Origin of the sequence: Priestia aryabhattai B8W22, assembly GCF_000956595.1 — a bacterium.
GTDB classification, from domain to species: domain Bacteria; phylum Bacillota; class Bacilli; order Bacillales; family Bacillaceae_H; genus Priestia; species Priestia aryabhattai.
In genome coordinates this window covers 115,343-173,013 of sequence record NZ_JYOO01000006.1, presented here as the reverse complement: position 1 = coordinate 173,013, position 57,671 = coordinate 115,343, and the positions used below count along the sequence as shown (strand labels likewise).

Here is a 57,671-nt window from a genome sequence, read left to right as displayed (position 1 = left end):
AAATAGTTCGTGTTTTTTTATAATCATGGTGAACGCAGGAGCGCAAGCGACGAGGAGGCTCATCGGCCGCCCGCGGAAAGCGAAACCTGGCACGGTAAGCAACAGCGGTCGAGCAAGCAGCCCAGATCATGTATCCAGATTGTTCTTATTTGGGTTGAATTCATTTCGGGATGTCCCAGCCTCTTTTTTATGAGGCTGTTTCTTGAATTTGTTCGCTGCGATTTCTATTTGAAATTTTGCGGTAGCGGTAATTAACAAAAGCTGCCGCTGCCATACCTACTACTGAAAGCATCGCATCAAAAATAAAAATAATTGAAATATGTCCCGTTTTAGACATGAGCCCTGTTGCTAAAGGCAATAAAATAGCAGCTAATCCAGCAGCCGTCGCGACAATTCCAGTAACCGTTCCTTTTTTATTCCAAAAAAGCTCGGTCATAACAGTAATCGCTAATTGAAAGACTCCAGCCGTAGAAAACCCCATGAAAAAAGCAGCTGCAATTGCAATAGCAGGTACTTTAACAAACAGAAGCGTAAGTACCGCTATAAGGGTAATCATCGGGTAAACGAGAATAACGGTTACAGGACGAAGCACTTTGCTTAATAATACAGCTAATACTAAAACAGAGATTAAAGCTCCGATGCTGTAGTAGCTTAAAAGGCGAACCGAGCTGCTTTCAGCCATACCTAATACTTGTTGACCATAAGTAGGGAGCCAAATTTGAGCTACCGTAAAAAGCGCTGTAGAAGTAAATCCAATCACAATAAGAGCAATTCCTTCTTGTTTCATGTTAGGAGCAGAGATAAATTTATTCTCTCCTGTATTTTGTTGTTGAACTGCACTCTGTTCGCGTTTATGATTGGGAAAAGGCAGTTTGAACATAAAGATCATATTTAGTAAATAAATAAGAGCAGGAAGAAAAAAAGCATACCCATAAAACAAATCACGATCTGCAAAAAAGGCAATCATAAACGGAAGAAGCGCTGCTCCTGCTGAAATAAATGCTTTTACAAGAACACTGGCTGAGCCTGAAGATTTAGGAAAGACCTCAATTAAAGCAGGGTACGTTCCAGCATCCATAGCAGAGTTTGCAATACCGGCGATAATAGCAAAAATGAAAGCTGTTTGATAATTTGGCGATAATGGAATGCCAATTAAGAAAATAGCCATCGTCAGAGACGAAACAATAATTAAAGGCTTTCGTCCGATTTTATCAGACAAGATGCCTGATAGAGAATATGAAAGCAATTTTCCAATTCCGATAGCAGAAATAATATAGCTGATTCCAGCACCGTCGGTATTTAATTGTTTTGTCAAAAATGACATATTTGATGCAAGCATGATATTGACCATGCCAAGTAAAAAGTAGTTAATATACATACCTGAAGCTGACAGCATGTACTTATTTTTCATCGTTTACACATCCTTACGTAAAAAAGCTTATATGAAATGGATAAAAGTAATCACCTGTTCCTCCTTCTTTCTTCGTCATTTATAAACCTACTTCCATGATAAGTTTACGAACACATTACCCTTACCTTTTATCATTGGATTTATTCAGTTTTTTTAGTATGCGACTAAATGCGTGCATCTAGTGCTTCAAATCAATATGAAATCTATTCTAACATGTTTTTAGCGCTTTAAACCAAAAAAGTGATATTTTATAAAAAAATCCTGTTTTCTTTCGCGGCTTCACAAGAAGTGCCTCCTAATGATGGTTATTAAAAAGGGGAAAAGGGTATTTATAAACTAAGGAAAAGGAACAAAAGAAAGAAAGAAAGGTGAAAATAATGAAGCACAAAGTATTTTTTGATGCAGAATGTCCTTTATGCTACAACGTAAAAAAAATCATTAAAGCGCTGGACTGGACGAACCAAATTCAGTGGATTCCAGTTCAATATATTGAACGAACAGAGTATAGCTACTTAAAAGAAGAGGGAAGAGATTTATATGATCAAATTCATATGGTGACCAAAAAAGGTGAAGTTCTAGCAGGATTTGAAACGGTTAGACGACTTTTGGCTATTTTACCTCTTACATGTCCAATTGGTGTACTTCTGCATTTACCATTGATGAAAAAAGCGTTTAGTCCGCTATACAAATGGATATCCACAAACAGGTACGACTGGTTTGGACGCTATGATTCGCCGCGGCTTACGTAAACATATAAAAGGGACGAGCTTTGAAAAAGCTTGTCCCTTTTGTTTTGAAGACATTATACTTTATACATACTTTAATTTTTTAGAAACGTAAATTTAGTGTGACTGAGACGCGTACATTCTAGAAAACAGCTATAGCTGAAAGGGAGAACTTTATATGACAACAAAATGGACAGCTGAACGAATGCCCGATGTAACGGGGAAAACAGCCCTTATAACGGGAGGAAACAGCGGTATTGGGTTTGAAGCAGCAAGGGCTCTAGCAGCTCGCGGAGCAGAAATCATTCTTGCTGTGCGTAATAAAGCAAAAGGGAAAGAAGCTAAACAGAGAATTAAAGCGAATAATGGGAATGCTAAAGTGACTATTATGTCATTAGATCTTAGTGACTTGAGCTCTATTCGGCATTTTGCCAATCAATTTCTTCAACAATACTCGTCTTTGGATCTTCTCATTAATAATGCAGGCGTGATGGTGCCGCCCCACAGCAAAACGAAAGACGGATTTGAACTGCAGTTTGGCTGTAATCATTTAGGGCATTTTGCACTTACAGGTTTGCTGCTTCCTTTACTAACGGCCACTTCACATTCACGTGTCGTAACGGTAAGCAGTATAGCCGCTAATTCTGGAGAAATCTATTTTGATAATCTCGACGGGGAAAAAGGCTACAGTCCTATGAAGTTCTATAGACAAAGCAAACTCGCCAACCTATTGTTTGCCAAAGAATTGCAAACTCGCTTAGAAGCAGCCGGATCAACGACAATTAGTGCCGCTGTACATCCAGGTATTTCAAATACAAACCTATTATCACGCGGTTCAGGTAAAGAACCAAACGGCTTGTTGAAATTTTTAGTCAAGCTATTTAGTCAATCTGCAGAGATGGGCGCGCTGCCTACTCTTTATGCAGCCACTGAATCAATAGAAGGCGGTACATATATTGGACCAGACGGAAAAGATGCTAAAAAAGGATATCCTGTAAAAGATATGATGGGAGATGTTTTATTTAAACCGGACGTAGCGGAAAAACTATGGAGCGTATCTGAGGACTTAACAGGTGTTGAGTACTCGTTTCGTGCTTAAGATAAAAAACAGTTCTGTAAGTGCGGAGCTGTTTTTTTGTTGCCCAAAAGCTATAGGTAAGAGGGTTAAATAAAAAAAGAATGTAAGATAGCATAATGATAAGTAAACGTACAATGAGTATGTTCTCTTTCGAGCGACCAAAGCACTCAACAAAGCTGAAGAAGCGGAGGGAAGTAACAGTGCCTGACAAACGTAGTATTACCTCAAGTGAAATTGGAACGCTGTGGATGACATATCAGCAGAAAACGTTAATCATTTGCTTGTTGGATTATATGATCGAACATGCAGACGATGAAGATGCTAAAACTATTATGATAGACTTGCGTGAGCAGCTTATTATATACATACGAAAGATAAAAACAATATTTGAAAAAGAAGGAGCCGTAGTGCCAACGGGGCTTTCATCTCAAGACGTAAACGTACAGGCTCCAAAACTATTTACTAATGGATTTGATATTATGTTTCTTCGTGTTATTAAAGAAATTAGTATGGGGATGTATACATTAAGTTTAGGTAAGGCCTACAGAGAAGACGTGTTGAAATTTTATCAAGATTTAACAAAGATTACGCAAGGTTGTTACGATTCCTGTACGCAGTATTTACTGAAAAAGGGATTTTATCACGCCCACCTTATATTCCGATGCCAACCACCGTTGAGTTTGTTTCTGACAGAAAATATTTGAGCGGCTTAAATGTGTTTGCAGATAAAAGAGTATTAAATACGATGGAGCTAGCTCAGCTTTATCACGGGGTCGAAACAAACATTGTGGGGATGAAGTTAATGAAGGCTTTTTCTCAAACGGCTAAAGATACCGAAGTCAAAAAGCATTTTTTGAAAGGAAAAGAGCTCAGTAAAAAGATTATTACACGTCTAGAGGAAGTAATTATACAAGACGATATTTCACCTTCCGTTGCCTCAACAGGAAGCATAACTCCTTCTGAGACGTCTGCTTTTTCTGATCGTTTGATGCTGACATGCGATATTTTACTGAGTAATTTTAGTATTGGAAGTCAGGCATTTGGAGCAGCCTTTAGTTTTCGAAGAGATATTGTGGCTAAAATGATGCTGATAGGAGAAGATGCGTTTCAATATGCAAGAGAAGCAACAGAAATTATGATCAAAAAAGGGTGGCTTGAAGTTCCCCCAAGCATTAATTAGCTAATATGAAAATACGTATTTACATGATGCCCTTCTAAAAGCAATGAATTTAAAATAAGTGAGATAAAAACACGGTGTTGATTTAATACACTTAGTATGTAAACCAACACCGTGTTTTTGCTTTGTTTGAGCAAGTTATGATGGAAATTTTTCAAAGGTATGCTACGATAAGAATTATCTTGAATTGAAGAGGTGTCACGATGAAAATAGAAGTTTGGTCAGATTTTGTCTGTCCTTTTTGTTATATTGGAAAGCGTCGATTAGAGCAAGCGCTTCAGCAATTTGCACACAAAGATGATGTGCAGGTTGAATTTAAAAGCTTCGAGCTAGATCCAAATGCCCCAGTTAATACTGGTAAAACGATTAATGAAGCTCTTGCTGCTAAATATGGAATGACCATTGAACAAGCAAAACAAGCAAATGAAGGTATCGGCCAGCAGGCAGCTGGTGTAGGATTATCCTTTAATTTTGACGATATGAAGCCAACTAATACATTTGATGCTCACCGCTTAGCTAAATTTGCAAAAGCTCAAGGAAAAGAAGCAGCCATTACAGAAAAACTCTTATATGCATACTTTACTGAATCAAAACATCTAGGTGAAGAAGAGACGCTGGTTGCTGTTGCAGAAGATGCAGGTCTTGACCGAGAAGAAGCACGTCAAATTCTCGCGGATAAAAACGCATACGCAAATGAAGTGCGCAGTGATGAAGCAACGGCTCAGCAATATGGCATTAGCGGTGTTCCATATTTTGTTGTTAATCAAAAATATGCGATTTCAGGTGCACAGCCAGTCGAGACATTTGTGGGGGCTCTCCAACAAGTATGGGAAGAAGAAAATCCGACTCCCACTTTGAAGAGCCTGTCTCCAGAAGGCGCAGATGATGCCTTTTGTGCAGATGGTCAATGTGCCGTTCCTGATTCTTCTAAAGACCAACAATAAATAAAAAGCAGAGGCGGAAATTTTGCTTCTGCTTTATTTATTTGTAAAAAATTCAACAAAAATACAAACAAGTGTTCTTGTTTTGTGTTATAATAAGTTTAGAAGCAACAAACCTCGATGAGTGAACTCCAAAAATAAGCGATTAAAAGTGATCCCACCATGAACTAGCTTCCATTTAATCCTGCAGGGGGAATCTAAATGAAGAACAAAATGCGCATTATCCCATTTCAAGTAGTTGAACAATTGAATCAATTTAATGAAATCCCGCAAGGAGTAGCTCTAATTGGAGCAGAGGAAGTATGGAAGCAAACAAAGGGACAGGGAATAACCGTAGCGGTTTTGGATACTGGCTGTGAGGTTACACACCCAGATTTGCAGGAGCGAATTATGGGAGGAAGAAATTTTACGCACGATGATCAGCAAAATCCTGATGTTTATCAAGACTATAATGGTCACGGTACTCACGTTGCAGGCACAATTGCAGCAGCGCATAATGGAATGGGTGTTGTAGGAGTGGCGCCGGAAGTGAATTTACTTATTCTGAAAGTACTTGATGAAAATGGTTCAGGTCAATACGAGTGGATTATTCAAGGTATTAACTACGCTATCGAGCAAAAAGTAGATATCATTTCAATGTCACTTGGAGGTCCGTCGGATGTACCTGAGCTACATGAAGCGATTCAAAGTGCTGTCGATCAGAATATTTTGGTTGTCTGCGCAGCGGGAAATGAAGGAGATGGAGAAAGCTCCACAGATGAGTTTGCGTACCCAGGCTCATATAATGAAGTGATTAGCGTAGGAGCCGTTGATTTAGAGAAACGTTCTTCAATATTTTCCAACTCGAACAACGAAGTGGACTTAGTGGCTCCAGGAGAGAAGATCGTATCAACTTACTTGAATGGAAAGTATGCCGCACTGAGCGGAACTTCTATGGCAACACCTCACGTAGCGGGAGCTTTGGCATTGATAAAAGTTCTTTCAAATGAAACGTTTGGAAGAGAACTTACAGAACCAGAGCTTTACGCACAGTTAATCAGAAGAACATTTCCATTAAATGAATCACCAAGAGAAGTAGGAAACGGATTTGTGCACTTGACCGTTGTTGAAAAGCTGTTGCGTGAAATTCAACGTCAGATGACTTCAGAGGTGATCGGATGAGAAGCAGTTTAGATATGTTAATGATGGAAAAGCAGCAGGCAAAAGCTCTTTATCACGAATACGTAAACAATCGAAGTTATTATGATGAAAAGACGGATGAAGAGAGTAAAAATCTTTATTATCGAGGTACTCTCTTTAAAAGAGAAGCCATGCAAGCTTTGTTAACGGAAACGCATCAGCATTTGCTGAGTTATTCGCCGCATAAATATGTATATCCATGGGTGGATCTACAGGAAAATGGAGAGCTGAAGAGTCTGTATTCAGGGAAAGGCATGGATCCGTTAGAAGCTATACAGCAAGATATTGATCAACTTCAGTCGCTTAGTAACTCATCTGTTTCAAGCAATGATATACTGCTAAACTGTGAGCACGTTGTCCCGCAATCTTGGTTTGGAAAACAAGAGCCTATGAGAGGCGATTTGCATCATTTATTTGCGTGTGAACCTTCTTGTAACAGCCGAAGAGGTAATTCTTCTTATATTGACTTCCCGAATTATACACCGGAAGTTAAACAATCAGATGTGAAAGAAGGGTGCGGTAAAGCAGAAAAAGGTAAGTTTGAACCCGAATATGGAAAAGGAATTGTAGCTCGAGCTACGCTTTATTTTTTAATTCGCTATCATAATAAAATTGACTCTTCACGAGTAGATCTTCCTCTTTTACTAAAATGGCATGAAGAATTTACCGTGTCACTTTATGAAAAACATCGAAATGCAGCAATTTTTGAATTGCAAGGCAACCGAAATCCTTTTATCGATTTTCCTGACAAAGCAGGTGCGTTAATGAGTTCTGCTTTCTAAAATAGCGAAGAGCTCCGCTTCGAATTGAAGCGGAGCTCTTTTGGATAATCTAATATGAAAATCCATATTTATCACTTAAAAGGGCATCCATTTTATTTAATAAGCGAAAATATTCTTCCTGTTCTTCTACAGTTAGAGCTGCTAGCATATCTTTTAAAAATACATTTCGCTTTTCTGTAATCATTGAAACAAGCTTTTTTGATTCATCTGTCAATGAAACCCACACGACTCTCCGGTCTTTTTCGTCTCGCACGCGCTGAATGAGAGATTCTTCTTCCAATTGATTTAATAAGCTAGTTGTAGCGCCCGAGGTTAAGTGAAGTTTATTTGAAATATCTGCCACCATATACTTTGTGCCGCTGGCAATGTAGTTTAAGATATAAAATTTAGTGGGTGTTAAGTGATAAGGCTGTGTTTTTAATGTTTCTTCGACTAAATGTCGTATATATTGAAAAAAAGATGTGTTAATTTGATAAAGGTGTTCAATTTTTGATTCTAAATTGTTATCCATGCTAGCTTCCATCTCCTTATACACTACGGACATATATAAACTAACTCTAAAATAAAATGAAACAATTGTAAAGGATGGCAATGATTATCTTTAACCACCATTATTATTTTTAAATTAATATCTTTACGGAAAAATATCTTTATGATAAAGTTATTTAGGTAGTTAACCAAATAGATGATTATAAAGAAACATATTTCCTAATAGATGGAGATAATATCTTTATTAAAAAGCTATATAAGAAAGTAATTTTATTAGTGAAATATCAAGGAGGAGTAATGAATGTCTAGAAGTCGCTTAATGGTAACAAATTTTATTGGAATCATCGTTATTTTGGCTTTATTAATTGGAGGAGGGTATTATTACGTTCAAAAATCCAACTATATTACAACGGATAACGCTAAAGTATCTGGAGATGTATACAACGTAATTGCACCTGCAGCAGGTAAAGTAGCAAGCTGGACAGTGGAAGAAGGAACTGATGTATCAAAAGATGCTGAAATTGCTAAGATTCAAGCTGAAAAAGGCTCTGTAGCTGCTATAGTACCAGCAGATGGAAAAATTATTCAAACAAATGTAAAAGAAAATCAAATGGTTCAAGCTGGACAGCAAATTGCAACGGAAGTAGATATGAAAAATCTATTTATCGTAGCGAATATCAAAGAGGATCAGCTTAAGGATATTAAAGAAGGCGACGATGTGGATGTAACAGTAGACGGAGATAGCAGTACAAAAATTGACGGTAAAGTTGAAGAAGTGGGATATGCAACTAATTCACTTTCATCTTTAACATCGAATTCAAGCTCGGATGGAAACTACACAAAAGTATCTCAAACGGTTCCTGTAAAAATCTCTATTTCTAATTATTCAGAGCATGTGCTACCAGGAATGAACGCTGAAGTAAAAATTTCGAAAGACTAATTCTTACTACAAAAGTTCAAGAAGGGAGGAAATATGATGACAGCCAGTATAGAGAATACAAGTGATGGATCCATCAAAAAGCATATCCCGCTATTAATTGTGTTAATGCTTGGTTTGTTTCTTGCGATATTAAACCAAACGTTATTAAACGTAGCCATCCCGCATTTGATTACTGAGTTTGGCGTAACAGCAAATACAGCTCAGTGGTTGTTAACTGGATATATGCTTGTGAACGGGGCGTTAATTCCGCTTTCAGCTTTTTTAATTGAACGATTTGGTGTGCGTCGCTTGTTCTTATTTGCAATGTTTTGTTTTACAGTAGGGTCATTGATTTGCGGAATTGCACCTACATTTTCAATTATGCTTACCGGCCGTTTAATTCAAGCTATTGGCGGAGGTGTCTTATCGCCTCTTGTTATGACCATTATTGTGTTTATTTTCCCTCCTCACATGCGAGGAAAAGGGATGGGCATTTTTGGATTAGCCATGATGTTCGCACCGGCTATTGGTCCAACATTATCTGGATGGGTTATTCAAAACTATGATTGGCACATCCTTTTTAACGGCATGGTGCCATTAGGTGCCATTGTATTAATTATTGCTTTCTTTCAATTAAAAGACATTCAGCCTCCAAAGGATGTAAAAGTTCACATGCCTTCGGTTGTGACATCACTTGCAGGTATGGGATTATTGCTCTACGGATTCAGTGAAGCTGGAAATGACGGCTGGACAGATTCAGTTGTTCTTTCTACAATCATTGGCGGGGCGGTTCTTTTAATTATATTTGTTCTTCAACAAATTAAATCTGAAAAGCCGCTATTGGATATGCGCGTGTTTAAATATAATATTTTTTCACTATCAAATATTATTAGTATTGCGATTACAATCAGTATGTACGCAGGTATGTTCTTGCTTCCAATTTACTTGCAAAATATCCGCGGATATTCTGCTTTTGATTCAGGACTGCTGTTGCTTCCTGGCGCACTTGTTATGCTGGTTATGTCGCCGATTTCAGGTACATTGTTTGATAAAGTGGGACCTCGCCCGCTAGCAATCGTTGGTATGCTCATTACATCTATTTCAACGTTTGAATTTACGAAGCTGACGATGGATACACCTTTTAATCATATTTTAGCGATTTATATTATCCGCTCGTTTGGTATGTCACTTTTAATGATGCCAATTATGACAGCCGGTTTGAATCAGCTTCCGCAGCGACTAAGCAGTCACGGAACGTCAATGTCTAATACGCTTCGTCAAGTAAGTGGTTCAATTGGTATTAGTTTAATGACGACTATTTTTACGAACCGTACAACGTATCACGTAAATGAAATCAGCAGTTCTATGAATACGTCAGATCCATTCTTTATGAATAGCTTTCATTTATTTGTACAAAAAGTAGCTGCTACTTTGCATTTATCACAAGATCAAGCTCAGCAGCAAGCGCTGACGATTTTATCTGGAAAAATGACGCAGCAAGGTACGATTCAAGGTATTAACGATGCCTTCTACTGGGCAACAGCGATTTCTGTTATCGGTTTAATCTTAAGTTTCTTCCTTCGTGACGTACGTAAAGATAAAGTAGTCGAAGAAAAGAAATCAGAAGCTCAAGAGGAAGATATTCGTATGCTTCCAGCTCCGAAAAGTATAAATTCATAAGGTGCTACAGAAATCTAAAGTTCATCATAAAACATGTTGGAGAGAAAGGGGCAGTGAGGTGGATGGATCCATTGATATTTGGTGAAGAAATTCAAAGAATCTCAATATCTTTAAACAAAAAAGTAATGACAAATGTAAAAAGCCTTTTACAGCATTACGGAATTACCCCTTTTCAATATCATATTTTACTGATTGTTGAACGTGCAGATGCAACACCTGTCACCAAAGTGGCAGACGAAATGAAGGCGAGCCCAAGCGTTATCACAGCATCGATTACACGTTTGTATGAACTGAACCTTGTGGAGCGCTACCATTCAAAAAGAGACCGGCGTAAAGTTATGGTTGAACTTACAAACAAAGGGAAACAAGTGATTCAAGCTGCTGAGAAAGACATGCAGCACGGGGGTGAAAAACTGTTTGCTTGCTATAAAGAAGAAGAACAGCAGCAATTTCTCACGCTCTATCGGCAGCTAGATGAACATGTGACTTGAACTTGAGTAGAAAAAAGTATATTGAGTTAAGCGGAGTGAGTGTAAATGAATAAAGAAACGGTAAAAAACATTCGGAAAAACTACAATATGAATCAGCGAAACTTCGCCCAAGCAGTGAACTGCAGCTTTTCTTTAATCGCACTGGTTGAAGTGGGCAAGCGAAGAGTAACAAAAAACTTGGAAAACAAAATTAAGCAAGCATTTCAATTGAATGATCATGATTTAAAAACAATGCAGAGCTAATACAAAAAGTAGGTGTGAAACGAGCGCACCTTACTTTTTTTTGTCTTGTTTTTTTGTAAGCGGATCTACGGTATGTTTGTAATCATAGGCTTTCGAAGTGGTAACTACGCACAGCAGTAAAATAACAAATACAATGATAATAGAGAGCGTAATAATGATGATCATATAAAACATCCTTTCTCTTTCTTATTACATATGCTTTCGGTCTTATTGGTAAAATTCCTTCTTTCTCCACATAGTGCAGAAACGACAAACGCATACTAGTAACAGTCTAGAATAAAGGAGTGTTCATTATGAATGAAAAAGAGTTGAAAAAACAATTAAAAAAGGTAGCGGATTATCCTGCATCTAAAGCAGATGGAGTAGATGAAGAGTTTTCTCGTGAATTAGCAGATCAAGACGATTTAGAAGCACAGGCTAGAGCGAACGCTGCAGATGAAAGACAAAAAAAATAATAACTAGACGCGCTTCTTCTAAGAAGCGCGTCTGTTTATTATTTTTTTAAAAGCAAATAAACAAAATAAGGAGCACCTATTACGGCGGCAATAATTCCTGCCGGTATACCGTTAGGATCTGCAATGTTATGTCCTATAGTATCAGCAATCAGCAAAAGCCAGCCGCCAAGTAAAATAGCAACGGGAATAAAAAGCTGGTTTCTCGGTCCAACTAAGCCCTTTGCAATATGAGGAGCAAGAAGCCCAATAAAGGCCACGCCGCCTGTAACTGAAACTGCTGCTGCCGCTAATGCAACCGCTGCTAAAAGCAAGGTTACACGCTCTTTCTCCATAGAGATACCTACTCCAATAGCTGCAGCTTCATTTAAGTTAAAAATATTTAATGAATTCGCTTTATACAATATAAAAGGAATTAATACAAGAAGCCAAGGTAGAAGAGCCCATATAAAAGGCCAGTCTGCTCCCCAAATGTTTCCTGCAATCCATTTAGCAATAAAATCAACTTTGGCACGATCAGCTGATGACATAATCACAACCATCATTCCAGAAAGTGCCATGGAAAAACCTACGCCTGTTAAAATAAGCTTTACAGGCTGCAGCCCTTGGCTTTTACTATATGCGCAAAGATAGATAAGACCAGCTGTAAATAAGGCGCCAATGAACCCTACTAACGGAAGGGCATAGACGAAAGAGCCAGCTTCAATTGGGAAAAATAAAAAGAATACAGCAATTGCGACACCTGCCCCTGAATTAATTCCTATAATTCCAGGTTCCGCTAAATCATTGCGCGTAACCCCTTGTAAGATAGCTCCTGACAAAGCAAGAGCCATTCCAGCTAAAAGGGTAATAAGAATTCGCGGAAGTCGAATTGAAAAAAGAACGAACTCATCTGTAAAATTCCCTTTACCAAAAAGAGTAGGAAACACTTTATTATAAGCAAGCGGTGCATCACCGAGCCCCATTCCTATCACAATGGTTACAAGAATCAAAGCAGTGAGCAGCGTCATAATTATTCGTTGTTTTCTGATAAGCGCTGGGTGAATCATGAGAATGCTTTTCCTCCTTTACGAACAATGGCTAAAAAGAAAGGTAAACCAATCATCGATACAATTGCTGCTATCGGTGTTTCATAAGGAGCACTTACTGTTCGGGCCAATGTATCCGCCAGCAGCATGAACGCTGCGCCAGTGATAGCGGACATAGGGATAATATAACGATAGTCGGTTCCTACTACTCCTCGTACAATATGAGGAATCATCAAGCCGATAAATACCATGTTTCCAACTAGCGCCACAGAAGCGCCGGCAAGAAGAATCATGACGATAAATAAAATGGTTTTGACTTTTGTGGTTTGCTGCCCTAATCCTACAGCGACTTCTTCATTTAAGCTTAAAATAGTAAGCTGCCTAGAAAGCAGAAGGGCAATGAATATACCTCCAACAATAAAAGGAACAATGATTTGAAGCTGTTCCCAAGAAGTGCCTACCATTCCGCCAGCTGTCCACATCGATACATCTTTTGAAATTTTAAAATAAATACCTACGCCTTCTCCGATCGCATAAAGAAACGCTGAAACGGCAGCCCCGGCTAGTACAATTCGAAGCGGAGAAAAACCCCCTCTTTTTATAGCAGCAATTCCAAACACCAGGATTGCTCCAACGCCGGCCCCTATAAAGCAAGCAATCGTAATACCTAAATAATTTACAGAAGGGATAAACGCAATTGTTACAGCTAAAGCTGCATTTGCGCCAGAAGTTAAGCCTAAAAGTCCTGGATCTGCAAGTGGGTTTCTTGTCATACCTTGCATAATCGCCCCTGATACTGATAAAGCAGCCCCCACAAAAACAGCGGCGATTTCACGGGGGAGGCGAATATCTCGGATGATCGAAATCTGTTCGTTTACACTGCTTGATGAAAGTGCTAGCCACACGTCTTTTATCGATATATCAGCAGCGCCAAAAACCATTGAAGAAACAAACATTATGAGGAATACGAGCAGCATACCTATTAATTTATATAAAAAAGGAATGAAACGCTGATTGTCTTTTTTCATATAACACCCATCTTTTCATGTAAGAATAAATTTAGTAAAACAAAGCAAGAGGAATTCTAAAAAGAATTCCTCTTGAATGAATTACTTACCAAGAAATTTTTGAGTAAAGAAATCTAATTGATAATCTAATGTGATTGGATCATTAAAATAAAATTCTTTTGCATTCGCTTCAAATACGTGATTATTCTTTACAGCAGGAATATTTTTGTACGTATTTGTTTTCTCAAATGATGTATCTCCATCTTGGTTTTTGCTAAAGATTAAATAATCTCCGGCATATTCAGGAAGAACCTCCGGTGAAATCGCATAGTACCCATCTTTCAAAGCCATTTCCTTTACTTTCTCCGGCATCTTTAATTTCATTTCTTGATAAAGAATTTCCGTTCCGCGTCCCCAGTTATCGCCAAACACATAAAGCTGCTTGTCAAAGTTCTCAATAACCGAAACCGTGGTATCTTCGCCAATTTTAGCTTTGATGTCAGATCCAGCTTTTGCCGCACGCTTTTTAAAGTCGTCTACCCATAATTGTGCTTCTTTTTCTTTATTTAAGAGCTTTCCGATTTCTACATGCTGAGTAAGGTAATCTACTTTATTGTATGTATACGTCACAGTAGGGGCAATTTTTTTCAATTTATCAATGTTTTTTGTATTGGATAAGCCAATAATTAAGTCAGGCTTTAATTCAATGATCTTCTCTAAATTTTCGTCTGATACTTCTTCAACGCCTTTTAATTTTTTTTCAAAGCGGGGATTCATTTTAGACCATGAGTCCACTCCGACAATGTTAACACCTAAAGAAAGTACGTTACCTGCATAGGAACCTAACACAACAACACGTTTCGGATTAGACGGAACTTTTACAGGGCCGTCTTCAGATTGATATGTAATCGTCTTGGATTCGCTGTTTCTTTTGCTAGAATCGTTTTTGCTTTCAGTTGAACCGTTGCCGCAGGCGCTGATAAGTAGTACGAATATGAGCATGAATGGAAGTAGTAGTTTTTTCATTTAGTTATCTCCTCTTAATAAATTATACGTGATACACATCGGTTTATTTGTTCTCGGATCTCGTCCAATTTCAGCATCAATATGAAAAACTTTTTTTAGAACGTCATGTGTAATGACTTGTTCACACGTTCCGGCTTTGACAATTTCTCCATCTTTTAAAGCAATGATATAATCCGCGAACCGAGCGGCTTGATTTAAATCATGAAGCACCATTACAACTGTACGCTCCTGCTCTTTGTTTAGTTTTTGCAGGAGTTCTAGTACTTCTAACTGATGTGCCATATCCAAGTAGGTAGTAGGCTCATCGAGAAATATAATATCGGTTTCTTGAGCTAAAGCCATCGCAATCCACACTCGCTGACGCTGACCGCCTGAAAGAGAGTCAACGGGACGAAACTTGTAGTCTTTTGTTCCTGTTACTTCAAGTGCCCAGTCAATCGTGTGATAGTCTTCTTTTGATAGGCGCCCAAAACCTTTTTGATAGGGAAAACGCCCATAAGATACGAGTTCTCCCACAGTTAAGCCGCTGGCACTTTCTGGCGTTTGAGGAAGAATGGCCATTTTTTTAGCGAGTGATTTTGTATGTTCTTTTGAAATGTTTTCCCCATCTAAAATAACGGAACCAGATTGATGAGAAATAATGCGGGTAATGGCTTTTAAAAGCGTTGATTTGCCGCATCCGTTTGAACCAATAATCGTTGTAATCTTTTTGTCTGGAATGTTAACGCTTAAATCTTTTACTATTAGACGTTCACCATAACTAATATGTAATTCTTCTGTATATAGGCGAACCATATCTGAACCTCCGTTTATGTTTAATACAACGAATATATGATAATGATTATCAATATCGTTTTCTTTACATACTATAATTCGAACGTTTTGGTATGTCAATAGTTATTTTTATTGTCAAAACGTTGAAGAAGATGTATATTTAAATGAGAATGATAATCAATAACGGTTGATTGTAAGGAGTGAACGTGCATGACACAACATGAACTTTTTGATGTGACAATTATCGGTGGGGGACCGGCTGGCCTTTACTCGGCCTTTTACAGTGGACTAAGAGAAATGAAAACAAAGCTGATTGAATACCAGCCAAAGCTAGGCGGGAAGCTTCACGTTTATCCAGAAAAAATGATTTGGGATGTGGGCGGACAAACTCCTGTTGCTGGTGCAAAGCTTATTGAACAGCTTGTCGAACAAGGGCTGACGTTTGATCCAACTGTTGTTTTAAATGAGAAGATTGAATTGATTTCTCGCTTAGAAGATGGTATTTTCCAGCTAACGAGTTCTTCAGGTGAACATCATTACTCTAAAACCATTATCCTTGCTGTCGGAGGAGGTATTTTAAACCCGCAAAAGCTCAAAATTGAAGGAGCAGAACGATTTGAAGTAACAAACCTAAACTATACGGTTAAATCTCTGCAGCATTTTAAAAATAAAACGGTGATTGTTTCAGGCGGAGGCAATTCAGCCATTGATTGGGCAAATGAGCTAGAGCCCGTTGCTGAAAAAGTGTATATTGCGTACCGAAACAGTGAACTAAATGGTCATGAAGCACAAGTGAGGCAATTAACGAACAGTTCAGCGCAGTGTCTGCTTAATACATCTATTACAAAATTAGTGGCTGATGCTACGCATGAATTTATAGAAAAAGTTGAACTGACTAATCATCAAACCGGTGAAATTGCTTACTTGCCGATTGACGAAGTTATTATTAATCACGGCTATGAAAGAGACACAGAGCTGTTAAAGGGCAGTGAACTACATATCAAAACTATTGATGACTATTACATCGCAGGTAATGCAGCAAGTGAAACGTCTGTAGAAGGCATATATGCAGCTGGAGATATTCTCATGCACGAAGGAAAAGTCCATTTGATTACCGGCGCTTTTCAAGATGCTGCTAATGCCGTAAACAAGGCAAAACAATTCGTTCAGCCCTCTGCTGCTAAGACAGCTATGGTTTCTTCTCATAATGAAGTATTCAAAAAGCGTAATTCAACACTAATTAAACAAATGATGAAGTAAAGCGAGGTGCAGTGTGCATGTCGCTTCTTTCTCTACGGTGGAATTATCGACATGAAGAGGCAGGGAACGAAAAAAGGAAAGAGAAATATAATAAAAGAAAACGCTTACATTTTTTTAAATGACACAGCGCTTGTTTGCATAAGGGGGAAGCCGTATGAAAGAAAAAAAGAAATATCAGTTTGAAACAAAAGCCATTCACGCAGGGTATGAGTCTAAACATCATTTTGACAGTTTAGCTCCTCCTATTTACCAAACTTCCACATTTACATTTTCATCGCTTGAACAAGGTGCAAACCGATTTAGCGGAGCAGAAAATGGTTATGTATATTCCCGGTTATCTAATCCAACGGTCACTATTTTAGAAGAGCGTATGGCCCAGCTTGAAGAAGGCGAAGCCGCTTTGGCATTTGGATCAGGAATGGCTGCAGTATCGGCTGTATTGATTGGACTTACAAAAGCAGGCGATCATATTTTATGTTCTAAAGGAGTATATGGATGCACGTTTGGTCTTCTAGAAATGCTTGAGGAAAAATATCAGATCCATCATTCTTTTTCCAACTTGGAAACTGAGGAAGAAATTCTTGCTGCTATCAAAGAAGATACAGCATGTATTTATATTGAAACACCGATTAACCCGACTATGACTTTAGTAGATTTAGAGTTAGTTGCTTCTATCGCCAAACAAAAAGGAATTCCTGTGGTAGTAGACAATACCTTTTCAACTCCTTATTTGCAACAGCCGCTGAAGCTTGGGTGCGACTTAGTCATTCATAGCGCAACAAAATTTATTGGTGGACACGGAGATGTTGTAGCAGGAATTGTAGTAGGGAACGAAGAGGTTATTTCCGTACTGCGCAAAACGACGCAAAAAGATATCGGAGGCATTCTTTCACCGTTTGATGCTTGGCTATTACTCCGAGGCTTAAAAACGCTGGCCGTTCGAATGGATCGTCACTGTGAAAATGCTGAACATATCGCAAAACAATTAAGTCTCCACCCCAAGGTGAAAGCCGTTTATTATCCAGGTGATAAAAAAAGCACTGCTTATTCTCTCATGCAAAAGCAAATGAAAAAAGGAGGGGGGCTTCTCTCCTTTGAAGTGAAAGGAGGTTATGAAGAAACCGTAAAAGTGGTTAATCAGCTTAAGCTCATTTCTATTGCGGTGAGTCTTGGAGATGCTGAAACACTTATTCAGCATCCTGCCTCGATGACGCATGCAGTTGTGCCGGAAGAAGCTCGGAAAGAAATGGGAATTTCAAACGAACTCCTTCGTTTATCAGTTGGACTGGAAGCATGGGAAGATATTATGAGAGATTTACAGCAGGCATTAGATAGTATATAACAAACGCTCAAACAACGCTTGAAGTATCTTAAGGATATTTCAAGCGTTGTTTTTTGCTATCAACCGTATGTCATCACTCATACATCCTTTTTTGCGAATAGAACTTTACCTACATCTTTAGACAAATGTCCTAGACAGAAGAGATGCCTTTCAATAGACTAAAGGTTATCTGTAAAAATACAATATTTAGGTAAGGAAGGTGCTCTGCTATTATGCTTCATAACCCAACTGGAAAAAAACGTCTAGGATTGGCGTTTCTTCTCAGCACGCTTGCGATATTAGGTCCGCTTAATATCGATATGTATTTGCCAAGTTTCCCTGCTATTGCTGATCATTTAGATGCGAGAGCTTCACTTGTTCAGCTTAGTTTAACATCGTGTTTACTAGGCCTTGCCATTGGTCAAATCGTGATCGGTCCAATCAGTGATGCGAAGGGACGAAAACGACCTTTACTCATTTCCATCTCTTTATTTATGATATCGTCCTTGCTCTGTGCTTTGGCTCCTACTATTACAGCTTTAGTCATCGCACGCTTTTTACAAGGGTTTACAGCTTCGGCAGGAGTTGTTCTTTCTCGAGCCATTGTCAGAGACGTTTTTAGTGGAAGAGAGCTTACGAAGTTTTTTGCTCTGTTAATGGTTATTAATGCCTTTGCACCAATGATAGCACCAATGGCCGGAGGTGCTATTTTACTTCTTCCTTTTGCAAGCTGGCATACTATTTTCTTGTTTTTAAGTTTAATAGGCCTTTTAATTGTTTTAACAATTTCAATGCGTTTAAAAGAAACTTTGCCAATTGAAAATAGAACGCCAAGTTCAATTGGTCATTCCATTCGCACGATGGGCAGTTTATTACAAGACCGTTCTTTTATTGGGTATGCCTTAATTGTCGGACTGATCCACGGAGGAAGCTTTGCTTATGTATCAGGCACTCCATTTGTCTATCAAGGGATCTACCATGTTTCTCCGCAAGTTTTTAGCATTTTGTTTGGCATTAACGGCTTGGCCATTGTGACTGGAAGCTTTATTATTGGGCGCTTTAGCGGAATTCTTCATGAAAGAAGCCTGCTTCGCATTGCCGTGATTACGGCTGTAAGTGCTACTAGCGTGCTTCTTATTATGACCATGCTTAAAGGGCCGCTGGCTACGATTGTTATTCCCATTTTTATTTACATGATCTCTATAGGAATGACGATCACAGGCTCGGTGACATTGGCAATGAAAAATCAAGGACATAGAGCAGGAAGTGCGAGTGCCGTGTTAGGCATGCTTCCACTAACTTTAGGATCAATTGTTTCTCCTTTAGTGGGTATTAACGAAACCACAGCGATTCCGATGGCTGCTATTTTATTTAGTACGGCGCTTTTAGGTTTTGTAGCTTTCTTTACGTTAACTAAAAACAAGAAAGAAACAGAAAAGTGCGAAATTAATGAGTTTAAAACGGAGGTTTCTCCGTAATCACTTTTTTGATTGTTTGAAAGCACCACTCCTTTGTGAAAATGAGTGGTGCAAATTTATTCAAGTATTGGATAATATATGCTAACCTTATGACATGATCGAAAGGAGTGGATAATAATGAGTAAAGTAATTCCTGAAATAACCCTTAATGACGGGGTAACCTTGCCTGCTATAGGTTTTGGTACATATAAGCTTAAAGGAAATGAAGGAGTCAACGCTATAACGAGTGGGATTGATGATGAATAGCCCACAATTTAAAGGGAATATCCTCATATCGCCAATAAGCCACTCCTGTTGGGCTATTCTTAGCCTCATGGTCTAAGCTTACCTTCGCCAGTAAGAGATTAGGGCCTATGCCTGCCGTAGCTGTGAGGCGTGTCTTATGATAAATTTCGTCGATAATCTTGTGGGTTAATTCTTCTGGTGTACGAGCGAATAGATGCAACGAAGCTGTCGCATCAATAAACAACTCATCAATACTATAGGCATGAAAATCCTCAGGAGCCACATACTGTAACACCAAGCTCGAAATATAGGTCGAAGCCTTGATATACCTCTCCATGGATGGATTCACCACATGGATATCTTTCCTTTTAGGAATGTCGAAAAGACGACTTCCTGTTTTGACTCCTTCTTTCTTTAATAAGGGTGTGGCAGCTAATACAACGGATCCCGACCGTTTGATATCTCCGACCACTGCAAGCTTTGTTTTCAACGGATTTAATCCTCTTATGGCAGAAGAAACTGAAGCATAGATCGCCTTCATGTCGATACATATAATGATTCTGTTTGGTAACTGTTCATCCTCCATTGAAAATACTCCTAAAATAAAAGAACATTTGTTCTTTATCCAGTGGAATATCATACCTTTTCCCGATTATTGCTAAGTTCTTGGTGAAAAATAAATTCTCTAATTTCCCATTCTTCTATAACAACTTTTGATTAATCAGTATAGAAGTTTTGCGATACAAAATTGCATTAAAATTAATTGACATTTACTATTAGAGAAGTGTAACTGTATATATCAAAAGGAAATCCTAATTTAAACAAATGAAAAGGGGGTTAAGTAATGGGAAAGATGGATTCTCTATATACTCCGCCCATATCTAAGATTCCTTATGATTCAGAACAGTCTCTTGCAGGTAGACTACCCATTTTTACGTGGTTGCTATTAACGTATTCAGCTACGATGATCCTTCAAACATTAGCTCATCCCATGCTGTTGAATAGCTTGTTATTTACCTTTCTTTTTTCTCTATATTTTGTATTAAATTCATTTATTAATGTTTTTAAAATGTTTAGACCGTGGATTTACATTCTTGTTCAAGGAGGTTTAGCCTTTCTTTGTGGTCTTATAATGCCTGATGGCTTTCAACCAACACTCATTGGACTATATTCACTTTTGATAGGACAAAGCGTAGGAATTTATTATCAAATAAGTAAAGTAGTAATGGTTTCTTTATTTTGTATTCTTTTAATGTGTATTGCTACTATTCTAATGGGACATTTGCATTTGTTAGTTATTTATCTAATGATTATGATTCCTCTCATAATAAGTATAGTAGGGTATGCTGTTATGTTTTTTAGACAAGTACAGGCTAGAGTTCGTATTCAAACATCTCTTCAAGAACTAGAGATTGCCCATCAAAAAGTAGAGCAGCTGACTCTTACAAATGAACGTCAACGAATGGCGCGTGATTTACATGATACATTGGCTCAAGGTTTGGCAGGCCTCATCATGCAACTAGAAGCAATTAATGCTCATTTGAGTAATGACAATGTTAAAAGAGGGCAAGAGATTGTACAGCAAGCAATGGAAAGAGCACGTGTGGCATTAGCTGATGCCCGTAGTGCAATAGATGACTTGCGTACACAATCAGTTGAGGAAATAGGGTTTATAGAAAGTGTGGAGGAAGAGGTTCAACGTTTCAGGTCAACAACTGGAATAAACTGTTTACTAACGGCAGGCGCTATCATGCCTTTGCCTTCCATGTTTGTAGAACATACCAAACATATTATAAGTGAGGGATTAACAAATATTGCACGTCATTCTCAAGCTCAACATGCATGGATAACGATTGAAGAAAAAATACAAGGTATTTTATATCTAGAGATAAAAGATGACGGCATAGGTTTTGATTCAGAGAAAATCGGTAAGCAAGTAGGCCACTATGGATTAATTGGTATGCAAGAGCGTGTTCGCATACTTAAAGGAACCATAGATATTCAAAGCAAAAATCAGGAAGGAACTATAATTCAGATAGAAGTACTGATACCAAAAGGAGAATAAATGTGAAATATAAGGTTTTAATTGTAGATGATCATTTTGTTGTGAGGGAAGGCTTAAAGTTAATTTTAGAAACCAGTGATACCTATGAAGTAGTCGCAGAGGCAGAAGACGGAGCTATAGCATTGAATCTCATTGAAGAATTGCAACCGGATGTGATTTTAATGGACTTAAACATGCCAAAAATGAGTGGTCTTAAAGCTATTGAAAGGCTAAAAGAACAAAATTCAACTATCCCTATTATTATTCTCACAACGTACAATGAGGATGAATTAATGATTCGAGGATTAAGCCTAGGTGCAAAGGGATATCTATTAAAAGATACCAGTCGAGAAAATTTATTCAGAACAATTGAATCTGCCATCAGGGGAGAAACGCTTTTACAACCGGAAATTACATCAAGAATATTTGCTTATAAAGAAAAGCAACCTAATTTATCATCTTCATCAGATGTTAGGGAGTCCATTCTTACAGAAAGAGAACTAAGTATACTGCAAACGGTGGCAAGTGGAGCGACGAGTAAGAAGATTGCACTGGATTTAGGGATTTCAGAGCGAACTGTTAAAGCCCACCTGACAAGCATTTATACAAAGTTGGGGGTAGCTTCAAGGTCAGAGGCTGTAGCAGTTGCAATTGACCAAGGAATCCTTCATCGTTAACTTAAAATTAGAAAAGTACATAGAGATTTGCCCAAACGTACATAGGGAGGTTGCCCTTATGTACGATTTTTTTTGTTTACTTTTTTATTAGAATAAACAAGTATTCACAACAACCTCCTTTTATTTTAAGGAATAAGGTTGTTTACATCATGTTTTACTATATTGAATTGAAGAATGGAAGGAGATTGTATGGCAAAGTATCTTTATAAATTAGGTGAATGGGCTTCTCGAAAACGCCGCCAAGTCTTTTTTGGGTGGATAGCTATCCTAATAGTTGCAGCAATCGGAGTCGGAAGCGTAGGTATAACATTTAATGATGATATGTCGATTCCTGGAACAAAAGCAGAAAAAGCAATGGATGTGATGAATAAGGAATTTCCCCATGGTGAGAGTGGTGGACAAATCAAGCTTATCTTTAAAGCACCTGAAGGGCAGACATTAGAATCATCTTCTACGCATCAAAAAATACAAGATACATTAGATCTTGTTCTTAACGACAAAGCCGTTGAATCTATCGCAAATCCTTACCAAGCAGGAACAATCAGTAAAAATAAAGAGATTGGTTATGCAACGATTACGTATAAGGTAAGTGCAGATAAAGTAACGGATGCTTCAAAAGATAAGATAAAAGGTATTGCAAAAATAGCTGAGAAAAATGGTGTTCAAACGGAGATAGGCGGTACAGTTGCTTTCTCACACGTCAAAATTGGCGGTACATCTGAACTAGTAGGTATCGTTATCGCTTTTGGTATTTTAGTTTTTACTTTCGCATCTTTCCTTGCAGCAGGATTACCAATTATTACGGCTATTATAGGTCTAGGTATCGGTGCTATGGGAATTCTAATCAGTTCAAATTTCTTCTCTGTCCAAGCCACAAGTTTGTCACTTGCGAGTATGATTGGTTTAGCAGTTGGAATTGACTATGCACTATTTATTATCTCAAGACATCGCCAACAGTTAGCACAGGGGCTTAGTGTAAGAGAATCCATTGCTCGTGCTACTGCGACTGCTGGTAGTGCAGTAGTATTTGCTGGATTAACTGTTATTGTCGCCCTGTGTGGATTATCTGTAGTAGGCATTCCATTCTTAACATCAATGGGATTATCGGCAGCTTTTACGGTGTTAATTGTCATGTTAGTCTCCATTACATTGGTTCCTGCCCTATTAGGAATGTTTGGTCATCGCCTCAGTCCTAAACCCAAAAAACAAGTGGATTCTAAAAAGTCTCTTGTAGTTAAGAAAAATAAGGATTCAAATAAGTGGGGACGGTTTGTTACTCGTTATCCTGTACAAATTGTCCTAGTATGTTTAATTGTCACGGGTATTATTAGTTCTCCAGTTCTTCATATGGAACTAGGTTTACCTGATAATGGAATGAAATCAAAAGAAACTATTGAAAGACGTGCGTACGATTCAATGGCAGAAGGCTTTGGAGACGGAATAAATGGACCCCTTGTCGTTGTATTAGATGGATCTAAAAGTCCAAATACACAAGTATCCTTTACAAAGGTGGCAAAAGAGCTAAGTGACTTGCCAAATGTATCTAGCGTTTCTCCTCCTACTTCAAATCAATCTGGCAAATTTGCAATGGTAACTGTTTTACCTAAAACGGGACCTAATGACTCTAAAACGAAAGATCTAGTTAATGATATTCGGGAAAAGGAAATGAATGTAAATAAAGATGAAAAAGTAAAATTAATGGTTACAGGATCAACTGCTGTTAACATTGATATCTCTGATAAGCTTTCAGAAGCGTTACCTCAATTTGCAGCTTTAATTGTTATCTTTGCTTTACTGTTACTTTTAGTTGTCTTCCGTTCCATTCTTGTACCTATCAAAGCTGTATTAGGATTTCTAATGACTTTAATCGCTACTTTAGGATTTTCTGTTTTTGTGTTACAAGATGGGCATTTTATTAATTTCTTTGGTATTCCTGAGGCTGGTCCATTATTAAATTTCATGCCAGTTCTAACGACAGGTATTTTATTTGGTTTAGCTATGGACTATGAAGTGTTTCTCGTAAGTCGGATGCGTGAAGATTTTACACACTTGAGAGACGCAAATAAATCTATTCTTTCGAGCCTGAAACATAGTGGCCCAGTAGTAACGGCGGCTGGTCTAATTATGATTTCTGTTTTTGCTAGCTTTATTTTTGCAGAAGATTCAACGATAAAAGCGACAGGGTTATCAATGGCTTTTGGGGTGTTATTCGATGCATTCGTGGTGAGAATGACACTTGTACCTGCAGTTATGACGCTTTTAGGAAAATCTGCATGGTACCTACCTAAATGGCTGGATAAATCCCTACCGACTATAGATGTTGAAGGCGAATCAATTACGAATCATATAGAAGATAATATCGATAAAAAAGTTAGAAAATACTAATTTGTATCCTTACCTGCTGATTTTTAACGCAAACGAACCGTTTTATTATGAAAGAAAAATCCACAAAAAATTTGTTGGATTGACGTTTTAACTTTAAAACATGTGGTAGACATATAGTACAACGTCATTAATATTATTGGCTGTTGTAAAAAGGTAAATACTTATTTCATGAAGGGACTGATTAGTTTTGAAAGAATTAACAGCGACTTCGACAAATGTATTTCCTGAAATTGAAAGTAGATATTCGTATCTTACACAAGGCACTTTAGTTATGAACCGATATACGTAACGAAAGGGCCTCACAAGGGCAAATGAACAAATACTTAAAAAGTATGGGAAAAAGCTTGTATCTCTTTAGATACAAGCTTTTTCTGTTCGAGTTAACATAAGTTTGATTATAGGAAGTACACTTTTCAGTCTATTATCTTGTTGAAAACGTTCTTTAAACTACATGTATTTTAAAGAACGTTTGTAAATTGATTTTAAATTTAAACGAACGTTGAGAATGACAAATTTTTTATATAAACTCACCGTCCGTAAAATTATACTTTTACGGACAAGATATTTAAATCTATTACAAGATGTTAGAGTAATTATTATCGATAACAAAATAAAAACCCTAAATTTCCAAAAAAATATATATATTACATCGATTGTTCTCGGAATCATTGTTTACACATCATCTGTTAAGTAGCGATGGATAGAAGAAAACACTTTATCTCTTATCAGCTCTTCTTCATTTAATAAATGATGTTTTCCGTTCTCTATAAGTTCAACCTCTATATTTGGAAACTTCTTTAGTAAGAAACCAACATTATATCTCCAATCCACTGTTGTGTCCTTTTTTCCTTGGAGGATGAGAACAGGGACAGAACTGGGATTCCCTTTCTTAATCAATTCATTCCATCTGATCAATGCTTCTACCCAACTGAGAGGGACCTGATCATACTGTAACGGATCATTCTTCACAAAACGCAAAAACTTTACATCTGATGAATTGTTTCGAAGTATCCTTTTCAAATTCCTGGTGAACGCTTTTAAGGGCTTTATCAAAATGGTGATTGCATTCCAGCGATAAGGCCGAACGAGGGGCGAGACAAGCACTGCTTTTCGAATCTGAGACGTTTCAGGATTATTCAATATATAATCGACTGCAGCAGCAGCGCCCGTACTGTGAGCCACGATATAGACGGGCAGAGAGCTTGAAGACAGGTGTCTACGCACGACTTCTCGAATACTTTCTGTATAGAGAGAAAACTCCGAAATGGCTCCCCGTTCTCCTGTTGACAATCCATGTCCCGGTAAATCAAATGTCAACACATGAAACCCTTGTTGAATCAAGAAACGAATGACAGTACTTAGTACTCCAGCATGATCATAATAACCGTGAAGAAGAAGAATATGAGCTTTTACCGGTAAGGGACGAAAAGATTGGATAAACAGCCGTTCATGGATAAACGATTCAAATCCGTAACGATACATTATGTTCTCTGTTGGGAGATTGTAAAACTCACTGTAACGTTTGATGTTTTCATTCATGGGGCGTGAATCGTATGTAAAGAGAAAATGCTGATCATTTTGAATATTTTTAATAAATTGTTTCATATTCGACCTCTGTGTCTCCGTAATTTATTTATGTCATTTAATAATGAAAATGAAGAACCAAAAGAAAAATTTATGGTGCAAAGATTGGATTCGTTTAAAAAAGATATATGGATTTTTACTGAAATCTAGTCCTATGCAGCTAGTTAATAGATGAGCTTCGCTTGATTAACAATATATCGATTAATAATAATAGGTTGTACTCATATGTTGTAAATAGAAGATGGTCATATCACTTCTATGTAATTAAGTCATCGGTGTTTATTTTTTGATTATTAAAAGCTTTATGCAGTAAAAACTGCACAAAGCTTTTAATAATCAACGGTAACTCAATTGCTATACAAAACATACTATTGTAAATGCAGTTTTTATTGCTTGGATAAACCGTTTTTCATCTGGTTTCTACTGGTTATTGTTTGCATAGTTGGTGCCCCTGTTTTATTTCCATTTCCTCTTATTATCCAAATCACTAAAGTCCCAATTCCTATGCTTAAAAGTGACAGTAGTATGCTTTTGTTATTATTTTTCTTCGCGGATGGGCCATTAACATTAAATAAAGAAGTTAGCTGCTGTACATTATTCATTATGCAAATCCCTCTTTGATAAGTGTTTGAAAGAAAGCTCTCTTCCAACATCTTTATTTTTTGCCGAGGCTACATATATATACTGGAAAAATGATGCTCTCGTTACTTAGGTTTTCAAATTATTTCCTGTAATTATTTAAAAACCAATGTAAACCTTAATACATATATGACTAGTAGAAGGAGTGAAAAAAGAATGAAGGCAGAAAAATATGTACTGGGACTCTTATCAGCTATTTTATCAGTAGGATTTCTTTTTGGTTGTAATGATAAAAAAGATGAAGCTGAGCCTGATCCAACTGAAGAACCGTCTGAACAAAAAGCTCAAAATACCCGTGACAACAATGATCTACGAGACGTGGGATTTCAACCCGACGGTGTTCAAAATAATAATGTAGATAATAATAATCAGACACGATTAGAGGTAGCTGATAAAGCTGCGGATCGTATTGCTGAATTAAATGAAGTAGATACTGCGAATGTGATTGTTACAAACCGAAATGCATACGTGGCTGTTGTTTTAAAGAATGAAGCAAACGGAGAGGTAACCGACCGTTTAAAAAAGAAGATTTCAGATCAAGTAAAAGCTACAGATAAGGATATTCGAAATGTGTATGTGTCATCCGATCCTGATTTTGTGAATCGTATGGAAGGGTACGGAAATCGAATTAATGAAGGTTCGACAAGAAATGGCCTATTTGAAGATTTTACTGAAACCGTTAAAAGAGTATTCCCTAACAATCGTTAAATAAAAATGATGAGATATAAAAAAGCAATTTTTTATGTTTTAAAAAGAGAAACCTCCTTATAGATTAAGGAGGTTTCATATATGCTTCTCTCTCTATTATACGAAATGACTTAATAGTTATTTTGGTCCTTTTTTGCTATCATAGGAGCATTGATCATTCAATGAATTCTTCATTAGGAGAGAAGAGTCTGTCTATCTAAAATTGAAGGAGAAAATCGAGATGGATTATAAAATATTCAGGATAATCAATCAGCTGGCTGGTCGCTATTCTATATTAGATATGCTGATGATATTGATTTCAAATAAGGTACGTTATCTATTCGTTTTTGTATTAATGTTGATGTGGTTTCGAGGCGGTTCACAAAGAAAAGTGACCGTATATGCCGTCATATCTTCGACTTTTACGTTATTGATTAACATGTTAATTCAATGTTTTTATTTTAAGCCCCGTCCATTTATAAAGCGTCGTGTCGGCATCCTTATTCCTTCAAAGGTGAACTCCGCATTCTTAAGTAAACATACGTTGCTTACAGCTGCTGCATCCACTTCTATTTTTATACGTGAACGTATTTTTGGGTCAGTTATGTGGATATTGTCCTTGTTAACAGGATTCTCAAGGATTTGGGTAGGGCATCATTATCCCTCTGATATTATCCGAAGCCTCTTTATTGGTAGCTTGACAAGTATTATCGTTGAGAAAGCTTTTGGTTCTCTAAAAGTAATGAACCGAAAATCAAAAAAGTATTATGACCAAATACGTAAATGAAGCATTTTCATTAGCTAATAATGTCTCAATTCTGTACTTGCTTTAATAATTAGTTAAAGCAGTTGCTATAGCGAAGGTTTCTACTAATAACGCCAAGATAAAGAACTTAAGGACAAAATTCCCTAAGCGCCTCATTTTCAGTTATAAAATTTGTATTTAGGCTGATGAGCTAAATAATCTTACCGATCTCCTGTAGTTTATTATCGAGTTTTATACATATGAGATTTTAAAATTATTCATTGCTTAAGTCTCTTTCTGTTTTATAACTGGATTTATTTAAGACAAATCCTGTAATTAGCTCATTAAATTGAACCCACTTTTTTGTAGGCAGTTGATGACCCTGTTGTGGTAAAACAAAGAATTCAGCATGCTTACATTTATTTTTATACTCTTTCATATAGTGGGTAGTCCAATCCTTTTTCCCACCATATATAAACAACAAAGGCATAGTTAAATGATGAAGTTTGTCTAAACAGTTATAGTGTAATGAATGATTATAATACTGATACCATGATTCTTGATCTGCTTTTTTCATATAACTAACTAGACTTTTTCTTAGTGTCTTGTCTCGAGTATGACTTATAGAAAGGCTTTTTATTAATATATTTAGGTGTTCTTTTACCATATACATTCCTATTTTATGTAATAGTTGTCCAGGTATATCTCTTACTATAGGGTAAGTTCCTGAGAAAACTAATAATTCGATTCTATCGGGATGATAAATAGCCAGCTCTTGAACAATTAGACAGCCAGCAGAATAACCACATATAATAGCCTTGTCTAAATGCAGCGCATCCATAAAACGCAATACTTCGTTTGCATAGAAGGAAATTGATACAGTTTGTTCAGGTCTAGGACTTCGTCCATGACCACTTAAATCTGGAAAGATGACTCTCATATGCTTGGATAAATCGTATTGATAATGGAAGACTTTATTTCCCATGCCAGGTGGATGAATAAAGATGACTGGCATACCCTGTCCACGCTCTTCATAATACAAGTATTTATTAGTGTCTATTTCAATAAAAGGCATGATTATTTCTCACTCCAAAATCAATTAATAATTACTTTTTAGTTAAGGTTAATCTAGTTTATGAAAACCAAGATCTTTTTTCATCTTACATTTAACTCAATATAATTAACTATTTGTACTGTATTGTTTAAAATCAAAGATCCTTTTTATTATTTATTATGAGGTTATTATAGTAAGACTATACAGACTAAAAAGGGGAAGATTTTAGAATTGTTAATAGGATTTCTGATAATGCTGATTATGTGAACTAAACATGTATACTATACACAGTTTAAAAAGCAGAAAAACTCCCATCGGTTGGAAGAGAGTTTTTTCTGCTTTTTTAGGAGTTTGCTATAGTATTATGATTTATCCATCTTGAGTAGTTTGCTTAAAAGATAAACTTTTATTCATTTACATAAAAAGAAAAATATTCATGACAGGTAGCTAAAGCTTATACATATAGTAAGAGATAAATTGATTAAAAAGGTGATTATTATGTTTCGAAAAATACCGGTTGTTCTTGTCGGAAGCTTATTATTAAGTATAGGAATTAATGGATTTTTAGTTCCTCATTATTTGTTAGATGGAGGAACAATTGGAATTGCTCTCATCCTTCACTATTATTTTGAATTTCCTACAGGTGTGATGATTATTATTTTGGGTTTTCCATTATGTTGGTTTGCTTGGATTTATGAAAGAACTTATTTTTATGGGTTAATTATTTCTTCTTTATTAATTGATTGGCTAGAGCCTATTAAAGACCAGTTTCAACTTTCTGTTTTTCCTAGTGTAATCTTTGGAGGAATATGTATTGGGACGGGAGTTGGTCTTATGCTTCGATACGAGACAAGTACTGGAGGAACAGATTTACTAGCACAACTACTATCAAAAGCTTTTTCCTTAAACATAGGGATGGTTATTTTAATTATAGATGGTTTTATCATAACAGCAGCTCTTCCTTTATTAGGACCTAAAACGTTTCTTTTTTCATGTTCGACAATTTTTATAGGTGGAATGACGACTTCGTTAATTACAAAAAAAGAATAATTTGGATTATAAAATCAGTATCTTCTATCCTCCGTTTTTTGCCCCTCCCTTTCTACACCCTTCAATCGCTTTACAAGTTCATGTTAACTATTTTGACTTATAAACCTAAAATCCTTTTAAAAATGGCCTTCTTTTAGAGTGATCTAAAATACAAAAACCTTTTCGTGAAAATTAAGGAATGCTGCTATGACATTTGTTTGATTATAAATTGAATACCATATCTCTTTCTAAATCATACTATATAAGTACATTTGTATTTATATGAAAATCAGGAGGGTCTATTAATGAGCAATGCTAATACACCGGCAATTGGATTCATTTACAACGGTGAATTTTACGAGATACTTATAAATAAGAAGTCCACAACATTTAAGGAAAACATTAGCCCCCAGGAAGCTCGATTACCTACGAAGTTAAACTTTCCTGGTGAAGACGAAAAAAAATTAGTTTTTGTTTCCTATAATTCCACCGGAAATGGTCAGACACCAACAATACTTGAGAAATCTAATCAATTACCAGAAAACGCTATAAAGATGCTATTAGAATACAGTATTGGTTCATCTAGATCTTTCTTATAAAGGAAGCTTAATGTGGAATCTGTTTTCAAAAAATATAGCAGGATTCTCCATAAGGACTATTTTTATAGGGACTAACATATATATATAATGCAGACTTTTTATGCATTCACCTTCCACTGGGGTATCGAGAAAACGTAGTCATATCAAGGATGTATAAAAAGCTGCATACTCCGGAAAAAGAACCCTCGGCGGAACCGTTCTGCGACAAGGGTTCTTTTTTGTGGTGTGTTCCGGAAAGAGACATTATGTTAACTAAAGATGTATGGAGTATACACCTTGAAAATAGAAAAAAACCTATCTCTTCCCAATCCAAAGAGGTAGGTTTTTCTGCTCTATTGCAAGGGTATTGGCTGATGCCTCACGGCGTCTTGAGTAGTTTGCTTAACATAGTCAGTAACTATACATAATAAAAAAGAAAGTCTACTGGGGATCTCAGTAGACTTTCTTTTAGTTCATTTATAAAACCCCGAAGTTAATTTTACTTCTTGTTATAAGAATATGTACGTTTGTTCTCTTTATAACCTGTACCAATATATAAAACCAGTTGAAAAAGTGGTTTTTTCACTGGCTTTATACGAGGTGTATTTATTTAATGCATCATAGCATCGTAGATAGTTTAAGCAAATTCATTTTGTATTATAAATACTGGTTCTTAACTACTGCTGATTTTCATATACTATAGAACTCGGAAAAGCTAATCTTCTTTTGGGACTAAATCTTCAAAAGTAGAGGGAAAACACCCTGACTATTTAAAATATAGTCAGGGTGTTTTCGTTTTGGTAATCCTTATGAAAAAAAGAAAAAACTACCGGCTCATCAGGGACCAGTAGTTTTTTCTGTGACATAATTAGAAGTTAGTTTTGATGCTTTTGCACATCATGAGTAGTTTGCTCAAGTTATCAATAACGTATGTATCGAAAAGAAAAACCCACCTGATTTGTCAGAGGTAGGTTTCCTTTAGAAATTCTGCATTTAATTAGTTTACTCAAAATGTTATTAATTATCCGTCTGTGTAAGATTCGAGTATAAATTACTTTTAATAGGGGTTCCGAAAATCTGGATTATGTTAAGTATGAGTATGAAGATAAGTTATACAAATTAAAAGTTGTCCAGTTCAAGCCTGTTTAACCAGTTATGCACTAATTCGTTAAATACATCAGTTTGTTCAATTTGTAGGTTGTGACCAGCCATATCGAGCACTGCAAAAGTTGCCCTTGGGTAATCTTCGATTAGTTGCCACGCATCCTGATATCCCACTACATTATCCTGACGTCCTGTTATAATGAGTGTGGGATGCTCAAGTTTAAATGAAATATCAAAGGTAAAACCATATCCATTTTGACGAATGCTGTTTACAAATTCATGGTTTGTTTGTTTAGAAGGAAGTAAAATTTCATTTTGAAACCTCTCCCATTCAGTTTGACCTTGGACTACTCCCATGGAACAAAATTCATCAGCCTCCTCTTGGGACAAACGCAATATCAGGTCGTTGTCTTTCTTTAGAACAGTCTGTTGGGGTACTACCCTTTCATCATATTCAGGTATAATCAATGGTGCCATTAGTAGTAATCCACGAACTTTGTCCTGACGCGAACGAACTATACCTCTGGCAATGTATCCACCATATGAATTGCCACAAACAATAAACTGTTGGTCAGGTATAATTTCGTCCAAAAGACATAATATCGCTTCTAACATATTATCAGAGTTCTGAATAGACAATTGAGGCTCGGAATTGCCCATCCCTGGTAAGTCTATGTATATTCTCTTCCAATGGCTTCGTTTCTCGAATAACGGTTCCATTGCATTTAACATCACTTGATGGTCAAGTGTCCACCCATGCAACATAACGATGGGATATCCATCTCCAATTACTTTATAGTAAATCGACAAATTTTTTTCCCCTTTCTGTGTATGCCAAATGTATCTGCATGAACATTTGATTTTTCATACATATATTGTATATCTTAACAATTTTTTTGAAAATGGATTTATTTTAATTATTGTATAACCATTAGTTTATTGGTTTATCTATGAATCTGTATTAATATCTAAAAAAGAGAAAAAGAGCACCGATAAGTGATTAGGTGCTCTTTTTTGTCCCTAGAAATCCGTATTATGTTAACTACCTTTGTATATTATATACAGCGTAAAAAGAGAAAAACTCCTGCTGTTGGCCAGGAGTTTTTTCAATAACGTATCAACGTATTAAAAGTGATACGTAACGTATCTTGAATAGTTGGCTCTAAATAGATAGCTTTATTCTTTTTTCTTAGCTAATTGTTCCTTGTCTTTTGTTCCAGGTGGTTGTTCAAGCCATTGATGACGGATCATGATATCAGCACCATCTTTAGCATATTGAGAAATTTCAAACGATAATCTTTCATAATTCAAAAAAAGGTCACTTCTTTGACTTGCTGCAGCTGCTGTTGCATAGTTTCCTGTTCCTGCTGCAGTTAAAAAGCTCATATGAAACATGGTAAGCTTATCTGAAAATGTTGGTATTGTTGAATCACTAATAGCAATATCTGATGATATAGGTGATTGTATATCATTATCAAGAAGAACTTTGGTGAAAATCTGAATATGTTTTTCTGCGATTTTACTACCTCTTATCATCCAATCTTGAACGTCCTTTCGAGGGGATGTTTGAGCAAATGCCAGTGAAAGCTTCGCACCTATGAGGTTTGTTTGAATGTTCATAAATAGATGAGAAATTTCCATCGAATTTAATGGTCGTTGTTTGCTGAAAAAAGAGAAACCACTTAAATATTGTTTACTATCTACATAATCGGTTGTTGTTGGATAGGCTACATAGGGAGATCGAATGAATACTCCTTTTGAAAGTGCAACAATTGAACTTTGATTGAACAAAGTTGATACCTCTTGAAGTCCTGTTAGAAAGTACGTTCGGATATCTTCTCGAGCACTCATTGAAATAAACCCACTGTAAGCTAACATACCTGCCTTCGCCATATGATTAATATATGTGAGCATAAAAGAATCTGTAAAAAGACGTGGTGCATTCAGATTGACATCATGTCCCATAGTAAAAGCTGTTGGAATGGGTAATTTCTCTTGTTTAAAAATATTTGTTAGTTTTTCTAAATGTTTAAACGAAATGTCATATGCAAATTGAATAACTGGACGAATATCCTCATCTTCTATTTGTTTTAGGAAATAACTTAATATACATTTGGACATACTATCATTCATGTAACCCGTCCAAATAGAAGCTATTTCGGATGAGGTAAGTTGTGTGTGATGCTTAGTCATACATGGTTTCCTCCAAAAGAATAATTTTAGACATAAATATATTCTTTACGGAAACCAATATATTATGAGTCAGGGGATTCCCCCTGACTTTTTCATTGTTGATTAGCTAGTTATGTTCGCAAAGATGGATTTTTTCTTTTAAAATCTTAAAGTTTCTTGGCGCTTTATATTTCCGATAAGGAACATTATGGTAAATAAAAATGTATATAAATTCAGAAGGAAAGATAAATACTGCTTTTCCAATAAGAGAAAGAGGAAGAAACCAGTAATGAAATATAATGTTCAAATCTATGAAGATAATCAAGGGATGCTTATGATAAACGTGCCTGATGAAATTTTTTTAGTTATAGATTTATTATTAAGCAATGTACAGAAAGATAGATCGAAATTATGGTTAGATTTAATTGATAAAGTACTTTCAAAGCAATCTTCTTATGAAGAATTAACTGGAAATGCCTGTACTATGGAAATTAAATATGATGTAACAAAGATTGTGAATGAATATGCGGAAGAAAATCAAAACGCGTATTGTCTAATTGAAACAGCTGAGTTAAAACAGATTCTGCTTATGTGGGATGATGCTGTTAGAAATAAATACGCAAAATAGAAATTAACTTAAAAGTATGATGGAGTCTTTATAAAAGATAAAGAAAAAATAAATTTCTTATAAAGGCTTCTTTTGAGTTACCGTCATGCTAGATTTCAGAATATAAATAAGTATACTTTTACGGACGTCCTTTTTACTTTTTATAGAGCAAAAAGGTGATTTATGGATGATGAAGTTATGCTCTTTCATAATAGAAAAAGTTCCAAATTATTATTAATTAATCAGTTTTCTATTTTTAGTTTACTCTAATCAAACTTATGTTTAAATTATCAGAAAATTATGCTATTTATATGATAGGAAATCACTATAAGTATTTACTTGTTTTTCGAAATATAGTCAGTTATACTGATTATATATTTAACTGATTAATATAAGGAGGGAAGAACTTAGGTGAATAAATGGAATCAATCTTATGGTTTTTTACTTGGAAAGGCTCTTCAACAAATGGAACAAAAATTTGCTGAAGGACTGGCCCCTTTTAATATCAATTCAAGACAATATGGTGTTCTTTTATTTATTGAGGAAAACCCATACTCTTCTCAAAAAGACATATCCGACAACCTACAAATTGATCGAACGACTATGGTCAGTCATATTGATCATTTAGAAACGTTAAAATTTGTGGAGAGAACCAAGAACCCTAATGATCGAAGATCTTATAGTCTTTTAATTACGGAAAAAGGCAAGGAAGTACTGAATTCACGTTGGGAATTCCTGACCGATGTGGAATCAGAAGTTTTAACACCTTTAAACCAACAAGAAAGACAATTACTGAAAGATTTTTTGATTAGAATTTGGAAGTCATTATAGAAAATTGGAGGTTATACCAAATGAACGCACTCGATTATTTTAATGCACGTCTTCAAGCGACTATAAGCCCCATGGATTACATAAGAGCAAAGAAAATGAATCCAGAACAATACTTTTTAATTGATGTTAGGAATGGTCCTGCTCATGTAAGAAGTATAACGATTAAGAATGCCCATGTTATACCCGAACAAGAATTAGCCAATCGTTTAGATGAGATACCTAAGGACAAAAAGATTATTCTTTATTGTTGGGATGTTTGGTGCAATACAGCTGCTAAAGTTGCCAAATCTTTATTGGAACAAGGGTATGATGTAAAAGAGTTAACGGGGGGAATTGCCGCATGGCAGGAAATGAACTTTCCAGTTTCAACAGCCACTTCAGATAATCCTCTATCCAATCATTGTGGGTGTTGATTTACGTGAAAAAGAATATAAGGTATTGGATTGGAGTGGCTTCTCGCGACCATGTAATGAAGGGCGTTCAAGGTGGTTTTGCTCAACTTTGTCATGGTAAGGAAGCTCCTTTAAGAAAGATGAGGACGGGCGATTGGATCATTTATTATTCTCCAAAGGTACAGCTTAATGAAGGCACTCCGTATCAAAAATTTACGGCTTTAGGACGTGTTGTTGATGATCATATCTTTCAATTTAATATGGGAAACGATTTTATACCCTTCCGAAGAAAGATAGATTTTATAGAGTGTACAGAAACATATATTCATTCTTTAATTCCACAGCTCTCTTTCATTAAAAATAAGAAGTATTGGGGTTATTCGTTTCGATTTGGTCATTTGGAAATAAGTGAAGATGATTTTAAAGTGATTAAGAAAGAAATGACAGAGGTGGAAGGAGATTAGACGATCCTAATCTTCTTTTAACTTTTGGGAAATACATTCATAAAACGCCATTTGATGAGTGTTTTGATCATTTCATATTATTTGATGACAAGTCCATGGTGTGGTAAGAAATTATAAAATTACTATACATAATAACTCTAGTATGACGTGATATTCTTAAATAGAAGAGAGCAAGTTCGTTATTATTAACTGAACTTGCTTTTTTACTTCCTGTAATAACCATTATGTTAACTAAAGATGTATGGAGTATACACCTTGAAAATAGAAAAAAACCTATCCCTTTCCAATCCAAAGAGGTAGGTTTTTTCTGCTCTATTATAAGGATATTGGCTGATGCCTAACGGCGTCTTGAGTAGTTTGCTTAAAATATGAAATTTTACTCATTACTGTACTCTTATAGCATGAAATTTTTAGATACAGTCTGTAAGCTTTAGGTCATTACAGAATAGGATTTCGTGATGGGGGGACTTTATTTAATAAAGAAAGGAGGGAATAGAATGAAAAAGAAATGTTCTGTTTTATTATGTACGTTAGCTTTAACTATGATGACTTTCGGCTTACCTGTTAATGCTGAAAATAATAACGTAGATAGAGCAAATTATAATGATGACTTAAATTATAATAATGACGTAAACACTCGAAATGTCACTACAGCAACTGATACAGATGATAACAATGATTCGCCTTGGGAATTGCTTGGATTATTAGGACTAGTTGGTCTTTTTGGTCTTAAAAGAAGAGATGATCGTGAAGAAAAAGTTCGTTAATATCTATTTTGTATGAGTAGAGATAAATAGCTGTGATGAGAGCCACAATTTATAATCTCTCCAACAATTCCAAAAAAACTACCTATAGGGTAGTTTTTTTGGGTTTAATGACAAGGGTATAGTGAACGATGCTCTTTTAAACATCTTGGTTAGTTTACTTGAAATATGGAATTATATTCTTTGATGAATTAATTTTTTGATAGAAGTAGAAGAATAATAAAACAAAATTTGGAGACGTTAAACATGTGCATAGCAAGAAAGGTGGCACACTATCATGAATTTTGTAAGGAGGATAACAATGGGTATTTTAAGTGGAAATCCTACAGATGAACCGATGCATTATGGTGAGGTATTTGGAACATGGTCGTATGTTTCTACCTCAAAAGGGTTAGTATCTGGCTATCAAACATTTCTAAATCATGTAGGAGACAAGGATCTACATAAATTGGTACAAGAGACAATCGAACAGTGCCAGCAAGAAATAAAAAGCATTGAAACATTATTAAAAGAAAATGGAGTAGGTTTACCGCCAACCCCACCTGAACGACCTGAAGCTTGTTTAGATGATATTCCAGTGGGTGCACGTGTTCAAGATCCAGAAGTAGCTGCAGCAATTTCAATGAATATAGCTGCTGATCTAGTTACGTGTAGTCAATTGATTGGACAATCTATTCGGGAAGATATTGCAGCCATGTTTGCACAAATTCATATGCAAAAAGTAGCTCTTGGTGGAAAGTTCTTAAGACTTAATAAAGAAAAAGGTTGGTTAATTCCACCTCCTCTTCATAAGTCTAAAAAAACTGATTGTTGATGATTAGCTTTCTATAGAATAGAACAAGGTGTCTCTTAGTAAATAGGGATACCTTTTTTATTTCCGATAATCCGTTTTATGTTAACTAGATATCAATATTATACACATGCTAAACACTAATAAAATTAAACTTTGTTTTATTAGTGTTTTTAATTTTATTTAAAAATACTTTAACTTTATTTAAGTATATGATATATTTTAAATAAAGGAAGAGGTGGTTATATATGGATAAAAAGGACGTTCCTTCATGGATACTGTCGTTAAAAAGTGATGATTTAGAGTTTATAAGAAAGTTTGTATTAAATTCAGGTTCTTTAAAACAGCTTGCAAAAGACTACGAAGTATCCTATCCGACTGTTCGTATACGTTTAGATCGCTTAATACAAAAGATTGAAATAAATGAAGAACATGACAAAGAAGAACTAATTAACCTTGTTAAGAAGCTTGCTATTGAAGAAAGAATTAGTTTAGAAGATGCCAAGTTAATCATTGAAAAATATAAAGAAGAAAAGGAGATATAGTAATGCCTCATTTTTTAATTTTTGCACTTATATTTGCTTTTCAATACTTTTTATCTACCAGAGCTAGTGTATATTGGGGAGCTATTATCCCAGGAGCTTATCTAGCATACTGTGGGTGGATATTTACAACTCACCAAGTCAACCATCCAATAAAAGTTGTTTTATTAATGTTATTAGGTTTAGCCATGTTCCTTTTAGAATGGGAAAAAGGAAGGGAATCGTTTAAAAAGAAGCAACAAAATGAATTAAACAAAATGAAAACCCAAGATATATAAAAGGTTTTGTGTTCTTCAAAAGTGAACATATATGTTCACTTTTGAAGAACATCATGTTTATTAGAATGAACATCATGTGTTTTTCTAGATCTTGCACCATCTATGCAGCCTTTGCGTAGCAATTTTGCAATATCCTATAAGAAAAAATATGAAGATCTTTATTAAAAGCTCTCAAATAAGAGAGTTTTTTTATTTTTTGCATAAAAAACACAACTTTTTTCGAAAAACTCTCGTCTAAGTAACGAATATTGGTTAAAAGAATGGAGATTTATCATGCAAATTATTAATGTTAGAGAACATGTAGAGTATCAAGATAAAGCAATACAATACATTCAAAACAAATGGGCAAACGAAAATACTTTAAAACTTTATGAAGACTGTATTACACATAGCTTAAAAACAAATAACAGCCTTCCAATTTGGTATCTGTTAGAGAATAGAGGCGAAATTATCGGCTGTGCAGGACTTATTAGTAACGATTTCATTAGTCGTATGGATTTATGGCCATGGGTATGTGCTCTTTATATTGAAGAAGACTATCGAGGTATGTCTTTAGGAGAAAAGTTCCTTTTAAGAATTAAAGAAGATACTAAAGATGCCGGATTTGATAAACTTTATCTATGTACCAACCATATTGGATATTACGAAAAGTATGATTTCTTATATATAGGAGATGGTTATCATCCTTGGGGGAGCATCTCAAGAATATATGAAGCTAGTTTAACCAAACAATGATGTTCTTTGATAATATTGATAAGCAGTATTAAAGTAAGGAGACATACGCATGGATAAGCAAGTAATTATTGAGGAATATACATCCAACTGGGCCTTGTCTTTTCAGGAAGAGGAAAAGCTTTTGAAAGATATTATGAGTAATAAGGCCATATCAATTGAACATATTGGAAGTACATCTGTTAAGGGATTGGGTGCTAAACCAATATTAGACATTATGGTTGGAGTTTGTAACTTAGGAGAAGTAGTTGGCTTGATTGAACCACTAAATAATATTGGATATGAACATATATTTCATGAGGAGTTTCCAAATAGAAGGTTCTTTAGAAAAGGATTATGGCGAGCAGGAACACATCATTTACACATATATAAATACGAAAGCGAAGAATGGAATAATAATATTTTATTTCGAAATTATCTAAGAAAACATTTACATATACGCAATCAATATAATCAGTTGAAGATTGAGTTAGCTCAAAAATATAGTTTTGATCGAGTTGGATATACAGAAGCTAAAGCACCATTTATAACAGCAGTTATTCAGAAAGCTAAAGGCGAAATCAATGTTTGAAAGTCAGCCAACTAAACAAGATTTGATAAACAAATTAGAGAAAGTTCTTAAAGGAAATATGTCTCGAGAACAATTTAACCAATGGTCTTATAAATGGGTTCAAAACCTAGAGAGTAGAAATACCCTCTCTTTTGATGAAGAACAACTACATGAATATCTTATTTTTTTGTTGAGCATTGATTTAGAAATTGAACCAAATGTATATTTTCATGAAGATATAGAGCTAAAAGAATGGATTAAAAAGATAACATCAGGTATCCCCTTAACTTAATATAGGTATTTCAATGATTGGCGATAATCCGTTTTACGTTAACTAAAATTCTATATCCTCGATCTCATAATCAATATATATACATATAAACTAATATGGTAAAATTATTCATATTTTGTTATCAGAAACTTACGTTTTGTTGGAGGTTACTAATGAGTTACAGCGTTCCAGTGTTTTGTATATTAGTGCTTATGTGTATTATTGCAAGTCAATCTTACTTACCAAAATGGTTAAAGTGGTTGGTTGGTGTCTACTATTCTTTAGGAATATTACTTTTTAGTTATCTTCAAACTCGTTTAGCCGATAAATGGTATGTACATACTCCAGTCCCAGACGAATATTGGGATGCAAATTCAAGATTAACAGATATATTTGCTGCTTTGTTCTTTATACCCGTGTGCATACTTTCTTTAATACTATACTATAACTGGTTCAAAAAACTAAAAAAGCCCCTACATCGTGTGTATTTGGGAATTAGTGTGATCCCTGTTTTACTTATAGGTTTTATCTGTTTCTTTATGTTTGAATTCTTATATGGGTATAGACCTTAAAATTAAATTACATTCTACAATTTCAGAACTAATTGTACAAAAAAGAATCCTTTGCAAATATGCAAAGGATTTTCAAATTTATTGGAATAGGGGGAATACGTTATTAGTGTGGCCAGATTTGTAGATTCATATACATATACCTTTTAAAAAATGTTGTCATTCACTATATTTATAGAAAATAACCTTGTCTACGTTTTGTTATCCGTTAAGTAAATATTAAATTACTTCATTTATTATTAAAGTTTTACTATTTACTCAAAGTGACGACAAATTGTGGGTTTTTCTACAAGGTGTGTAAAAGGTGTAACTATTTTTAATAAAGTACTATAAAGATTACTTAAAGGAATAAAAGAAATTGATAAATTTACTTAAATAAAAAAACCTTAGTTCTGCTAAGGTTTTTTGCTTGTAGTTATATTTTTTAAAATTAATTCCCCATAAAAATAGTAGACGATATAAAAACGAAAATTACTGCTGCAACTATGATAAACGGCATCACATATTTAAGCACATTTAATTGTTCCTGTTTCTTTTCTTCTTCATTGAATAAAGATCATTCTTTTTTCATCTGCTTTCCATTGAAAACCCATGTTCCTAGATAGCCCATAACAGGTATTAAAGCAAACGCAGCACCAATTACTAAAACTAAAATTAAAAAGTTTCGTACAACATCGGTCATACCATTTAGAAAGACACTTCCGATCATTAACTCATCTCCTTTAAAGATCAACCCTCATTATTAGGTTCTCCAAACCACTTTATCATTGCATCTCTGCTGATGATCCACTCTTTCCGTTCTCTATCTGGATGGAGAAAAAATTTAATCAATCCTTCTTCAATCATTTGATTTAACTCTTCTTCTTTTTCTTTATTTAGCTTTGAAGGGCTAAACTTATTTTTTAAGCTATCTCGTCTAATTCCCCACACACAAGCTGCTTCAATAGGTGTCATATATTTTTCTATTTCTTTCACTTTTTAAATTTTACTTAGTTGTAAGATCTTGATGTTTATATAAAGAGGCTAGTTTTAGTATTAAAGCTCGAGTTACAATTCCAAGAATGATGTAATATATGAATGAATATCTGTATCTCCACTCTAAATAATTAACAAATTTGACCCACTCGCAAAAGGGTTCACCTATACATGCATATGTTAGCGCCATAATGACCTGGGCTAAAATAAAAGATTTCCATGTTCTAAAATATTGATATAACAACATGTAAGCTACAGGTACTATTGAAAAATCAAAAGGAAAGGCCCGAGGAATAATAGGTAGGAATGCAATGGGGTACTCCCAAAAACTATACTGCACACCAACTACATCTAATAAGGTTGTTGTCAAGATAATTACGGTACCAAATAACAAAATTTCTAAGATAATGTCTCGTTTAACAAGTTTAGCCCATATAACCCAAGGCACAACTAAAAAAACGACTAGTATCCACCATTCCCAAGTTAAAAACTCATTTTTTAGCCAACCATTTAATTCTAAATGATACAGCTTATCTTCTAATAAACGTATTTCCCTAAGATTTTCAAATATATTATCTATTGATATCACCCCTATATTTGAATTAAAAGCTAACAGATATTTTTGAATTCAAACTCTTTGAGCTGCCTTTTTAGTATTACCGTTTTTTAGTAATAAATTTCCATCGTAAATAAGAAAAAAACCCATGTTAAAAATTCTTCTAACACGGGTTTTCGACTTTTTTAAATGAATCAGAAATTTTGTCTAACAATTGGGGTGCAGTTCAATAACAGAATGCTGCTCAGATATTAATTGTTTTTCATCTTATAGCCTTTGAATTTATAACCGTATACGCTTGTAAGATCAACGAAGCTTTTATAAGAATACGTAATGGCAACCGGTGTGCCTACTTGGACTTTTTCATAAAGCTTTTCGATGTCTCCATTATGCATTCTCACGCACCCTTGACTCACATATTTTCCAATGCTACTTTCATTGTTATTGCCGTGGATGCCATATGTATCACCATACGTACCGTTTGCATTTAATCCTAACCAACGTTTTCCTAATAGGTTACGAGGATCGCCCCCAGGAATATGTCCCGTATAGTAAGGGCGGTTTTTAATTTTGTTTACTACTTTAAAAAAGCCAACAGATGTTTTATCCCACGTTTTTCCCGTTGCTACTGGATCAACGATTTCAATATAACCATTGTGAAAATACGCAAGCTTGTTGTAGTACTTGTTAATGATGATTAAATCTTGATTCGCTGGTTTACTTGCTGCTTCTGTTTTCTCCTGATTTACTCCACATAATGCAACCATTAATAAGGTAAGAACGGTCATTGATTTCATAAAAATGTTCTTCATAAAAACTCTCCTCTTTTTTATATTTTTATAAGAAACAAAAAAGCACCTTTCAATTAGAAAGATGCTTTCTCGTCACCATCATTTATAAATAAAAACCTAGTTAATCGATTATTTTTTAAGTGAGGCTTTTCTTCTATTATGATTTTTAGTTATTTAAGCTTGAAAATAGTCCGTTTAGTTCTAACGATTGTAGGAGAAAATGTGTTAAAATATTCCGAAAAAAGGAGTGGTGAACCATGGGAAAAGTAGTAAAAGCGATTCAAGACGAATATCCGGATGATTTTGCATGGTGTTACGGCTGCGGCCGATTAAATCAAGAAGGCTATCATTTTCGGACAGGATGGCTAGGAGAAAAAACCATTACCCTTTATACACCTAAGCCTGAACATACAGCTATACCAGGGTTTGTTTATGGAGGACTTCTTGCATCACTGATTGATTGCCATGGAACAGGCTCTGCTTCTCTTGCTCTATACCGTAAAAATGGCTACGAAATAGGAGATTCAGCAGAGCCGCCGCGGTTTGTTACCGGTTCTCTCCACGTAGATTTTAAAAAACCAACGCCGCAGGGTGAAGTACTAAAAGCAATAGGAACGGTTGAAGAAATTCACCCGAAGAAATGGAGAGTTAAAACAGAAGTATACGCAAGCGACATCATTGTTGCGACCGGAGAAGTTGTAGCAGTTGTTATGCCAAGTACGTTTAAACGAAAAGAAGACTAAAAAATGCAAAACAGTTACATAAAAAGGGAGGAAAAGGTATGGGTAAATGTAATTTAGACCACTCGGTAGAAGATGTACAGCAGAAGTTTAACTCGCAGTCACAATGGCTGCCAGAAGATATTCGCTCGTTATTTCATGAGTTTCTCGTACGAAATCCTTCGCAAACAACATTAAACGAGATGTTTCATTTGCTGAAGAAATATGATTTAGTTGATGAACAAGAAAGAAAAGAGCGAGATCGAAAAATCAAATGGCTAATATTAAATAAAGAAGATACGAAGGCTTAATTTTTTATCAATGAGTGACATTACTAGGTTTTAATAATGAATTTTTAATATTTTAAAAGAGGTTAAAATATAACGAAATGAATTCAATCTAAAGACGAACAACTAATATACATGAGCTGAACAGTTTGTGACGCCGCAGTTGATTTCCCTGCAAGACTTCGCTTTCCGCGGGCGACCGCTGAGTCTCCTCCTCGTATACGCTCCTGCGGGGTCTCACCTGTTCCGCTTTTCCCGCAGGAGTCTTCGTCTTGCTCTACAATCAACAACTAAAAGCAACTACATACAGTAAATCTACGTTTACGACCACAATGAAAAATTCGAACGAGTTGGATTCTCTATCAAGAATCTCACTTCATCGTTTGGGTCCTTCTTCAAATAAAATACTTTTATCCCAGCCTCTTTTTAACGAGATTAAAAGTAATCACCACCACTTAAACCCGTCGTCTTCTAACAAATGATTTGAAGCTGCTGGTCCCATCGTACCCGCAGGATAAAAATGGAGAGGAAAGCGTTCATCATTAAAAACTTCTAAGATAGGTTGCACCCATTTCCAAGATAATTCAACTTCTTCCCAGTGAGCAAAAAATGTGGAGTCTCCCTGTAAAGCATCAAATAACAGCAGTTCATAAGCTTCGGGTACTTCTCTTTGATTTGTTGAGAAATTGATAAAAATGGGTTCGATTTTATTGTCATTCAAAGGGTTTTTGCTGTTTAATTGCAGCGAAATACCTTCATTTGGGCTGATTTCGACAACTAAAAGGTTAGGAACGGCTTCTTTGTCTGTATAAACATCCTTTAAAGGATGTTTAAATTCAATGATGATACGCGTGCATTTTTTACTCATTCTTTTTCCTGTGCGAAGGTAGAAAGGCACTCCTTTCCAAAGCTCATGATCAATCCATACCCGGACTGCTATAAATGTGTCATTAACGGAAGAAGCATTGATGCCGGGCTCTTCTTTATATCCTATAACTGAATGATCTTGGATTTTCCCCGCTTCGTATTGACCTCTTATGACATTCGAATGGATAAACTCTTTTTGCAGAGGACGAAGGCTTTTCATAATTTTTATCTTTTCCTGTCGGATTTTTGCGATATTAAGCGTCTTTGGCAGCTGCATAGCAGTCATCATAAGCATTTGAAGCATATGGTTTTGGAGCATGTCCCTAGTCGCACCGGCCTGATCATAGTAATGCGCCCTTTCTTCTACACCAACTGTTTCACTAGCTGTAATTTGAACGTTTGCAACGTAGTGATGATTCCATAATGCTTGTAAAATAGGGTTTGCAGATGCTAAAGCTTCCAAGTTTTGAATCATTGGTTTTCCAAGATAATGGTCGATACGATAAATCTCTTCCTCTTTGAACGTTTGAGTAAGCTTTTGATTTAACACTTGAGCAGATTGTAAATCGTGTCCGAAAGGCTTTTCGATAATAAGACGTTTCCAGCCTTTTGTAGATCCTAATCCGCCGCTATTTATATTTGAAGCAATAACGTCTACAAATTCAGGAGCCACTGATAAATAGAAAAGACGATTTTCAGGAATATTTAATTCTGCTTCGCCTTCTTGAATAGCGTGCAGCAACTGGTCATATCCATCACTATTGGTAACATCCATTTTATGATAGCGAACTGTCTTAAGAAATTCTTTTATCTTGGATTCACCTTGCCTAAAGCGCCTTGAAAAAGTCTTTACTGATTCTTCTACATATATTTGAAAGGCATCATCAGACCAGTTGCTTCTACCTGTACCAACAATAGAAAAGGAAGAAGGCAGCTTTTTATCCAAAAATAAATTATATAAGGCGGGAAAAATTTTTCTTTTAGCTAAATCTCCTGTTGATCCAAATAAGATAAAGGTCATGGAATCCACTTCTAACGCTTGTGATGAATGAGACTTGAGACAATTACCACGTGAACGAGCTACACTGCCCAATTGATTTCCTCCTTTATTTTAACAGTCTATTGCATTGAATATAGCCTTTTACCATCTTTACAGATTAAAGTATAGCAGGTACAATTTTCCTTTATAAGTAGACACTTTATTTTCATATAGTGTCTAAAACTATACTATTACGCATAAAAGGGAGGAAAAAGAATTGAGCAGACTTTTTAGCAAAACGTTTAACTGTGAAAAGGAATTAACGTTAACGATTATTGGAGGCAAGTGGAAAATGTTGATTATGTGGCACCTGGGAAAAGAAGGGACGAAACGATTTGGGGAGTTAAAGTCCATGATGCCGGGAATTACTCAGCGAATGTTAGTAAGTCAGCTGCGAGAATTAGAAGAAGATCAAATCGTTCACCGAAAAGTCTATCCGGTTGTCCCTCCAAAAGTTGAATATTCCTTGACTGAACACGGGAGAAGCTTAATGCCCATCCTTGAGAGCATGGACGAGTGGGGAAAAAATTATATGGAAACCGTTATAGAACCTGAAATGAATAATTCTAGCCATATGGGTTAAAATCTTTTGTTGAAAAGAATAAAACTACCCTTATTATTCAGAATTTTCTAAAATAAAAACGAATGATACGCTGCATTGAAGCGTCCATAGTATATTTTTAGTGACTATATGTTTTAAAAGTGCCTACTTTTTTTTTGAAAGTAACGGTTTTACAATGAATTCATGCTAGACAACCCCATTTAATGAAGGAGTGAAGTAGGTATGGAACTTCAATTAGCATTGGATCTTGTAAATATTTCAGAGGCAAAAGAAGTAGTGCAGGAGGTTCAAGAGTATATCGATATTGTAGAAATTGGAACTCCAGTTGTGATTAACGAAGGGCTAAGAGCAGTCAAAGAAATCAAGGAAGCCTTTCCGTCTTTAAAGGTATTAGCTGATTTGAAAATTATGGATGCAGGTGCTTATGAAGTAATGAAAGCTTCTGAAGCGGGGGCTAGTATTATTACCATTCTTGGCGCTACTGATGATTCGACTATAAAAGGCGCTGTAGAAGAGGCCAAAAAACAAGGAACACAAATTCTTGTTGATATGATTAATGTAAAAAACCTTGAGCAACGTGCAAAAGAAGTCGATGCACTCGGTGTTGACTATATTTGTGTACACACAGGGTATGATCTTCAAGCTGAAGGAGAAACCCCGTTCGAGCAGCTTCAAACGATTAAACGAGTTGTGAAAAATGCAAAAACAGCGGTGGCAGGAGGTATTAAACTGAATACACTTCCTGAGGTCGTGCAGTCACAGCCGGATCTTGTGATTGTAGGCGGGGGGATTACAAGTGAAAAAGACAAAAGAAACGTTGCAGAAGAAATGAAAAAAGTAGTCAAACAAGCAACTTTGGTCTAAAAATAAGCAAAAGTATTTAAGCCTTCAAAATTAATTAATCGGTAAATGGTTTAAAAAGAAGATAGCTAAGTTATTTTAGCTATCTTCTTTCCGTCATTTTTAGTATAACCATTCATTCATAAGAGCCATTTTGACAGATAGATAGTTTCTTTAAAATTCGTTATTCCAAAGAAAAAAACGGCGATTTTTCAGGGATTTTAAAGTTAAGAAAGCGTTATCCGAACATTAACGAAAGAAAGTGCAGAAAAAATCTATGTCACACTTTTTAACAAAATACTTTGAAAATTAAGAAATTTAAAAATATAATTGACTATCGACAATATTTAACATCTTTGAATTAAAAAAGGAGGGAGATATGTAGTGATGGAACATAAGAGGATAGTAGTAATAGGCGCTGGAATTGTCGGGTGCAGCATTGCCTATTATTTAAGTAAAATGGGGCAAAGAAACATAACAGTGATTGAGCAAGGCCCTTTGTTTGAAACAGGAGGATCTACTTCTCACGCTCCAGGGCTTGTATTTCAGCTTAGCTTTTCAAAAATCCTGACAACGTTGGCTTCTCAAACAGTCGAAACCTTCAAAGAGTTGAGTATGGAGGAACAGTGCTCTTTTTATCCTGTCGGCAGTTTAGAAGTTGCCCGTACACCAGAGCGATTAGAAGATCTAAAGAGAAAGGCTGGTGTTGCCAGCTCATGGGGCATCGAAGCTTTTCTTCTTTCACCGCAGGAATGCGCGGAAAAAAATTCGCTGATTTGTCCTGAGCGTATTTGCGGAGGTCTCTATGTTCCGTCAGACGGTATTGCCAAACCTTTGCATGCCGTTGATAAAATGACTCGTTTTTCTAAAGAGTGTGGAGTAGAATTTTACGGTCATACAGAAGTGACGAATATTGAAGTGGAAAATGGTCAAGTAAAGGCAGTGTACACGAGCACTGGAAAATTTGAAGCAGATGTAATCGTGTGCTGTGCCGGATTTTGGGGACCTCGCATCGGAGAAATGGTCGGTGTAACGATTCCTCTTCAGCCGATGGCTCATCAATATGTGTTTACAAATGATTTACTTGAATTAAACGGAGAAACGGAAGAAGCCGCGACTCCTCTTATTCGAGATCAGGATAATGCAATTTATTTTCGTCAGGTAGAGAAAGGGCTTGGGATTGGATCATATCAGCATGAGCCGTTTCCAGTCGAACTCAGTGATATTACAAAATACGGAGAAACAAAAGAAATGCCTTCTATCAAACCTTTTACGTCGAAGGATTTTGAAAAGCCATGGGAAGATGCACTAGAGTTAATTCCGGCATTAAAACAAGTGGGGATAAAAAAAGGAATGAACGGTATCTTTTCTTTCACACCCGATGGGATGCCGCTGCTTGGAGAATCACAAGAGGTAAAGGGATTTTGGATAGCAGAAGCCATATGGGTAACCCACTCTGCAGGTGTCGCTAGGCAAATGGCTGAATGGATGATGAATGGTGCACCGACTGTGGATTTAGAGCTATGCGATATTAATCGTTTTGATACGTATGCATGCAGCCCTGCTTATTACAAACAGCGGTCTATTGAAGAGTACGAAGAAGTTTATAGCATTCATCATCCATTTATGCAGCGAAAAGTATCACGAAACATGCGCGTAAGTCCATTTTATATGCGTCAGCAAGAACTAAAAGCGTATTTTAACGAAAAAGCGGGTTGGGAGCAGCCACAGTGGTATGAAGCTAACTATCCGCTTATATCTACTTATGAAAAGATGATGGTAATAAGAAATGGATGGGCTGCTGAATATTGGTCACCTATTATTGAGGCTGAACATTTGCATACTCGTCAGCACGCAGCTCTTTACGATACAACGGCAGCAAAGAAAAGGTTAGAAATCAAAGGAGAAGGAGCTCTCCAGTTTTTACAGAAGCTAACGACAGGAAATATAGACATTGCAGTAGGTCAAAGCATACGCACGTGTATGTTGCATGAGCGAGGCGGCATAAAAGATCAAATAACGGTTATTCGCAAAAATATATCCACTTTCTTGATTGTTTGTACGGGAGCTGTAGAAGCAAGCTGGATTCAAAAACACGTGCCACAAAGTAATCAAGTTGTTTTCCAAGATGTAACGTCAGGGACATGCAGTGTAGCATTAATTGGCCCTAAAGCTACAGAAGTAATGGAGTCGGTGGTTCAACGCTCAGACCTTAGTGGTACTTGGATTCAAGGGCAAGCGAAAACGCTGTTTATCGGAAATGTTTCAGTTCTTGCGCTGCGTAATTCCTGCGGGGAAATGGAGAGCTGGGAATTGATTACGACTTCCGATCAAGGCCTGAATTTATGGGATTTATTAATTGAACAAGGACGGCCTTATCAGCTGATTACCGGAGGAGACCGAGCTCTTGAAAACCTTCGAATTGAATCTCTTTCGTTAAAAAGCGGAAAAGACTTTTGGAGCGAACATCATCCATATGAAGTCAACCTTTATGGAATGGTGGATTTAACAAAATCATTTTTTATTGGAAAAGAGGCATTGCTTGATCGTCAGAGAAAAGATTCTGAAACAGTATTAGCAACGCTTATATTAGAGGACCCTTCAGCAATAGTAATGGGATATGAACCAGTATTTTATGGAGAAACGGCCCTCGGATTTGTGACAAGCGCTGGCTATTCATACAGCTTAGGGAAAGGAATTGTACACACCTTATTATCTCAAGCTGTAAATGAAGAAATGGTTTTAGAAGTTGAATACTTTGGACAGCGTTATAAAGCAACAATGATGACACACTCCCCAGCAGTAGTTTAATTAATAATTTGAAATGTAGGAGGAATGCATATGTCAACACATTATGATGTCATTATTATTGGGTTAGGAGCTATGGGGAGTACAGCTGCTTATCAACTCGCCAAAAAAGGCCAGCGGGTATTGGGGTTAGAACAGTTCGGTCCCGCCCATGACCTAGGATCAAGTCACGGTGGTTCTAGAATCATTCGGCAGTCTTATTTTGAAGACCCTGCTTACGTTCCATTATTGCTTCGCGCCTACGAATTGTGGAATGAAATTGAAAGAGAAAGCGGTCAAGAAATCCTTACCGTTACCGGTGGACTTATGATGGGCCCTCCTGATAGCTTGACGGTCTCTGGAAGTATTGAAAGTTCTAAAAAGTGGAACCTTGCTTATGAGATTCTAGAAGCGAAGGATATTTACAAACGGTTTCCGGCGTTTACACCTTCACCTAACACTATTGCTTTATATGAAGAAAGAGCTGGATTCGTTAGGCCGGAAGCAAGCGTATATACTCACCTTCTTCAAGCAGAAAAATACGGAGCTGAGCTTCATTTTTTTGAAGAAGTAGAGTTATGGGAAGCCCATCCTTCTGGTGAAGGCGTGCGCGTTGTAACAGCTAATGGAACATATGAAGCTGGAAAAATCATTATTTCTGCAGGCGCTTGGGCACCAGATTTATTAAGGGATTTAGGTGTTAGCTTACAAGTAGAGCGTCATGTGCAAATGTTTTTTGAACCAACACAAGGAATAGACGTTTTTTCAGTGGGAAAACAGCCGATTTATATTTGGGAAGCAGATGATTATGTACAGTTGTATGGTTTCCCTTCCTTTGGATTAAAGGCTGAAGGAGCAAAAGTGGCATTTTTCCGAAAAGGAACGGCGTGTACGCCGGAAACGATTGATCGAAATATATATGAAGATGAAGTGAACATGATGCGGCACTATCTAGCTCAAGGTCTTCCACAGCTTAACGGCCGATTTTTACAAGGGAAAACGTGCATGTATACTAATACTCCAGATGAACATTTTGTCATTTCACTGCATCCAGAATATCCTCAAGTAGCGATTGCAGCAGGGTTTTCTGGACATGGGTTTAAGTTTGCAAGCGTAGTAGGAGAGATTTTAGCAGATTTAGTGACAGAGGGAAAAACCAATCATCCAATCGATTTGTTTACGCCGCAGCGTTTTGCAACTAATAAAATAGTATAAATCGTTGTCAGCTCTTGCGAATGGTTCTATTTAAATGTTTCTAAAGAAGCGAAGGAGGAATAGCAGATGGTTATGGAACATGGTTTAGTAAATGATAAAGGGAGACTTGAACCCACGTTGAAAGGAGAGTTGTATACATCTTCGGACATTTTTAAGTTAGAAAAAGATTATATATTTTCTAAATCATGGAGTTTAGTTGCATTTGAATATGAAATAGCAGAACCAGGACAATATATTACGACGAGAGTTGAAGGGGAAAATATTCTCATTACTAGAGGAAAAGATCATGTACTGCGTGGATTCTTGAACGTATGTCGGCATCGAGGAGCTAAGCTGTGCAGCCAAGCATCGGGTAAAACGGGCGTCATTCGCTGTCCGTATCATTCGTGGAGCTATAGCTTAGATGGTAATTTAGTAGGTGTTCCTAATACAAGCCACTGTCGAGAAGAACTCGTGCATAACGAAAGTTACGGACTAACATCTGTTCACATTGAAGTGTGGCACGGCATGGTTTGGGTTAATTTATCAGACAATCCTATGTCTGTTGAATATCAGCTAGATACACAAATTCTTGATCGTTTTGGCGAGCTCTATACGTTTGCGAGATATGAAATTCAAAATCTAAAATCCGCTCATCGTGAAGAATATGAAGTCGAGGCAAACTGGAAGCTTATTGTAGAAAACTTTCAAGAGTGTTATCACTGTTCCTCCATTCACCCTGAGCTTACAGCAACGCTGCCTGAATTTCGTTCAGGAGTCGGTACTCAAAATTCAGTAGGAGGTGGAGCTAAGTTTGGTGATGAATTAGAAGCTTTTTCAATCAGCGGGCAAGGAAGCCGTCCCATGTTAAAAGGATTGCTTCCTGAAGACGACCGCACGTATTTTGGCATTACCGTTCTGCCGCTTGTATTTATCAATTTAACACCGGATCACGTTATTATTCATCGTATTATTCCAATCAGTGCGGAAAAGTCTAAAGTGATTTGTGAATGGTTATTCGACCCGGAAGAAATGGCTAAGCCTGATTTTGACCCGAAAGATGCCGTGGAATTATTTCACCGCGTTAATTTACAAGACTTTGAAGCCTGTGAGTGGTGTCAAGAAAATATGAGTTCAAAATCTTATAAAGAAGGAGGGATTTTAGTACCTATCGAACAGCACGTTTCGCATTTTTACAATTACGTATTAGAAGCAATCGGTATGAAGGTCGAATAGTAAATAGAAGCGGTCTGGCACATCATCTCGGTGTGTCAGACCATCTCTAACAATCTACTTTAAAAATAAGGGGGAAATAAATTGAGTACAAGCTCTAAACTAACAGAACCCATTATCCGCGTTACCGATGTTTCAAAAGTGTTTGGCTATCAAAAAGAACAGGCTCTTAAGCTGAGAGAAGCTGGACAAAGTAAATATGAAGTCGAACAAGCTACTAAGACAACCGTTGCTATTTACAATGCTCATTTCGAAGTGAAAAAGGGAGAAACCTTTGTGTTAATTGGATTATCAGGAAGCGGAAAATCTACTTTGCTTCGATGCTTGAACGGGCTTGTAGAACCAACAGAAGGGACGGTATATCTAGAAAACACAGATATTTCTCATATGCCAAAAAGACAGCTTCAGGAAGTCCGGAGAAATAAAATTGGGATGGTCTTTCAAAATGTGGGCCTCCTTCCAAACCGCACTGTGATTGACAACATTACGTTCGGTCTAGAGATACAAGGCGTATCAGCAAACGAAAGAGAAAAGCGAGGGAAACAGGCGCTTGAAATGGTGGGCTTAAATGGACAAGCTTATAAAAGAATTTATGAATTATCAGGAGGTATGCAGCAGCGAGTTGGATTAGCGAGAGCCCTTGCTTCTGAACAAGAGATTTTGCTGATGGATGAGCCTTTTTCGGCGTTAGATCCTCTTATTCGAAGAGATATGCAAAAGCTATTTCTTGATATTCAAGGAGAAGTACAGAAAACAGTTATCTTTGTAACGCATGATCTGGATGAAGCATTAACTTTAGGGCACCGGGCTGCCGTAATGAAAGACGGAGAGATTGTACAGCTTGGAACCGCTGAAGATATTTTAAGTCAACCGGCAACCGATTATGTAAAACTGCTTGTTCAAGACGTTAATTACGGCAAAATTCGCCTTGCTAAAGACGTGGTGGTTCCGGTAGAAACGGCTGCCTACGAGTATGAATCACCACAAGTCATATTAAGAAGAATGAGAACCAATCATTTATCTGCGATTTTTGTTCTTGATAGTTCTGACCGCTTATTAGGTATGATGAGCATCTATACAGTGATGGAGCTTATTGAAGCTCATAAGCATGATTTAAAAGGAAAAGGATTGACACAGCCGCACTGCGTCAATCCTGATATGTCTTTACAAGAAATGATTCCTCTATTTACAGACAGTCATTCGCCTGTAGTCATTGTTGATAATCATCACCGCCTACAAGGTATGATTTCCCCGAGCACTCTTATTGCAAATCTCACTGAACGTACTGCAGTGACCGAGCAGCAAGAAGGTAAATCATATCAAGTGGAGGTCAGGTAAATATGATGGTGAATGCTGCGATGATTCCTCGTATTCCTTTAGATAAATGGGCAAATTCATTTGTTGATTACATGATTGATAGTTTTTCAGGTGTATTTACTGGAATCAACCAGATAATGACCAGTTTAATCACCAGCCTTGAATGGACATTGACAGCCTCTCCTCCGCTAGTAACTGTCATTGTTTTTGTTCTATTAGCGCTATGGTTAACAGATTGGAAGATAGCTGTATTTACGTGTTTTGGTTTACTTCTTATTATTAGCTTGGATCTATGGGAAGCATCGATGCTGACCTTATCTCTCGTTTTAGCTTCTACTATTATTTCACTTCTATTCGGCGTTCCTTTAGGCATATTATCACACCGATTTAACAAAGTGGGAGCAGTCATAAAGCCGATTCTTGATATTATGCAAACAATGCCTGCTTTTGTTTATTTAATTCCGTCCGTACTTTTATTTGGATTAGGGAATGTTACAGCTCTTATTGCTACGTTTATTTTCGCAATGCCCCCTGCCGTTCGTCTGACGCTGCTTGGGCTTCAGCAGGTTCCACACACCACTTTAGAAGCGGCAGAAGCTTTTGGAGCAACGGAATGGCAAAAATTAATTAAAGTACAGCTGCCGCTGGCTTTGCCTATGATTATGTCGGGTGTAAACCAAGTTATTATGTTATCTCTTTCTATGGTTGTTATTTCTTCAATGGTCGGTGCGGGCGGCTTAGGTGCGGAGGTATTGCGAAGCATCAGTATGCTAGATGTAGGCTTAGGGTTTATCGGTGGGATTGCGGTTGTTATTATTGCCGTTATTTTAGATCGTTTAACGCATCTTTCTACTCAAAAAAGCCGAGATATTCAATCAAGCAAATAAAATGGATAAAGGTGGGAGTATATGAAATATTCAAAAAAAATTTCTTTTATTATGCTAACAATCTCCATCATGCTGCTTGTCTCTGCATGCGGCAATAGTAATACGGCAAGCGGAACGACGACTAAAAAAGAAATTACAATGGGATACATACCATGGGACGAAGCCGTAGCTGTTACGTTTCTATGGAAGGAATTATTAGAGGAAAAAGGCTATAAAGTCAAAGCAGTTCAAAGCGATGTAGCTCCGCTTTTCTCAGGAGTTGCTCAAGGAAATATTGATTTGTTTTTGGATGTATGGATGCCTACCACCCACAGTTCTTATATGAAAAGATTCGGAAAGCAAGTAGACGTTCTTGGCACTTGGTACGACCAGGCAGATAGCGGACTGGCCGTTCCTGACTACGTAGACGTGCAGTCGATAAGTGATTTAAAAAATAAGAAAAAGGAGTTTAACGGAAAGATTATTAGTATTGAACCAGGATCTGGAATCAACGGTCTTACTAAAGATCATGCCATGCCAAGCTATGGGTTAACAGATTGGAATTTAGTAGAAAGCAGTACAGCCGCCATGTTATCGGAATTAGATAAAGCCATTGCTAATAAAGAACCCATTGTTGTTACGTTATGGCGCCCGCACTGGGCTTTTGAAAAGTATAATCTCAGATATTTAAAAGATCCGAAAAATACGATGAATCCAACTGGACCTGAAAAAATACAGTCGATTAGCAAAAAGACCTTTAAAAAAGATTATCCAGAAGCTGCAAAATGGATGAAAGATTTTTCTATTAGTGCCGAGCAACTAGCATCTTTGGAATCAGAAATTAACAGTGCAAAAGACGAAACAAAAGGCGTGAAAAACTGGATTTCTAAAAATAAGAAAGTGACGGAAAGCTGGGTAAAGTAATAAAAGGGCTGTCTCTTAGGCAAGTTATTGACTAAGAGGCATTTTTTTGTGGTGGTATACCTATTTTTGTATAAAGCTTATCTCTTTTATGAAAATGGGCATCCTACATTAAAAGGATGGTGAAAGGCAGTGGCAATCGATAGAATCTGTACAATTGGACCTGCTAGTAATAAAAAAGATGTACTAGAGAGACTGTTGGGAAAAGGAATGACAATTGCTCGACTGAATTTATCTCATGGGTCGCATGAAAGTCATAAAACAATTATAGATACGTTAAGGTCTTTAAATTCCTCTATTCAAATTTTAGGAGATTTACAAGGTCCTAAAATTAGACTTGGAGTGATAAAGTCAAAAGAAGTAGTGTTAAAAGAAGGCGATGGAATTATGATTGCACGAGGAGATTTAGGAGTAGAGCTGCCTTATGAATGGATTCCTTTGCTCCAAAAAATATTAATTCATGAATGCCGGATGCAAAACAAGTATGTGATCACAGCGACACAAATGCTTCAATCAATGGTGCGCAGCGCAATTCCTACAAGGGCTGAGGTGACAGATGTATTTCAGGCAGTACTTGATGGTACCAATGCAGTGATGCTTTCTGGTGAAACTGCCGCTGGAAAATATCCGATTGAAAGTATGGAAACGCTTTATAAAATATCACATTTTGCTGAAACTCTTCAAAATAAGAACCTAGCGAGTCTCTCAAAGATTTTGGCAATGTTAAAGAGCTCGAGATAAAAAGTACAGCAAGTAGATATGTAAGTTTAAAAAATATATTTAAATTAAAAAAAGTGGCAAGGCTTTCTATTCTCCAAGTACAATTTAAATAATGAATGCTTTACGTTTCGCATGTAAGTATTTATTTATACCTATGTTGTCATAATTTATGTGATTCCCCAGAGCATAAATTACTTTTCATTACCTTATTGTGTACAAAAATATTGTAAGATAGGCTCATGCTTTTAACAGCATGGGCCTATTTTTATAGAGAGCTTGAAAATAGATATTTGCAAAATAGAAAATTAATCTTTCCCTCTTGTACAATAAATATTCTTCTGTACAAAAATAGAGTGTATAATAGGAATGTTGACTTGATAGGAAAAAGAGAGAGGCCCTATCAAGCAAAGGAAGATGGAGTGGAGAGTGTGTACTGAAAGTGAAATTGTCCAGCGGCAAAAATAAACATGTTTTTCGAATGCTTCTAGAAGAATATCTAGAATGAAAGTAGGAACATTATGGAAAAGAAAATGAGGTTTGGCATCAAATCCAAAATTATTATTGGATATTTAATTGTTATTATCTGTTTATTTATTGCATTTATTGTTTTAAACAGTCAAATTTCATCTTTGCAAAAAGAGCGAAATTTCATCATTGATCATGATATTGAAGTCCATGATCTGACCAATCGAATTGAAAAACACCTGCTCGATATGGAAACCGGACAAAGAGGCTATATTATTACAGGAGAAGCGAGTTACTTAGAACCTTATAACAGCGCAGCATCAAGTTGGGAAAAAGATTATAATGCGTTGTATCAGCT

General features: G+C 36.4%; 64 protein-coding genes and 2 pseudogenes (1 of these 66 cut by a window edge). 47 read left to right on the top strand and 19 right to left on the bottom strand.

All coding sequences use genetic code 11. The features are described from left to right. Window positions 1–187: 187 nt before the first annotated feature. Window positions 188–1,411: an MFS transporter gene (locus tag N178_RS07055; RefSeq protein WP_045291516.1), complete on the bottom strand. Its 1,224-nt coding sequence runs from the start codon at window positions 1,409–1,411 to the stop codon at window positions 188–190. Between the two features lie 377 nt (window positions 1,412–1,788). Between N178_RS07055 and N178_RS07050 the strand changes: the two genes are divergently transcribed. The 7 genes from N178_RS07050 (at window position 1,789) to N178_RS07025 (ending at window position 7,293) form a co-directional block, all read left to right on the top strand. Then, entirely contained in the window at window positions 1,789–2,160 is a 372-nt protein-coding gene (locus tag N178_RS07050; protein ID WP_045291514.1) for a thiol-disulfide oxidoreductase DCC family protein, read from the top strand. Window positions 2,161–2,314: 154 nt separating this feature from the next. Continuing rightward, the gene (locus tag N178_RS07045) at window positions 2,315–3,235 is read left to right on the top strand and encodes an oxidoreductase (protein ID WP_045291513.1); all 921 of its coding nucleotides are present in this window, start codon (window positions 2,315–2,317) and stop codon (window positions 3,233–3,235) included. Window positions 3,236–3,414: 179 nt separating this feature from the next. Further along, window positions 3,415–3,918, top strand: a complete 504-nt coding sequence (locus N178_RS27475; RefSeq protein ID WP_237758417.1) for a DUF3231 family protein — start codon at window positions 3,415–3,417, stop codon at window positions 3,916–3,918. Between the two features lie 41 nt (window positions 3,919–3,959). Continuing rightward, entirely contained in the window at window positions 3,960–4,394 is a 435-nt protein-coding gene (locus tag N178_RS27470) for a DUF3231 family protein (RefSeq protein ID WP_237758416.1), read from the top strand. 200 nt (window positions 4,395–4,594) lie between these two features. After that, window positions 4,595–5,335: a DsbA family oxidoreductase gene (locus N178_RS07035; RefSeq protein WP_045291511.1), complete on the top strand. Its 741-nt coding sequence runs from the start codon at window positions 4,595–4,597 to the stop codon at window positions 5,333–5,335. Between the two features lie 198 nt (window positions 5,336–5,533). Beyond that, window positions 5,534–6,493, top strand: a complete 960-nt coding sequence (locus tag N178_RS07030; RefSeq protein WP_045291509.1) for a S8 family peptidase — start codon at window positions 5,534–5,536, stop codon at window positions 6,491–6,493. Next, window positions 6,490–7,293, top strand: coding sequence for an endonuclease I family protein (locus N178_RS07025; RefSeq protein ID WP_045291507.1), 804 nt, complete (start codon window positions 6,490–6,492; stop codon window positions 7,291–7,293). The genes N178_RS07030 and N178_RS07025 overlap by 4 nt, the downstream gene beginning before the upstream one ends. A gap of 49 nt (window positions 7,294–7,342) precedes the next feature. Here the strand turns inward: N178_RS07025 and N178_RS07020 are convergent, their stop codons facing one another. Continuing rightward, entirely contained in the window at window positions 7,343–7,804 is a 462-nt protein-coding gene (locus tag N178_RS07020) for a MarR family winged helix-turn-helix transcriptional regulator (RefSeq protein WP_045291506.1), read from the bottom strand. Window positions 7,805–8,083: 279 nt separating this feature from the next. Between N178_RS07020 and N178_RS07015 the strand changes: the two genes are divergently transcribed. The 4 genes from N178_RS07015 to N178_RS07000 all read left to right on the top strand — a co-directional run bounded on the left by N178_RS07015 (window position 8,084) and on the right by N178_RS07000 (window position 11,115). Then, entirely contained in the window at window positions 8,084–8,722 is a 639-nt protein-coding gene (locus tag N178_RS07015; protein WP_045291505.1) for a biotin/lipoyl-containing protein, read from the top strand. 33 nt (window positions 8,723–8,755) lie between these two features. After that, window positions 8,756–10,381, top strand: coding sequence for a DHA2 family efflux MFS transporter permease subunit (locus tag N178_RS07010; RefSeq protein WP_045291503.1), 1,626 nt, complete (start codon window positions 8,756–8,758; stop codon window positions 10,379–10,381). A gap of 62 nt (window positions 10,382–10,443) precedes the next feature. Next, a complete protein-coding gene (locus tag N178_RS07005) occupies window positions 10,444–10,872 on the top strand; it encodes a MarR family winged helix-turn-helix transcriptional regulator (RefSeq protein ID WP_045291501.1) in 429 nt (142 codons plus the stop codon). A gap of 45 nt (window positions 10,873–10,917) precedes the next feature. Next, window positions 10,918–11,115 (top strand): helix-turn-helix domain-containing protein, encoded by a 198-nt coding sequence (locus N178_RS07000; protein WP_045291499.1) that lies wholly within the window; start codon window positions 10,918–10,920, stop codon window positions 11,113–11,115. Between the two features lie 30 nt (window positions 11,116–11,145). Here N178_RS07000 and ytzI read toward each other — a convergent pair whose 3' ends face one another. Next, window positions 11,146–11,280 (bottom strand): YtzI protein, encoded by a 135-nt coding sequence (gene ytzI, locus N178_RS25780; RefSeq protein ID WP_080890153.1) that lies wholly within the window; start codon window positions 11,278–11,280, stop codon window positions 11,146–11,148. A gap of 128 nt (window positions 11,281–11,408) precedes the next feature. Here ytzI and N178_RS25775 point away from each other — a divergent pair, with 128 nt between their 5' ends. Further along, complete coding sequence (locus N178_RS25775) at window positions 11,409–11,570, top strand: YfhD family protein (RefSeq protein ID WP_074894520.1); 162 nt, start codon at window positions 11,409–11,411, stop codon at window positions 11,568–11,570. Between the two features lie 38 nt (window positions 11,571–11,608). Here the strand turns inward: N178_RS25775 and N178_RS06995 are convergent, their stop codons facing one another. From N178_RS06995 to N178_RS06980, 4 genes are all read right to left on the bottom strand, one after another. Next, a complete protein-coding gene (locus tag N178_RS06995; protein ID WP_045291498.1) occupies window positions 11,609–12,616 on the bottom strand; it encodes a FecCD family ABC transporter permease in 1,008 nt (335 codons plus the stop codon). Beyond that, the gene (locus N178_RS06990) at window positions 12,613–13,623 is read right to left on the bottom strand and encodes a FecCD family ABC transporter permease (protein ID WP_045291497.1); all 1,011 of its coding nucleotides are present in this window, start codon (window positions 13,621–13,623) and stop codon (window positions 12,613–12,615) included. The genes N178_RS06995 and N178_RS06990 overlap by 4 nt, the downstream gene beginning before the upstream one ends. Before the next feature lie 81 nt (window positions 13,624–13,704). Beyond that, window positions 13,705–14,628: an iron-hydroxamate ABC transporter substrate-binding protein gene (locus tag N178_RS06985; RefSeq protein ID WP_045291495.1), complete on the bottom strand. Its 924-nt coding sequence runs from the start codon at window positions 14,626–14,628 to the stop codon at window positions 13,705–13,707. Beyond that, window positions 14,629–15,423 (bottom strand): ABC transporter ATP-binding protein, encoded by a 795-nt coding sequence (locus N178_RS06980; protein WP_045291492.1) that lies wholly within the window; start codon window positions 15,421–15,423, stop codon window positions 14,629–14,631. A gap of 189 nt (window positions 15,424–15,612) precedes the next feature. Here N178_RS06980 and N178_RS06975 point away from each other — a divergent pair, with 189 nt between their 5' ends. The 4 genes and pseudogenes from N178_RS06975 to N178_RS26560 all read left to right on the top strand — a co-directional run. Beyond that, complete coding sequence (locus N178_RS06975; protein WP_045291491.1) at window positions 15,613–16,662, top strand: NAD(P)/FAD-dependent oxidoreductase; 1,050 nt, start codon at window positions 15,613–15,615, stop codon at window positions 16,660–16,662. 154 nt (window positions 16,663–16,816) lie between these two features. Further along, window positions 16,817–18,004, top strand: a complete 1,188-nt coding sequence (gene megL / locus N178_RS06970) for a methionine gamma-lyase (RefSeq protein WP_045291489.1) — start codon at window positions 16,817–16,819, stop codon at window positions 18,002–18,004. A 212-nt stretch (window positions 18,005–18,216) separates the two neighbouring features. Then, a complete protein-coding gene (locus tag N178_RS06965; RefSeq protein ID WP_045291488.1) occupies window positions 18,217–19,461 on the top strand; it encodes a Bcr/CflA family efflux MFS transporter in 1,245 nt (414 codons plus the stop codon). Window positions 19,462–19,578: 117 nt separating this feature from the next. Continuing rightward, window positions 19,579–19,698 (top strand): annotated as a pseudogene (locus N178_RS26560) (aldo/keto reductase); the annotation flags it as partial. A gap of 4 nt (window positions 19,699–19,702) precedes the next feature. On the opposite strand, the pseudogene N178_RS06960 reads toward N178_RS26560, so the two are convergent. Then, window positions 19,703–20,272: pseudogene (locus N178_RS06960) on the bottom strand (Y-family DNA polymerase); the annotation flags it as partial. Window positions 20,273–20,530: 258 nt separating this feature from the next. On the opposite strand from N178_RS06960, the gene N178_RS06955 reads away from it, so the two are divergent. The 3 genes from N178_RS06955 (at window position 20,531) to N178_RS06945 (ending at window position 24,792) form a co-directional block, all read left to right on the top strand. Beyond that, entirely contained in the window at window positions 20,531–21,751 is a 1,221-nt protein-coding gene (locus N178_RS06955; protein ID WP_052942380.1) for a sensor histidine kinase, read from the top strand. Between the two features lie 2 nt (window positions 21,752–21,753). Then, window positions 21,754–22,407 (top strand): response regulator, encoded by a 654-nt coding sequence (locus N178_RS06950; protein ID WP_045291487.1) that lies wholly within the window; start codon window positions 21,754–21,756, stop codon window positions 22,405–22,407. A 189-nt stretch (window positions 22,408–22,596) separates the two neighbouring features. Continuing rightward, window positions 22,597–24,792 (top strand): MMPL family transporter, encoded by a 2,196-nt coding sequence (locus N178_RS06945; protein WP_045291486.1) that lies wholly within the window; start codon window positions 22,597–22,599, stop codon window positions 24,790–24,792. A 672-nt stretch (window positions 24,793–25,464) separates the two neighbouring features. Here the strand turns inward: N178_RS06945 and N178_RS06940 are convergent. Both N178_RS06940 and N178_RS06935 read right to left on the bottom strand, forming a co-directional pair. Next, window positions 25,465–26,397, bottom strand: coding sequence for an alpha/beta hydrolase (locus N178_RS06940; RefSeq protein WP_045291485.1), 933 nt, complete (start codon window positions 26,395–26,397; stop codon window positions 25,465–25,467). Between the two features lie 365 nt (window positions 26,398–26,762). Further along, complete coding sequence (locus tag N178_RS06935; RefSeq protein WP_045291484.1) at window positions 26,763–26,978, bottom strand: hypothetical protein; 216 nt, start codon at window positions 26,976–26,978, stop codon at window positions 26,763–26,765. A gap of 193 nt (window positions 26,979–27,171) precedes the next feature. Here N178_RS06935 and N178_RS06930 point away from each other — a divergent pair, with 193 nt between their 5' ends. Continuing rightward, on the top strand, window positions 27,172–27,723 hold the full coding sequence (locus N178_RS06930; protein ID WP_052942379.1) for a YhcN/YlaJ family sporulation lipoprotein: 552 nt from the start codon (window positions 27,172–27,174) through the stop codon (window positions 27,721–27,723). 220 nt (window positions 27,724–27,943) lie between these two features. After that, the gene (locus tag N178_RS06925; protein ID WP_045291483.1) at window positions 27,944–28,489 is read left to right on the top strand and encodes an undecaprenyl-diphosphatase; all 546 of its coding nucleotides are present in this window, start codon (window positions 27,944–27,946) and stop codon (window positions 28,487–28,489) included. Window positions 28,490–28,721: 232 nt separating this feature from the next. Here the strand turns inward: N178_RS06925 and N178_RS06920 are convergent, their stop codons facing one another. Beyond that, on the bottom strand, window positions 28,722–29,522 hold the full coding sequence (locus N178_RS06920; protein WP_045291482.1) for an alpha/beta fold hydrolase: 801 nt from the start codon (window positions 29,520–29,522) through the stop codon (window positions 28,722–28,724). A gap of 456 nt (window positions 29,523–29,978) precedes the next feature. Between N178_RS06920 and N178_RS06915 the strand changes: the two genes are divergently transcribed. Together N178_RS06915 and N178_RS25490 are read left to right on the top strand one after the other, a co-directional pair. After that, the gene (locus tag N178_RS06915; protein WP_080890152.1) at window positions 29,979–30,551 is read left to right on the top strand and encodes a YitT family protein; all 573 of its coding nucleotides are present in this window, start codon (window positions 29,979–29,981) and stop codon (window positions 30,549–30,551) included. A 284-nt stretch (window positions 30,552–30,835) separates the two neighbouring features. Further along, window positions 30,836–31,129 (top strand): hypothetical protein, encoded by a 294-nt coding sequence (locus N178_RS25490; RefSeq protein ID WP_052942378.1) that lies wholly within the window; start codon window positions 30,836–30,838, stop codon window positions 31,127–31,129. 1,098 nt (window positions 31,130–32,227) lie between these two features. On the opposite strand, the gene N178_RS06900 is transcribed toward N178_RS25490, so the two are convergent. Continuing rightward, the gene (locus tag N178_RS06900; RefSeq protein ID WP_045291479.1) at window positions 32,228–33,022 is read right to left on the bottom strand and encodes an alpha/beta fold hydrolase; all 795 of its coding nucleotides are present in this window, start codon (window positions 33,020–33,022) and stop codon (window positions 32,228–32,230) included. Between the two features lie 366 nt (window positions 33,023–33,388). Next, entirely contained in the window at window positions 33,389–34,405 is a 1,017-nt protein-coding gene (locus N178_RS06895; RefSeq protein ID WP_045291478.1) for a DUF3231 family protein, read from the bottom strand. A 268-nt stretch (window positions 34,406–34,673) separates the two neighbouring features. Between N178_RS06895 and N178_RS06890 the strand changes: the two genes are divergently transcribed. The 12 genes from N178_RS06890 to N178_RS06835 all read left to right on the top strand — a co-directional run bounded on the left by N178_RS06890 (window position 34,674) and on the right by N178_RS06835 (window position 41,177). Next, window positions 34,674–35,012, top strand: coding sequence for a hypothetical protein (locus N178_RS06890; RefSeq protein ID WP_045291477.1), 339 nt, complete (start codon window positions 34,674–34,676; stop codon window positions 35,010–35,012). A 390-nt stretch (window positions 35,013–35,402) separates the two neighbouring features. Then, window positions 35,403–35,822 carry a MarR family winged helix-turn-helix transcriptional regulator gene (locus N178_RS06885; protein ID WP_045291476.1) on the top strand — a complete coding sequence of 140 codons (420 nt, stop codon included), beginning with the start codon at window positions 35,403–35,405 and terminating at the stop codon, window positions 35,820–35,822. A gap of 20 nt (window positions 35,823–35,842) precedes the next feature. Continuing rightward, window positions 35,843–36,235 carry a rhodanese-like domain-containing protein gene (locus N178_RS06880; RefSeq protein WP_045291474.1) on the top strand — a complete coding sequence of 131 codons (393 nt, stop codon included), beginning with the start codon at window positions 35,843–35,845 and terminating at the stop codon, window positions 36,233–36,235. Between the two features lie 5 nt (window positions 36,236–36,240). Continuing rightward, window positions 36,241–36,678, top strand: a complete 438-nt coding sequence (locus N178_RS06875; protein WP_045291472.1) for an EVE domain-containing protein — start codon at window positions 36,241–36,243, stop codon at window positions 36,676–36,678. Window positions 36,679–37,175: 497 nt separating this feature from the next. Beyond that, a complete protein-coding gene (locus N178_RS06870) occupies window positions 37,176–37,445 on the top strand; it encodes a WGxxGxxG family protein (protein WP_045291470.1) in 270 nt (89 codons plus the stop codon). Between the two features lie 298 nt (window positions 37,446–37,743). After that, a complete protein-coding gene (locus N178_RS06865) occupies window positions 37,744–38,256 on the top strand; it encodes a DUF3231 family protein (protein WP_045291469.1) in 513 nt (170 codons plus the stop codon). A gap of 224 nt (window positions 38,257–38,480) precedes the next feature. Beyond that, on the top strand, window positions 38,481–38,777 hold the full coding sequence (locus N178_RS06860) for a DUF2089 family protein (RefSeq protein ID WP_045291467.1): 297 nt from the start codon (window positions 38,481–38,483) through the stop codon (window positions 38,775–38,777). A gap of 2 nt (window positions 38,778–38,779) precedes the next feature. Further along, complete coding sequence (locus tag N178_RS06855) at window positions 38,780–39,052, top strand: hypothetical protein (RefSeq protein WP_045291466.1); 273 nt, start codon at window positions 38,780–38,782, stop codon at window positions 39,050–39,052. 273 nt (window positions 39,053–39,325) lie between these two features. Then, entirely contained in the window at window positions 39,326–39,787 is a 462-nt protein-coding gene (locus tag N178_RS06850; protein WP_045291464.1) for a GNAT family N-acetyltransferase, read from the top strand. A 49-nt stretch (window positions 39,788–39,836) separates the two neighbouring features. Next, window positions 39,837–40,355, top strand: a complete 519-nt coding sequence (locus N178_RS06845; protein ID WP_045291462.1) for a GrpB family protein — start codon at window positions 39,837–39,839, stop codon at window positions 40,353–40,355. Next, window positions 40,348–40,626, top strand: a complete 279-nt coding sequence (locus N178_RS06840; protein WP_045291460.1) for a hypothetical protein — start codon at window positions 40,348–40,350, stop codon at window positions 40,624–40,626. Before N178_RS06845 ends, N178_RS06840 begins: the two co-directional genes overlap by 8 nt. Window positions 40,627–40,778: 152 nt before the next feature. After that, complete coding sequence (locus tag N178_RS06835; RefSeq protein WP_045291459.1) at window positions 40,779–41,177, top strand: hypothetical protein; 399 nt, start codon at window positions 40,779–40,781, stop codon at window positions 41,175–41,177. Between the two features lie 553 nt (window positions 41,178–41,730). Here the strand turns inward: N178_RS06835 and N178_RS26710 are convergent. The 4 genes from N178_RS26710 to N178_RS06820 form a co-directional block, all read right to left on the bottom strand. Continuing rightward, window positions 41,731–41,883, bottom strand: coding sequence for a hypothetical protein (locus tag N178_RS26710; protein ID WP_160297353.1), 153 nt, complete (start codon window positions 41,881–41,883; stop codon window positions 41,731–41,733). Window positions 41,884–41,903: 20 nt separating this feature from the next. After that, window positions 41,904–42,149 (bottom strand): helix-turn-helix domain-containing protein, encoded by a 246-nt coding sequence (locus N178_RS06830; protein ID WP_045291457.1) that lies wholly within the window; start codon window positions 42,147–42,149, stop codon window positions 41,904–41,906. Window positions 42,150–42,159: 10 nt separating this feature from the next. After that, window positions 42,160–42,738 carry a CBO0543 family protein gene (locus N178_RS06825; protein ID WP_045291455.1) on the bottom strand — a complete coding sequence of 193 codons (579 nt, stop codon included), beginning with the start codon at window positions 42,736–42,738 and terminating at the stop codon, window positions 42,160–42,162. 218 nt (window positions 42,739–42,956) lie between these two features. After that, window positions 42,957–43,517, bottom strand: coding sequence for a L,D-transpeptidase (locus N178_RS06820; RefSeq protein ID WP_045291453.1), 561 nt, complete (start codon window positions 43,515–43,517; stop codon window positions 42,957–42,959). A 236-nt stretch (window positions 43,518–43,753) separates the two neighbouring features. Here N178_RS06820 and N178_RS06815 point away from each other — a divergent pair, with 236 nt between their 5' ends. Then, window positions 43,754–44,239, top strand: a complete 486-nt coding sequence (locus N178_RS06815) for a PaaI family thioesterase (protein ID WP_016763560.1) — start codon at window positions 43,754–43,756, stop codon at window positions 44,237–44,239. A gap of 38 nt (window positions 44,240–44,277) precedes the next feature. Further along, on the top strand, window positions 44,278–44,526 hold the full coding sequence (locus N178_RS06810; protein WP_028408089.1) for a hypothetical protein: 249 nt from the start codon (window positions 44,278–44,280) through the stop codon (window positions 44,524–44,526). An 83-nt stretch (window positions 44,527–44,609) separates the two neighbouring features. Here N178_RS06810 and N178_RS25770 read toward each other — a convergent pair whose 3' ends face one another. Both N178_RS25770 and zwf read right to left on the bottom strand, forming a co-directional pair. Beyond that, entirely contained in the window at window positions 44,610–44,789 is a 180-nt protein-coding gene (locus N178_RS25770; protein WP_080890154.1) for a hypothetical protein, read from the bottom strand. 158 nt (window positions 44,790–44,947) lie between these two features. Beyond that, entirely contained in the window at window positions 44,948–46,462 is a 1,515-nt protein-coding gene (zwf, locus tag N178_RS06805) for a glucose-6-phosphate dehydrogenase (RefSeq protein WP_080890151.1), read from the bottom strand. 163 nt (window positions 46,463–46,625) lie between these two features. Between zwf and hxlR the strand changes: the two genes are divergently transcribed. The 10 genes from hxlR to N178_RS06755 form a co-directional block, all read left to right on the top strand. Then, window positions 46,626–46,991 (top strand): transcriptional activator HxlR, encoded by a 366-nt coding sequence (hxlR, locus tag N178_RS06800; RefSeq protein WP_013056244.1) that lies wholly within the window; start codon window positions 46,626–46,628, stop codon window positions 46,989–46,991. Between the two features lie 201 nt (window positions 46,992–47,192). After that, window positions 47,193–47,834, top strand: a complete 642-nt coding sequence (hxlA, locus tag N178_RS06795) for a 3-hexulose-6-phosphate synthase (protein WP_045291451.1) — start codon at window positions 47,193–47,195, stop codon at window positions 47,832–47,834. 363 nt (window positions 47,835–48,197) lie between these two features. Next, a complete protein-coding gene (locus tag N178_RS06790) occupies window positions 48,198–50,621 on the top strand; it encodes a GcvT family protein (RefSeq protein ID WP_045291532.1) in 2,424 nt (807 codons plus the stop codon). A 30-nt stretch (window positions 50,622–50,651) separates the two neighbouring features. Next, window positions 50,652–51,812 (top strand): N-methyl-L-tryptophan oxidase, encoded by a 1,161-nt coding sequence (gene solA / locus N178_RS06785; RefSeq protein ID WP_045291450.1) that lies wholly within the window; start codon window positions 50,652–50,654, stop codon window positions 51,810–51,812. A 66-nt stretch (window positions 51,813–51,878) separates the two neighbouring features. After that, a complete protein-coding gene (locus N178_RS06780; RefSeq protein WP_045291448.1) occupies window positions 51,879–53,027 on the top strand; it encodes an aromatic ring-hydroxylating oxygenase subunit alpha in 1,149 nt (382 codons plus the stop codon). 81 nt (window positions 53,028–53,108) lie between these two features. Beyond that, the gene (locus N178_RS06775; protein WP_045291446.1) at window positions 53,109–54,362 is read left to right on the top strand and encodes a quaternary amine ABC transporter ATP-binding protein; all 1,254 of its coding nucleotides are present in this window, start codon (window positions 53,109–53,111) and stop codon (window positions 54,360–54,362) included. 2 nt (window positions 54,363–54,364) lie between these two features. After that, complete coding sequence (locus tag N178_RS06770) at window positions 54,365–55,228, top strand: ABC transporter permease (protein WP_045291444.1); 864 nt, start codon at window positions 54,365–54,367, stop codon at window positions 55,226–55,228. Window positions 55,229–55,249: 21 nt separating this feature from the next. Beyond that, a complete protein-coding gene (locus N178_RS06765; protein WP_045291442.1) occupies window positions 55,250–56,131 on the top strand; it encodes a glycine betaine ABC transporter substrate-binding protein in 882 nt (293 codons plus the stop codon). Between the two features lie 129 nt (window positions 56,132–56,260). Next, window positions 56,261–56,869, top strand: coding sequence for a pyruvate kinase (locus tag N178_RS06760; RefSeq protein ID WP_045291441.1), 609 nt, complete (start codon window positions 56,261–56,263; stop codon window positions 56,867–56,869). A gap of 497 nt (window positions 56,870–57,366) precedes the next feature. Then, a protein-coding gene (locus N178_RS06755; RefSeq protein WP_045291439.1) for a CHASE3 domain-containing protein crosses the window boundary here: on the top strand, window positions 57,367–57,671 show its 5' portion. The gene runs 2,449 nt beyond the window's last position; only the first 305 of its 2,754 coding nucleotides appear in the window; it begins with the start codon at window positions 57,367–57,369; its stop codon lies off the right edge, out of view.

Coding starts and splice junctions, on each gene's coding strand:
- N178_RS07055 (WP_045291516.1), bottom strand. CDS start 1,411: ATGAAAAATAAGTACATGCTGTCAGCTTCAGGTATGTATATTAACTAC.
- N178_RS07050 (WP_045291514.1), top strand. CDS start 1,789: ATGAAGCACAAAGTATTTTTTGATGCAGAATGTCCTTTATGCTACAAC.
- N178_RS07045 (WP_045291513.1), top strand. CDS start 2,315: ATGACAACAAAATGGACAGCTGAACGAATGCCCGATGTAACGGGGAAA.
- N178_RS27470 (WP_237758416.1), top strand. CDS start 3,960: ATGGAGCTAGCTCAGCTTTATCACGGGGTCGAAACAAACATTGTGGGG.
- N178_RS07035 (WP_045291511.1), top strand. CDS start 4,595: ATGAAAATAGAAGTTTGGTCAGATTTTGTCTGTCCTTTTTGTTATATT.
- N178_RS07030 (WP_045291509.1), top strand. CDS start 5,534: ATGAAGAACAAAATGCGCATTATCCCATTTCAAGTAGTTGAACAATTG.
- N178_RS07025 (WP_045291507.1), top strand. CDS start 6,490: ATGAGAAGCAGTTTAGATATGTTAATGATGGAAAAGCAGCAGGCAAAA.
- N178_RS07020 (WP_045291506.1), bottom strand. CDS start 7,804: ATGGATAACAATTTAGAATCAAAAATTGAACACCTTTATCAAATTAAC.
- N178_RS07015 (WP_045291505.1), top strand. CDS start 8,084: ATGTCTAGAAGTCGCTTAATGGTAACAAATTTTATTGGAATCATCGTT.
- N178_RS07010 (WP_045291503.1), top strand. CDS start 8,756: ATGATGACAGCCAGTATAGAGAATACAAGTGATGGATCCATCAAAAAG.
- N178_RS07005 (WP_045291501.1), top strand. CDS start 10,444: ATGGATCCATTGATATTTGGTGAAGAAATTCAAAGAATCTCAATATCT.
- N178_RS07000 (WP_045291499.1), top strand. CDS start 10,918: ATGAATAAAGAAACGGTAAAAAACATTCGGAAAAACTACAATATGAAT.
- ytzI (WP_080890153.1), bottom strand. CDS start 11,280: ATGATCATCATTATTACGCTCTCTATTATCATTGTATTTGTTATTTTA.
- N178_RS25775 (WP_074894520.1), top strand. CDS start 11,409: ATGAATGAAAAAGAGTTGAAAAAACAATTAAAAAAGGTAGCGGATTAT.
- N178_RS06995 (WP_045291498.1), bottom strand. CDS start 12,616: ATGATTCACCCAGCGCTTATCAGAAAACAACGAATAATTATGACGCTG.
- N178_RS06990 (WP_045291497.1), bottom strand. CDS start 13,623: ATGAAAAAAGACAATCAGCGTTTCATTCCTTTTTTATATAAATTAATA.
- N178_RS06985 (WP_045291495.1), bottom strand. CDS start 14,628: ATGAAAAAACTACTACTTCCATTCATGCTCATATTCGTACTACTTATC.
- N178_RS06980 (WP_045291492.1), bottom strand. CDS start 15,423: ATGGTTCGCCTATATACAGAAGAATTACATATTAGTTATGGTGAACGT.
- N178_RS06975 (WP_045291491.1), top strand. CDS start 15,613: ATGACACAACATGAACTTTTTGATGTGACAATTATCGGTGGGGGACCG.
- megL (WP_045291489.1), top strand. CDS start 16,817: ATGAAAGAAAAAAAGAAATATCAGTTTGAAACAAAAGCCATTCACGCA.
- N178_RS06965 (WP_045291488.1), top strand. CDS start 18,217: ATGCTTCATAACCCAACTGGAAAAAAACGTCTAGGATTGGCGTTTCTT.
- N178_RS06955 (WP_052942380.1), top strand. CDS start 20,531: ATGGGAAAGATGGATTCTCTATATACTCCGCCCATATCTAAGATTCCT.
- N178_RS06945 (WP_045291486.1), top strand. CDS start 22,597: ATGGCAAAGTATCTTTATAAATTAGGTGAATGGGCTTCTCGAAAACGC.
- N178_RS06940 (WP_045291485.1), bottom strand. CDS start 26,397: ATGAAACAATTTATTAAAAATATTCAAAATGATCAGCATTTTCTCTTT.
- N178_RS06935 (WP_045291484.1), bottom strand. CDS start 26,978: ATGAATAATGTACAGCAGCTAACTTCTTTATTTAATGTTAATGGCCCA.
- N178_RS06930 (WP_052942379.1), top strand. CDS start 27,172: ATGAAGGCAGAAAAATATGTACTGGGACTCTTATCAGCTATTTTATCA.
- N178_RS06925 (WP_045291483.1), top strand. CDS start 27,944: ATGGATTATAAAATATTCAGGATAATCAATCAGCTGGCTGGTCGCTAT.
- N178_RS06920 (WP_045291482.1), bottom strand. CDS start 29,522: ATGCCTTTTATTGAAATAGACACTAATAAATACTTGTATTATGAAGAG.
- N178_RS25490 (WP_052942378.1), top strand. CDS start 30,836: ATGAGCAATGCTAATACACCGGCAATTGGATTCATTTACAACGGTGAA.
- N178_RS06895 (WP_045291478.1), bottom strand. CDS start 34,405: ATGACTAAGCATCACACACAACTTACCTCATCCGAAATAGCTTCTATT.
- N178_RS06890 (WP_045291477.1), top strand. CDS start 34,674: ATGAAATATAATGTTCAAATCTATGAAGATAATCAAGGGATGCTTATG.
- N178_RS06880 (WP_045291474.1), top strand. CDS start 35,843: ATGAACGCACTCGATTATTTTAATGCACGTCTTCAAGCGACTATAAGC.
- N178_RS06870 (WP_045291470.1), top strand. CDS start 37,176: ATGAAAAAGAAATGTTCTGTTTTATTATGTACGTTAGCTTTAACTATG.
- N178_RS06865 (WP_045291469.1), top strand. CDS start 37,744: ATGGGTATTTTAAGTGGAAATCCTACAGATGAACCGATGCATTATGGT.
- N178_RS06860 (WP_045291467.1), top strand. CDS start 38,481: ATGGATAAAAAGGACGTTCCTTCATGGATACTGTCGTTAAAAAGTGAT.
- N178_RS06855 (WP_045291466.1), top strand. CDS start 38,780: ATGCCTCATTTTTTAATTTTTGCACTTATATTTGCTTTTCAATACTTT.
- N178_RS06850 (WP_045291464.1), top strand. CDS start 39,326: ATGCAAATTATTAATGTTAGAGAACATGTAGAGTATCAAGATAAAGCA.
- N178_RS06845 (WP_045291462.1), top strand. CDS start 39,837: ATGGATAAGCAAGTAATTATTGAGGAATATACATCCAACTGGGCCTTG.
- N178_RS06840 (WP_045291460.1), top strand. CDS start 40,348: ATGTTTGAAAGTCAGCCAACTAAACAAGATTTGATAAACAAATTAGAG.
- N178_RS06835 (WP_045291459.1), top strand. CDS start 40,779: ATGAGTTACAGCGTTCCAGTGTTTTGTATATTAGTGCTTATGTGTATT.
- N178_RS26710 (WP_160297353.1), bottom strand. CDS start 41,883: ATGATCGGAAGTGTCTTTCTAAATGGTATGACCGATGTTGTACGAAAC.
- N178_RS06820 (WP_045291453.1), bottom strand. CDS start 43,517: ATGAAGAACATTTTTATGAAATCAATGACCGTTCTTACCTTATTAATG.
- N178_RS06815 (WP_016763560.1), top strand. CDS start 43,754: ATGGGAAAAGTAGTAAAAGCGATTCAAGACGAATATCCGGATGATTTT.
- N178_RS06810 (WP_028408089.1), top strand. CDS start 44,278: ATGGGTAAATGTAATTTAGACCACTCGGTAGAAGATGTACAGCAGAAG.
- hxlA (WP_045291451.1), top strand. CDS start 47,193: ATGGAACTTCAATTAGCATTGGATCTTGTAAATATTTCAGAGGCAAAA.
- N178_RS06790 (WP_045291532.1), top strand. CDS start 48,198: ATGGAACATAAGAGGATAGTAGTAATAGGCGCTGGAATTGTCGGGTGC.
- solA (WP_045291450.1), top strand. CDS start 50,652: ATGTCAACACATTATGATGTCATTATTATTGGGTTAGGAGCTATGGGG.
- N178_RS06780 (WP_045291448.1), top strand. CDS start 51,879: ATGGTTATGGAACATGGTTTAGTAAATGATAAAGGGAGACTTGAACCC.
- N178_RS06770 (WP_045291444.1), top strand. CDS start 54,365: ATGATGGTGAATGCTGCGATGATTCCTCGTATTCCTTTAGATAAATGG.
- N178_RS06765 (WP_045291442.1), top strand. CDS start 55,250: ATGAAATATTCAAAAAAAATTTCTTTTATTATGCTAACAATCTCCATC.